At 66.6% G+C, this 55,523-nt stretch carries 44 protein-coding genes and 1 pseudogene; 22 read left to right on the top strand and 23 right to left on the bottom strand.

The genetic code is table 11. The annotated features are described in order from the left end of the window. The first annotated feature begins 165 nt into the window (after positions 1–165). From ACUH78_RS14255 to gltX, 3 genes are all read left to right on the top strand, one after another. On the top strand, positions 166–441 hold the full coding sequence (locus ACUH78_RS14255; RefSeq protein WP_435751084.1) for a type II toxin-antitoxin system TacA family antitoxin: 276 nt from the start codon (positions 166–168) through the stop codon (positions 439–441). Beyond that, positions 442–942 carry a GNAT family N-acetyltransferase gene (locus ACUH78_RS14260; RefSeq protein ID WP_445333793.1) on the top strand — a complete coding sequence of 167 codons (501 nt, stop codon included), beginning with the start codon at positions 442–444 and terminating at the stop codon, positions 940–942. Positions 943–1,063: 121 nt separating this feature from the next. Next, the gene (gene gltX / locus ACUH78_RS14265; protein WP_445333794.1) at positions 1,064–2,476 is read left to right on the top strand and encodes a glutamate--tRNA ligase; all 1,413 of its coding nucleotides are present in this window, start codon (positions 1,064–1,066) and stop codon (positions 2,474–2,476) included. Positions 2,477–2,495: 19 nt separating this feature from the next. Here the strand turns inward: gltX and ACUH78_RS14270 are convergent, their stop codons facing one another. From ACUH78_RS14270 to lysS, 4 genes are all read right to left on the bottom strand, one after another. After that, the gene (locus tag ACUH78_RS14270; protein ID WP_445333795.1) at positions 2,496–4,511 is read right to left on the bottom strand and encodes a sensor domain-containing diguanylate cyclase; all 2,016 of its coding nucleotides are present in this window, start codon (positions 4,509–4,511) and stop codon (positions 2,496–2,498) included. A 156-nt stretch (positions 4,512–4,667) separates the two neighbouring features. Further along, on the bottom strand, positions 4,668–6,512 hold the full coding sequence (gene mnmC, locus ACUH78_RS14275; RefSeq protein ID WP_445333796.1) for a bifunctional tRNA (5-methylaminomethyl-2-thiouridine)(34)-methyltransferase MnmC2/FAD-dependent 5-carboxymethylaminomethyl-2-thiouridine(34) oxidoreductase MnmC1: 1,845 nt from the start codon (positions 6,510–6,512) through the stop codon (positions 4,668–4,670). Between the two features lie 38 nt (positions 6,513–6,550). Next, entirely contained in the window at positions 6,551–7,474 is a 924-nt protein-coding gene (locus ACUH78_RS14280) for a DUF808 domain-containing protein (protein ID WP_445333797.1), read from the bottom strand. 7 nt (positions 7,475–7,481) lie between these two features. Continuing rightward, positions 7,482–8,981, bottom strand: a complete 1,500-nt coding sequence (gene lysS / locus ACUH78_RS14285) for a lysine--tRNA ligase (RefSeq protein WP_418363220.1) — start codon at positions 8,979–8,981, stop codon at positions 7,482–7,484. 194 nt (positions 8,982–9,175) lie between these two features. On the opposite strand from lysS, the gene ACUH78_RS14290 reads away from it, so the two are divergent. Next, positions 9,176–10,972 carry a methyl-accepting chemotaxis protein gene (locus tag ACUH78_RS14290; RefSeq protein ID WP_445333798.1) on the top strand — a complete coding sequence of 599 codons (1,797 nt, stop codon included), beginning with the start codon at positions 9,176–9,178 and terminating at the stop codon, positions 10,970–10,972. A 2,712-nt stretch (positions 10,973–13,684) separates the two neighbouring features. On the opposite strand, the pseudogene ACUH78_RS14295 reads toward ACUH78_RS14290, so the two are convergent. The 7 genes and pseudogenes from ACUH78_RS14295 to ACUH78_RS14325 all read right to left on the bottom strand — a co-directional run. Next, positions 13,685–13,795: pseudogene (locus ACUH78_RS14295) on the bottom strand (AAA family ATPase); the annotation flags it as partial. A 45-nt stretch (positions 13,796–13,840) separates the two neighbouring features. Then, positions 13,841–14,947 carry a tRNA (uridine(54)-C5)-methyltransferase TrmA gene (gene trmA, locus ACUH78_RS14300; protein ID WP_445333800.1) on the bottom strand — a complete coding sequence of 369 codons (1,107 nt, stop codon included), beginning with the start codon at positions 14,945–14,947 and terminating at the stop codon, positions 13,841–13,843. A 4-nt stretch (positions 14,948–14,951) separates the two neighbouring features. Then, positions 14,952–15,665: a hypothetical protein gene (locus tag ACUH78_RS14305; protein WP_418363217.1), complete on the bottom strand. Its 714-nt coding sequence runs from the start codon at positions 15,663–15,665 to the stop codon at positions 14,952–14,954. Positions 15,666–15,681: 16 nt separating this feature from the next. Then, entirely contained in the window at positions 15,682–16,965 is a 1,284-nt protein-coding gene (locus tag ACUH78_RS14310) for a hypothetical protein (RefSeq protein WP_418363216.1), read from the bottom strand. Positions 16,966–16,968: 3 nt separating this feature from the next. Then, positions 16,969–18,073, bottom strand: a protein-coding gene (gene prfB, locus ACUH78_RS14315) for a peptide chain release factor 2 (RefSeq protein WP_418363215.1) whose coding sequence is annotated in 2 segments (ribosomal slippage) — positions 16,969–17,991 and positions 17,993–18,073 — 1,104 coding nt in all. Because the reading frame shifts where the segments join, the coding sequence is not laid out codon by codon here. Positions 18,074–18,287: 214 nt separating this feature from the next. Then, the gene (gene recJ / locus ACUH78_RS14320; protein WP_435751092.1) at positions 18,288–19,991 is read right to left on the bottom strand and encodes a single-stranded-DNA-specific exonuclease RecJ; all 1,704 of its coding nucleotides are present in this window, start codon (positions 19,989–19,991) and stop codon (positions 18,288–18,290) included. Then, positions 19,988–21,064 carry a hypothetical protein gene (locus ACUH78_RS14325; RefSeq protein ID WP_435751093.1) on the bottom strand — a complete coding sequence of 359 codons (1,077 nt, stop codon included), beginning with the start codon at positions 21,062–21,064 and terminating at the stop codon, positions 19,988–19,990. The genes recJ and ACUH78_RS14325 overlap by 4 nt, the downstream gene beginning before the upstream one ends. Before the next feature lie 183 nt (positions 21,065–21,247). On the opposite strand from ACUH78_RS14325, the gene ACUH78_RS14330 reads away from it, so the two are divergent. The 5 genes from ACUH78_RS14330 to ACUH78_RS14350 all read left to right on the top strand — a co-directional run bounded on the left by ACUH78_RS14330 (position 21,248) and on the right by ACUH78_RS14350 (position 26,769). After that, the gene (locus tag ACUH78_RS14330) at positions 21,248–21,718 is read left to right on the top strand and encodes an Xre family toxin-antitoxin system antitoxin (RefSeq protein WP_435751094.1); all 471 of its coding nucleotides are present in this window, start codon (positions 21,248–21,250) and stop codon (positions 21,716–21,718) included. Continuing rightward, positions 21,718–22,230 (top strand): RES family NAD+ phosphorylase, encoded by a 513-nt coding sequence (locus ACUH78_RS14335; protein WP_418363211.1) that lies wholly within the window; start codon positions 21,718–21,720, stop codon positions 22,228–22,230. Before ACUH78_RS14330 ends, ACUH78_RS14335 begins: the two co-directional genes overlap by 1 nt. 354 nt (positions 22,231–22,584) lie before the next feature. Continuing rightward, complete coding sequence (locus tag ACUH78_RS14340; protein WP_445333801.1) at positions 22,585–23,085, top strand: hypothetical protein; 501 nt, start codon at positions 22,585–22,587, stop codon at positions 23,083–23,085. A 385-nt stretch (positions 23,086–23,470) separates the two neighbouring features. Further along, the gene (locus ACUH78_RS14345) at positions 23,471–24,118 is read left to right on the top strand and encodes a hypothetical protein (RefSeq protein ID WP_445333802.1); all 648 of its coding nucleotides are present in this window, start codon (positions 23,471–23,473) and stop codon (positions 24,116–24,118) included. Positions 24,119–24,630: 512 nt separating this feature from the next. Continuing rightward, on the top strand, positions 24,631–26,769 hold the full coding sequence (locus ACUH78_RS14350; protein WP_445333808.1) for a YgiQ family radical SAM protein: 2,139 nt from the start codon (positions 24,631–24,633) through the stop codon (positions 26,767–26,769). A 3-nt stretch (positions 26,770–26,772) separates the two neighbouring features. Here ACUH78_RS14350 and ACUH78_RS14355 read toward each other — a convergent pair whose 3' ends face one another. Continuing rightward, the gene (locus ACUH78_RS14355; RefSeq protein WP_445333803.1) at positions 26,773–28,746 is read right to left on the bottom strand and encodes a CHASE domain-containing protein; all 1,974 of its coding nucleotides are present in this window, start codon (positions 28,744–28,746) and stop codon (positions 26,773–26,775) included. Between the two features lie 189 nt (positions 28,747–28,935). On the opposite strand from ACUH78_RS14355, the gene ACUH78_RS14360 reads away from it, so the two are divergent. The 5 genes from ACUH78_RS14360 (at position 28,936) to ACUH78_RS14380 (ending at position 36,625) form a co-directional block, all read left to right on the top strand. Then, entirely contained in the window at positions 28,936–30,192 is a 1,257-nt protein-coding gene (locus ACUH78_RS14360) for a lipoprotein-releasing ABC transporter permease subunit (RefSeq protein WP_435751112.1), read from the top strand. Beyond that, on the top strand, positions 30,185–30,886 hold the full coding sequence (gene lolD, locus ACUH78_RS14365) for a lipoprotein-releasing ABC transporter ATP-binding protein LolD (RefSeq protein WP_435751113.1): 702 nt from the start codon (positions 30,185–30,187) through the stop codon (positions 30,884–30,886). The genes ACUH78_RS14360 and lolD overlap by 8 nt, the downstream gene beginning before the upstream one ends. 99 nt (positions 30,887–30,985) lie before the next feature. Continuing rightward, entirely contained in the window at positions 30,986–33,010 is a 2,025-nt protein-coding gene (locus tag ACUH78_RS14370; protein WP_418363198.1) for a methyl-accepting chemotaxis protein, read from the top strand. A 128-nt stretch (positions 33,011–33,138) separates the two neighbouring features. After that, positions 33,139–35,550 (top strand): DNA internalization-related competence protein ComEC/Rec2, encoded by a 2,412-nt coding sequence (locus ACUH78_RS14375; RefSeq protein ID WP_445333804.1) that lies wholly within the window; start codon positions 33,139–33,141, stop codon positions 35,548–35,550. Between the two features lie 151 nt (positions 35,551–35,701). Further along, positions 35,702–36,625 carry an alpha/beta fold hydrolase gene (locus tag ACUH78_RS14380; RefSeq protein ID WP_418363196.1) on the top strand — a complete coding sequence of 308 codons (924 nt, stop codon included), beginning with the start codon at positions 35,702–35,704 and terminating at the stop codon, positions 36,623–36,625. 7 nt (positions 36,626–36,632) lie between these two features. Here ACUH78_RS14380 and rsgA read toward each other — a convergent pair whose 3' ends face one another. The 3 genes from rsgA to ACUH78_RS14395 are packed head-to-tail and all read right to left on the bottom strand — an operon-like array spanning position 36,633 to position 39,191. Continuing rightward, on the bottom strand, positions 36,633–37,598 hold the full coding sequence (rsgA, locus tag ACUH78_RS14385) for a ribosome small subunit-dependent GTPase A (protein WP_418363195.1): 966 nt from the start codon (positions 37,596–37,598) through the stop codon (positions 36,633–36,635). Next, on the bottom strand, positions 37,595–37,909 hold the full coding sequence (locus ACUH78_RS14390; protein WP_418363194.1) for a hypothetical protein: 315 nt from the start codon (positions 37,907–37,909) through the stop codon (positions 37,595–37,597). The genes rsgA and ACUH78_RS14390 overlap by 4 nt, the downstream gene beginning before the upstream one ends. Before the next feature lie 22 nt (positions 37,910–37,931). Continuing rightward, positions 37,932–39,191 (bottom strand): M48 family metallopeptidase, encoded by a 1,260-nt coding sequence (locus ACUH78_RS14395; RefSeq protein WP_418363193.1) that lies wholly within the window; start codon positions 39,189–39,191, stop codon positions 37,932–37,934. 122 nt (positions 39,192–39,313) lie between these two features. Between ACUH78_RS14395 and orn the strand changes: the two genes are divergently transcribed. Next, entirely contained in the window at positions 39,314–39,862 is a 549-nt protein-coding gene (gene orn, locus ACUH78_RS14400) for an oligoribonuclease (protein WP_418363192.1), read from the top strand. 42 nt (positions 39,863–39,904) lie between these two features. Then, positions 39,905–40,078 (top strand): hypothetical protein, encoded by a 174-nt coding sequence (locus tag ACUH78_RS14405; RefSeq protein ID WP_418363191.1) that lies wholly within the window; start codon positions 39,905–39,907, stop codon positions 40,076–40,078. Positions 40,079–40,087: 9 nt separating this feature from the next. Here ACUH78_RS14405 and ACUH78_RS14410 read toward each other — a convergent pair whose 3' ends face one another. Then, positions 40,088–41,746 carry an ArnT family glycosyltransferase gene (locus ACUH78_RS14410; RefSeq protein ID WP_418363190.1) on the bottom strand — a complete coding sequence of 553 codons (1,659 nt, stop codon included), beginning with the start codon at positions 41,744–41,746 and terminating at the stop codon, positions 40,088–40,090. A 160-nt stretch (positions 41,747–41,906) separates the two neighbouring features. Continuing rightward, on the bottom strand, positions 41,907–42,125 hold the full coding sequence (gene rpmE, locus ACUH78_RS14415) for a 50S ribosomal protein L31 (RefSeq protein ID WP_418363189.1): 219 nt from the start codon (positions 42,123–42,125) through the stop codon (positions 41,907–41,909). 200 nt (positions 42,126–42,325) lie between these two features. On the opposite strand from rpmE, the gene ACUH78_RS14420 reads away from it, so the two are divergent. The 4 genes from ACUH78_RS14420 to ACUH78_RS14435 all read left to right on the top strand — a co-directional run bounded on the left by ACUH78_RS14420 (position 42,326) and on the right by ACUH78_RS14435 (position 45,494). After that, positions 42,326–43,378 (top strand): tRNA dihydrouridine synthase, encoded by a 1,053-nt coding sequence (locus tag ACUH78_RS14420; protein WP_435751116.1) that lies wholly within the window; start codon positions 42,326–42,328, stop codon positions 43,376–43,378. 16 nt (positions 43,379–43,394) lie between these two features. Then, a complete protein-coding gene (gene trmB, locus ACUH78_RS14425; RefSeq protein ID WP_435751117.1) occupies positions 43,395–44,090 on the top strand; it encodes a tRNA (guanine(46)-N(7))-methyltransferase TrmB in 696 nt (231 codons plus the stop codon). 90 nt (positions 44,091–44,180) lie between these two features. Continuing rightward, positions 44,181–44,930 carry a UPF0149 family protein gene (locus tag ACUH78_RS14430; protein WP_418363186.1) on the top strand — a complete coding sequence of 250 codons (750 nt, stop codon included), beginning with the start codon at positions 44,181–44,183 and terminating at the stop codon, positions 44,928–44,930. 204 nt (positions 44,931–45,134) lie between these two features. Continuing rightward, the gene (locus tag ACUH78_RS14435) at positions 45,135–45,494 is read left to right on the top strand and encodes a YkgJ family cysteine cluster protein (RefSeq protein WP_435751124.1); all 360 of its coding nucleotides are present in this window, start codon (positions 45,135–45,137) and stop codon (positions 45,492–45,494) included. On the opposite strand, the gene ACUH78_RS14440 is transcribed toward ACUH78_RS14435, so the two are convergent. Next, complete coding sequence (locus tag ACUH78_RS14440; RefSeq protein WP_435751118.1) at positions 45,495–46,409, bottom strand: ATP adenylyltransferase family protein; 915 nt, start codon at positions 46,407–46,409, stop codon at positions 45,495–45,497. Positions 46,410–46,492: 83 nt separating this feature from the next. Here ACUH78_RS14440 and ACUH78_RS14445 point away from each other — a divergent pair, with 83 nt between their 5' ends. Then, positions 46,493–46,711, top strand: a complete 219-nt coding sequence (locus ACUH78_RS14445) for an RNA-binding S4 domain-containing protein (protein ID WP_418363184.1) — start codon at positions 46,493–46,495, stop codon at positions 46,709–46,711. 7 nt (positions 46,712–46,718) lie between these two features. On the opposite strand, the gene ACUH78_RS14450 is transcribed toward ACUH78_RS14445, so the two are convergent. From ACUH78_RS14450 to acnA, 4 genes are all read right to left on the bottom strand, one after another. After that, the gene (locus tag ACUH78_RS14450; protein WP_418363183.1) at positions 46,719–48,455 is read right to left on the bottom strand and encodes a potassium channel family protein; all 1,737 of its coding nucleotides are present in this window, start codon (positions 48,453–48,455) and stop codon (positions 46,719–46,721) included. Between the two features lie 21 nt (positions 48,456–48,476). Continuing rightward, complete coding sequence (locus ACUH78_RS14455; RefSeq protein WP_418363182.1) at positions 48,477–48,860, bottom strand: DUF6394 family protein; 384 nt, start codon at positions 48,858–48,860, stop codon at positions 48,477–48,479. A 140-nt stretch (positions 48,861–49,000) separates the two neighbouring features. Beyond that, positions 49,001–49,393 (bottom strand): YchJ family protein, encoded by a 393-nt coding sequence (locus ACUH78_RS14460; RefSeq protein ID WP_418363181.1) that lies wholly within the window; start codon positions 49,391–49,393, stop codon positions 49,001–49,003. A gap of 125 nt (positions 49,394–49,518) precedes the next feature. Beyond that, positions 49,519–52,215, bottom strand: a complete 2,697-nt coding sequence (gene acnA, locus ACUH78_RS14465; protein WP_445333805.1) for an aconitate hydratase AcnA — start codon at positions 52,213–52,215, stop codon at positions 49,519–49,521. A 345-nt stretch (positions 52,216–52,560) separates the two neighbouring features. On the opposite strand from acnA, the gene acnB reads away from it, so the two are divergent. Next, positions 52,561–55,170 carry a bifunctional aconitate hydratase 2/2-methylisocitrate dehydratase gene (gene acnB / locus ACUH78_RS14470; RefSeq protein ID WP_445333806.1) on the top strand — a complete coding sequence of 870 codons (2,610 nt, stop codon included), beginning with the start codon at positions 52,561–52,563 and terminating at the stop codon, positions 55,168–55,170. A 121-nt stretch (positions 55,171–55,291) separates the two neighbouring features. Here the strand turns inward: acnB and ACUH78_RS14475 are convergent. Then, the coding region (locus tag ACUH78_RS14475) for a hypothetical protein (protein ID WP_510497567.1) at positions 55,292–55,523 on the bottom strand (232 nt) is incomplete at its 5' end.

The following is a 55,523-nucleotide window of genomic DNA, read 5'->3' on the forward strand; positions in this document are numbered from 1 at the left end:
CGCTCAGAAACCCGCCGCTGCACCATCGAGATGACGAATGTCGCTTCCGGGTCGGATGCAGTCAGCAAGCGCGGCGAGGGATCGTGCTCACAGGGATCGTGCTCACCCTTGAGTTGTGCGCACGACTGGCGCACAATTAGCGCATTGTTTTCCTAGGAGCGCTCGATGAACTCCCTGACCAAAGACACCCGCCTGCACATCCGGTGTGACCAGGAAGTTCGGCGTCTGCTCGACAAGGCGGCGGCCTACGCGCACATGAGCGTGTCGGAGTTCGTGCTGCGAAACGCTGTCGAGCAGGCCCAGACTCTGGTGCAGCAGCACGAGGCCATCACGCTGTCGCAGCAGGATTTTTCCGCGTTTCTCGATGCCCTGGATGCACCGGCTCACCCCGCTCCGGCCTTGCAGAGGGCGTTCGTCCGCCACGCCAGCCAGGTGCGTTGAGTGGAGTACCGCATTCGCGCGCTCGACAACGAGACGGCGACCGCCGATTTTGGATGTGGGGAGGCGGCGCTGGATGAATACTTGCACCGCTATGCTAGGCAGAACGTCAAGCGCGGAGTGGCGCGGGTGTTCGTGGCGACGCCGGCCGATCTGGTCAGCGAGGTCGCAGGCTTCTACACACTGAGCGCCGCCAGCGTTGCCGCCGAAAAGCTACCCGAGTCCTTGCGCAAGAAGCTGCCGCGTTACCCCGTCCCTGCCGCCTTGCTCGGTCGGCTTGCCGTGAGTGAAGTGGCGCAAGGGCAGGGCCTGGGTTCCATCTTGTTGGTCGATGCTTGCAAGCGGGTGGCCGCCGCCAGCCAGACGCTCGCGGTGGCGGCCATCATCGTCGATGCCAAATCGCCCGCTGCGGCCACCTTCTACAAACACTTCGGATTCGTCGAGCTTCCTGGCCAGCCGGGGCGCTGGATGTTGCCGAGGTCCCATTTCGTTCAGGGACTTTGAACGCCTGATTGTTCTCGACTCACAGAGTCCTTCGCCGTGCGCTTTCCGACCTTCACGGCCGCCGATGTCCCGGGCAATCGCTTAGAATCCACGTTTTGCCCAAGACCGCACCGACGCTGCCATGCCCCAGAATTCCATATCCCGTCCCGTCCGCACCCGCTTCGCCCCCAGCCCGACCGGCTACCTGCATATCGGCGGCGCGCGCACCGCGCTGTTCTCGTGGGCCTTTGCCCGTCGCCACGGTGGCAGCTTCATCCTGCGCATCGAGGACACCGACGTCGCGCGCTCCACCCCCGCGGCGGTGCAGGCGATCCTCGACGGCATGCAGTGGCTGGGCCTGGAGCACGACGAGGGCCCGTTCTACCAGATGCAGCGCATGGACCGTTACAAGGAGGTCATCGGCCAGATGCTGGCCGCCGGCGCCGCCTACCACTGCTACATGTCGTCCGAGGAGCTTGACCAGATCCGCGAGGCACAGCGAGCGCGGGGCGAGAAGCCGCGCTACGACGGGCGCTGGCGCCCCGAGGCGGGCAAGACCCTGCCGCCGCCGCCCGCGGGCGTGCAGCCGGTGGTGCGTTTCTGCAACCCGAGCGAGGGCGTGGTGGCCTGGGATGACCTGGTCAAGGGTCGCATCGAGATCGCCAACGCCGAGATGGACGACTTCATCATCGCGCGCGCCGACGGCACGCCGACCTACAACTTTTGCGTGGTGGTGGACGACTGGGACATGGGCATCACGCACGTCATCCGCGGCGACGACCATGTGAACAACACCCCGCGCCAGATCAACGTGCTGCGCGCGCTCGGCGCCGAAGTGCCGCTGTACGCCCACCTGTCGATGATCCTCGGCGACGACGGCACCAAGCTCTCCAAGCGTCACGGCGCGGTGAGCGTGATGCAATACGACGAGGACGGTTACCTGCCCGAGGCGGTGATCAACTACCTGGCGCGCCTGGGCTGGAGCCACGGCGACGACGAGATCTTCAGCCGCGAGCAGTTCGTCGAGTGGTTCGACCTCGACCACATCACGCCCTCGGCCGCGCAGTTCAACACCGAGAAGCTCAACTGGCTCAACGCGCAGTACATCAGGAAGGCGGACGACGCGTTGCTGGCCGCCGAGGTCGCCAACCGCCTGGCGCGGCGCGAGGTGAACCCCGAGACCGGCGTGACGCTGGAGGCGGTGGTGGCGCTGTACAAGGACCGGGTCGCCAACCTCAACGAACTGGCCGACTCGGTCGAGTTGTTTGTGGCCGATGTGCATCCTGCGCCGGAAGTGATCGGCCAGCATCTGACCGATGCCGCCAGAGCTGCGCTCGCCAGCCTGCGTACGCGCCTGGCGGACACGGAGTGGAGCAAGGCCGCGCTGTCGCAGGCGATCAAGGACACCATGGCCGAGCACGGCCTGAAGATGCCGCAGGTGGCTATTCCGTTGCGCGTGGCGGTGCTTGGCGTGCCGCAGACCCCGGCGATTGACGCGGTGCTCGAGGTGCTCGGGCGCGAGCGCGTGCTGCAGCGGCTTGATCGCCGCCTCTGAACGCAGTGAGGGCGTGGGTTCAGGCGCCTTCCGGCGGAATGATGTCCGATGGGTGGAGCATGACGCGGTTCCGCCCCTCGTTCTTGGCCTGGTAGAGCGCTTTGTCCGCGCGCCCGAGCGGTGTCTCGGGTTTGCGATCGTCAGGCCGCAGGCGGGTGACGCCGATGCTGGCGGTGACCGTGACGGCTGTGCCGTCCGCGGTGCGCACAGGATGGGTCTCGAGCGCCTTGCGCAGGCGCTCGGCAGTTTGCATTGCGCTCACCGCATCGTCGTCCGGCAGCAGCGCAGCGAATTCTTCCCCGCCGAGGCGTCCGATCACGTCCGAGTGACGCAGCGTCTGCCGGGACAGGGCGGCCAGGTTGCGCAGCACCTCATCGCCGGTAGCGTGGCCGAAGTTGTCATTGACCTGCTTGAAGTGGTCGAGATCGATCATCAACAGCGAGGCCTGTGTCGCGTGACGACTCACGCGACCGAGTTCGGCCTGTAGCCGCTCGAGGAAGTGGCGCCGGTTGGCCACCCCCGTCAGTGCGTCGGTGTTGGCGAGCGCCACCAGGGCCTCCTCGCGCCGCTTGTTCTCGCTGATGTCGTGGAACACCACGACGGCGCCGTTGAGTCGCCCGTCCTCGATCAGTGGCGCACAGGTCAACTCCACCGGAAAGCCGCTGCCGTCGCGTCGGATGAACCACTCTTCCTGCCTCCGGACCAAGCCATCCTTCAGCGTCTTGGCAATCGGGCACTCCGTTTCCGGGTAAGGCTGGCCGTCGTGGTGCGAATGGTGGAACAGCAGATGCTGACGTTTGCCTTCGATCTCGTCCTGGCGAAAGCCGAGCATGCGCAGGGCAGAGGTGTTGATGAAGCTTGTGTGACCTTCGAGGTCAACACCGTAGATCCCTTCCTCGGCGGTCATCAGCAGTACCTCGTTGCGCTGGGCGAGCTGTGAGATCTCGTGTGTCTGCGCAACCAGTTGTGCCCGCCACTCTCGCCGCGACAGGTGTGCGACGCCGAGGATGAGCCCCTGCACCAGCAGGAATCCCGCCAGACCCGAGAGGATCTTCTCCTCCCGTGCGGCGCCCAGCGCCTGAAGCGTGGGTGTTACGTCGCGCCAGATCGTCAGCGCGCCGACCGGTCCGCGACCCGGGTCGAGCTCTGCCCGGAAATCCTGCAGGGGGACGCGGAGCAGGTCGAAGTGCTGCCCGCCGGCGTGCATGCGTTCGATCTGGTAGGGGGCGTTGAAGGGAGCGAGCCTGCCTTCCTGGATCCATTGGCGGAGCTCGGGCCGTGAGTGGGCAAGCAGGAAGCAGCAGCTGTGGTCCTCGTGTGAGCGCGGGGGCTTGAAGGCGTCCCACATCGTGGCCGAAACCGCGTTGGGATTCAGTAGCACGCCGTAGCCGACCCCGGTCGACCGTGTCAGCCGCTCGATGGAACCGTCGAGAAGGGCCCCCAGTTCGATCAGCCCGACCAGCGCCGGTGGGGTGTCTGCGTGGTGGGCCATCACCGGCACGGCGCCACGCAGCCCGGCGAACGCACGGCCGATCTCGAAGCCGCTCTGGGCGATGCGCTCGCGGGCCGCTGCTTCGAGCAGGGGACGGACTTCGCCAAGCGCGTCACCATGCTCTCCGGGGGCATGCAAGCGCAGCACCGAAATGAGGTCCGGCGTCACCAATTGCAGCTGGCGAATGCCCAATTCGTCGCGCAACACCTGCCAGCGCGGCTCGAGCACGGTACGCAGGTCTTCCTGGAGCGCGGAGAACATTTCCCCGCGCTCCGAGCTGTCTGCAGGGTGCGGCAGGGCGGCGACACGCGTCATCAGGCGAATGAGCTCGGGCTCACTCGCAAGAATCTGCGCAAGGTTGACGAGGTTGCGTTCGAGCTCGGCCAGCTGGACCTCATAGGTCGTCCGCAGGGCGAGGATCTCCGTGTGCAGTTCCTGGGTGTTCCGACGCTCGTCCTGGCGGACGAAGTAGGCTGTTGCCGACAGGAAGATGAGGCCTGTGACGAAGCTTACGAGGATGAGGATCCGTCGATAGGTGATCACTTGGCTGCCCGTGGTCGGTCGCTGGAGTACGACAGTTCAATTATCCGTCTCCAGGATCGATTCAGAGCGTGTCAAAGTTGGCGAATTGTGGCGGCTTTGTAAGTATTCGTGCTCGGACGCGTGCGACGGTGAAGGTGATGTGGCGCCCGTTTGGGGTCAGGTGCTCGTGGCTTCGAAGCGTCCAGCGCGGATCGCGTCGGCCAGATCGCGCTCCAGCGGAAGGGGGTCGCCTTCGAGCTGGCTAGCCAGATGCTCGGCCACGAGCATGGACCAGACGAGCCCGCGGGCACCGAACCCCGATAGCGCGAACAGCTTTCGTCCGACATCGAGGGCGCCGACCATGGGCAGCCGGTCCGGCGAGGCCGGCCGGAAGCCGACGCGCCCGGCAAGCTTCGCGGCTTCGAATCCTTGCGCCGCGCCGGGCAGCATGCTCTCGAGCTTGGCCAAGTTCTCCGCGTGGTCGGCAGGGCGCAGTGTGGGGTCGTCGTCGTCCACCGCGAAGGTGGCACCGGCGCAGCGCAGGCCGTCGATCTCGGGGCTGATGTAGCCCCCGCAGCAGACGACGACGCGTGGCGGGCTGCTTGCCTTGGCGGGCAGCAGCGAGACTTGGCCGCGGGCGCTGACGACCGGCAGCGTGTTGGCCTGTGGAAAGCTCCGGATGCCGGTCCCTGCTGCCAGGATCAGTGTCGGTGCTGCGGCGATCCGGCTGCCGTCGGCGGCAATTGCCTCCCAGTGTTCAGCCACGTGAACGATACGATCGACCTGTGCGCCAAGATGTGTGTGGAGGGGGGCGCTGGCGCTCGCGCTGTCGAGCAGGGCACGACACAGGCTCGGCGGCTGAACCCAGCCGCTGTCGCCAAAGAACCAGCCACCGTGCCGCACCGCGCAACCGGCGATCGCCGCGGCTTCCTTTGCCTCCACGTAGCGCAGGTGCGTCGAAGGGAGTCCGAGGGCCTCGACCGCCTTGCGCATCTTGCCTTCCTGCGCGTTGTCCCGGGCGACGTGCAGCACGCCGCAGGCCTCGGCCCTGGGTGCGAACCCGTCGCGTCTCAGGCGCGCAATCATTTGCCAGCCATACAGGCTGCCAGCACGCGTCAGACGGCTCATGCGGTTGTCGTCCAGGCTGGGCAGTGGGCGCAGCACCCCGGCGTGGTTGCCGGACGCGCCCTGGCCGGGGCCCGCCGCAGCGTCGATCAGGTCGATGCGCCACCCACGCGCCGCCAGCCGCTCGGCTACGCTGCAGCCCGCGATGCCGGCGCCGATGATCAGCGCGTGGCGATGGGGTGCGGTCTCGGGCGGTACGGCTACGTTGAGGCGGCCGCGCAACATCTGGCGTTTGCCGCGGAAGCCGGGCGATTTCTCGAGCACGAAGCCGGCGTTGCGCAAGCCCTTGCGCACGTGGCCGGCGACCGACCATGTGGCGACGGTGGCCCCCGGTGCGGACAGGCGCGCGAGCTGGCTGTAGATGTGCTCCGACCAGAGTTCGGGATTGCGCGCGGGGGAGAAGCCATCCAGATAGATGGCATCGGCGCGAAGTGTCAGTTGGCCGAGCCCGTCGCGTGCATCGCCGAAGTAGAGCGTCAGCGTGACCCGTCCGCCGTCAAGGTGCAAGCGCTGCAGGCCAGGTGCAAGGACCGGCCAGCGTGCCTGGAGCTCGGTAGCGAGCGGCGCGAGCTCCGGCCAGCGAGCGTGCAGGGTTACGAGATCCTCGCGGGTGAATGGGTGGAGTTCGCAGGAGACGAAGTGCAGCCGTGTGCTGCGTTGCGCATCGGCCCGCCAGGCGGCCCAGGTGGCGAGAAAGTTGAGCCCGAGGCCAAAGCCCGTCTCGAGGATGACGAAGCGCTCGCGTCCCTTCCAGCGCTGTGGCAGGTCGTTCCCGGCAAGAAAGACGTGCTGTACTTGCCCGAGTGCGCCGTGGGCGGAGTGATAGACGTCCTCGAAGGCTTCGGACCAGGGCGTGCCGTCATCGGCGAAGGCGAGCCGGGCTGGAAAGAGCGGCATCAGGTCAGGGGGGCGGAGCGTGTGGCCTGGCGCCTGGCTCAGTGCGCGGCCTGTGCCTTGGCGGGCAGCAGGCGTTTCACCAGGCTGACGAGCAGCAGCACCGCCGCACCGGCGATGAGGCCAAACACCCCGTCAAGCAGGCTTGGCACCAGCGCGCCTGCAACGCCTTCCATGTCGACCGTGAGCGAGGCGATAAGGTGGTGCACAGGTGGCAGGCCGTGGCTGAGAATCCCGCCGCCGACGAGGAACATCGCCAGCGTTCCCAGCACCGAAAGTGCCCGCATCAGCCAAGGCGCCAGCCACAGCAGGGTGGCGCCGGTGCCACGGGCGATCGCGTTGGCCTGGCGGCGCAGGTAGAGGCCTGCATCGTCGAGCTTGACGATGGCCGCCACGAGCCCATACACGCCGGTGGTGATCATCACTGCGATGCTGATCAGCACGGCGACCTGGGTGGTGAAGTCCATGCCGCTGACCACGCCGAGCGCGATCACGATGATCTCGGCCGACAGGATGAAGTCGGTGCGGATCGCGCCCCTGATCTTGTCCTTTTCCAGCACGACAAGGTCGGCTTCGGGGTTGGTCATCGCTTCGACCACCTTGCGGCGGTGCTCGGCATCTTCCTTGCCATGGAGGTACTTGTGCGCCAGCTTCTCGACGCCTTCGAAGCAGAGGAAGGCGCCGCCCAGCATCAGCAGGGGCACGATCAGCCAGGGAATGAACGCGCTGATCGCCAGCGCGGCGGGCACCAGGATGGCCTTGTTCACCATCGACCCCTTGGCCACCGCCCACACGACCGGCAGCTCGCGGTCGGCTTCGACGCCGGATACCTGCTGTGCGTTGAGGGCGAGGTCGTCGCCCAGCACTCCAGCCGTCTTCTTGGTCGCCACCTTGGTCATGGTGGCGACGTCGTCGAGGATGCTGGCGATGTCGTCGAGAAGAACGAAGAGGCTGGTCCCGGCCACCGACGGCTTACTCCGGACGCATCTGCGGGAACAGGATCACGTCGCGGATTGCCGGCGCATCGGTCAGCAGCATCACCAGGCGGTCGATGCCGATGCCGCAGCCACCCGTCGGGGGCAGGCCGTACTCGAGGGCGCGGATGTAGTCGGCGTCGAAGTACATGGCTTCCTCGTCGCCGGCTTCCTTGGCCTCGACCTGGGCGCGGAAGCGCGCGGCCTGGTCCTCGGGGTCGTTCAACTCGGAGAAGCCGTTCGCGATTTCGCGCCCGACGATGAAGAGCTCGAAGCGCTCGGTGATCTCGGGGTCGGTGTCCGAGGCACGCGCCAGCGGCGAGACTTCGACCGGGTAGTCGATGATGAAGGTCGGCTCCCACAGCTCGGCCTCAGTGCAGGCCTCGAACAACTGCAGCTGCAGGCTGCCCAGCCCGCCCGGCTTCACCTTCTCGCCGAAGGCGACGATTTTCTCCTTCAGCCAGTCGGCATCCGCCAGCTGCACCTCGGTGAAGCCCGGATGGTACTTGCGGATCGCCTGCACGATGGTGAGGCGGTGGAAGGGCCTGGACAAATCCAGCTCGCGGCCCTGGTAGACGAAGGATTCGGTGCCCAGCGCCTCGCGCGCGGCCTGGCGGATCAGCCCTTCGGTGAAGTCCATCAGCGTCTTGTAGTTCGCGTACGCCTCGTAGAACTCCATCATGGTGAATTCGGGGTTGTGGCGCGGGCTGAGGCCTTCGTTGCGGAAGTTGCGGTTGACCTCGAACACCTTCTCGAAGCCGCCCACCACCAGGCGCTTGAGGTAGAGCTCCGGCGCGATGCGCAGGAACAGCTCCATGTCGAGCGCGTTGTGGTGGGTGGTGAAGGGCTTGGCCGCGGCGCCGCCGGGGATGGGGTGCATCATCGGCGTCTCGACCTCGAGGAAGCCATGACCCGTCATGTAGTTGCGGATCGACTGCACCATGCGGCTACGTGCCACGAAGGTGAAGCGCGTCTGCTCGTTCATGATCATGTCGACGTAGCGCTGGCGGTACTTCTGCTCGACGTCGGTGAGGCCGTGGAACTTGTCCGGCAGCGGACGCAGGCTCTTGGTCAGCAGGCGGATCTCGCTGGCCTTGACCGACAGCTCGCCGGTCTTGGTCTTGAACACCGTGCCGACGCAGCCGACGATGTCGCCGATGTCCCAGGTCTTGAACTGGGCATACACGTCCTCACCCACGCCGTCGCGCTGCACGTAGAGCTGGATGCGGCCGGAGAGGTCCTGGATGGTGACGAAGCTCGCCTTGCCCATGACGCGCTTCAACATGATGCGGCCGGCCACCTTGACCTCGACCGGCGTGGCTTCCAGCGCGTCCGCCTCCTTCTCGCCGTAGAGCTCATCGAGCTTGCCGGCGGTGTTCTCGCGCGAGAAGTCATTGGGGAATGCGCTGCCGCTGGCGCGCCAGGCGGCGAGTTTCTCGCGACGCTCGGCGATCAGGTGGTTCTCGTCCTGGGGCGGGGTGTTCGTCTGGTCGGACATGGTCGGTGTCGGGGCGGTAAGAGTGGATGCGGCGCGGGTGCGACCGCGGCGCGAAAGGCGTAATTGTGGCAGGCCCGGCACCATGCGGCAATCGCGTGCTTACCCGGGTGCACGTTTCTGCACGGCTGGGCTAAAGTCCGGCGCTCTTTGACCGATTAGTCCATTCAGACTATTTCTTCTGGCGGAAGATTCTCATGAGCACGTTCAGCGAACTTTACGAATCAGTGGAGCGGACCTTCTGGAACTCGCTGACCAAGAAGCTGCTCAGCCTGTTGATGTTGCTCGTCTTCAATCTCGGTTATTTCGCGATCTGGAGCAGCCTGCACGCCGACGTCGAGCAAGCCTTGCGGGCCGGGAGCGCCTCGCCCGAGACGCTCGCCCAGGTGAGTGCAGCCTTCGACTTCGGGCTGTACGCCATGCTGATACTCACCGCGTTCGCAGTCGCGTTCCTGGTGGGGCAGATCCTCTATTTGCGACACCTGATCGTGCGCCCGATCCGGGTCGTCACACGCATTTTCAACGAGATCGCCCAGGGGCAGGGCGACTTTTCCCGTGATCTGCCACTGACCACGCATGACGAGTTGCGTGAGCTTGCGCAGGGGTACAACCGCTTTGCGGTCAAGATGCGCGAGGTGATCGGCAGCGTGCGCACCATGAGCGTCAGCATTGCCCGCGAGGCGGTTCAGGTGAAACTGGGTGTCGAGAACTCGGCCCGTGACGCGCGCAAGCAGGGGGAGATGACGCGCCTGGTGTTCGATGCGAGCACCAGTTCCACCTCGGCGATCGCCGACGTGTCGGGCAGCGCGCGTGCGATCGACGGTTCGACGCGCAGCAACCTCGAGATCGCACGCGCTTCGCTCGCGGAGGTGCAGAACGTGGCGGAGAAGATCAATCTCGTCAGCGAGAAGCTGCAGCGCTTCAACCACACCGTCGACGACCTGTCGCAGCGTTCTGAGAGCGTCATGCAGATTGCCGCACTGATTCGCGAGATCGCCGATCAGACCAACCTGCTCGCGCTCAATGCTGCGATCGAGGCTGCCCGCGCGGGTGAGGCCGGGCGCGGCTTCGCCGTGGTGGCGGACGAGGTGCGCAAGCTCGCCGAGCGCGTCAACAAGGCCACCCAGGAGATCGTCGGCAACATCAATGGCATGCTCGAGCTGGTCGGTGAGACGCGCTCCGAGAACGAAGTCATCAACGCCGACGTGCATCAGACGCGCGAGGTGGTCACGCGCTCGGCAGCGCAGTTCGAGCACATGGTGGGCGAGTTCGAGCGGACCGGCGAGCAACTCACGCAAATTGCGGAGGGCATGGAGTCGTTGAACGAGACCAACGCACGCGTGCACGAGAACGTCAGCCTGATCCACGATCTGTCGACTACCGTGGCCGGCCAGATGGACCAGTGCGAGCGCCGCACCAACGAGCTTACCAAGTCGACCGAAGCGGTGCAGGAGCTGGTGTCGCGCTTCACCATCGGCAGCGGCGCCTTCGACAACCTGGTCACGCAGGCGCGCGAGTTCCGCGACCGGGTGCAGGCGACACTGCAGGCCATGGCAGATTCCAAGGTGGACGTCTTCGACCGCAATTACCGCCCGATCGCCGGCACCAATCCGACGAAGTTCAAGGTGGCCTGGAGCGACGAATTCACCCGTCGCTGCCAGGGCATGCTGGACGAGGCGCTTGAGCGCGCGCGCGGTGCAGCCTATGCCGTTGCGGTCAACACCGACAGCTACCTCTCGGCGCACAACGCATGTTATTCGAAGCCGCTCACCGGCGATCCGGAAAAGGATCTGGTCGGCAACCGCACCTGCCGCAAGTTCGAGCGCCCGCCCGAACTGCGCGCGGCGCGCAATACGGAGTCCATGCTGCTACAGACCTTCCTGCGCGACACGGGCGAGGTGCTGTGCGACATCGCCATGCCGATCATGGTGAATGGCCGCCATTGGGGCAACGTGCGCATCGGCGCGCCGGCGGAGGCGCTGCTGGAGCGCTGAAGCGCTGCCCCCTGAGCAACCCGGCCTTCATGGTTACCGTGAAGGCCGGGTTGCTCAGTCCACCGCCCGTTGCAGCACTCCGATCGGTGGCGCCCAGTCGGTGCCGGGCTGCTTCTTGCGCGTGACCAGCGTCAGCTGGGCTGGGGCGAAGACGTTTGCGTTGTGGGTGACCGGCGTGGTGATCAGGTATTGCGCGCGGGTAGCGCGCAGGAAGGTGCCGACGCGGTCGATATTGGCGACGTCCAGGTGAGCAAAGGGCTCGTCGATGAAGACGAAGCCGCCCGGGCGGGATTCGTCCATCAGCAGGCCGATCAGCAGGATCAGCGACTTCATGACCTGCTGCCCGCCCGAGGCCTCGCCGTCGTTGAGGCCCACCGCACCCTTGCGGTCGAAGTCGAAGCGCACCTCCAGCCCGGCCTGGGCGAGCGAGAGGTCGTCGTTGTCCAGGTGCGGGGTGGGGCAGTCCACGCTGACGTTGGCCAACTCGCCGAGCGCCTTCAGGTTCTTCGCGTACTGGCGCACGGTGGCGCGCAGCTTGGCGATGTAGGCGGCGCGGGCGTTGTCGGTGTGCAGGCGTGCGGTGGTGCAGTAGCCCTGGCGGTTGAGGTAGTCGCGCTCGCGTAGCGCGACGTCGGCGGCGAGGCGGTCGCGCACGACCAGCACCGCGGGGTCGGTGATCCAGTCGCCTTCGTCGAGGTGGCGGCGCAGGCGTTCGACTTGCAGGCGGGCGCCACGGGCATCGCCGTATTTGTCTGCGAGCAGGGCGAGCTCGCTGGTGTCGAGCCAGTGCGCGGGCATGCCGCGCCGACGGCGGCGCAGCTTGAGGATGCGTTCGGCCTGGGTGTGGCGGCGCGGACCGTGCTCGCGCGCAATGTCGGCCAGGCGCAGGTCGATGGCCTTGAGTTCGCGATTGCGGCGGTCGAGCTCGATCTGGATGCCGTTGAGCTTTTCGGCGAGACGGTCCATCTCGCCGCGCGTCTCGGTGCGCTCGGCAATCGCTTCGGTGAGCGCCCTGCGCGCGGCGGGCAGCTCGGTTTCGGCACTTACGTAGGTTTCGGCCTTGGCTGCGAGCAATTGCGCCGACTGCAGGCCTAGCAGGCGCTGGCGGATCGTGGTGAGCCGGGCTGCGGCCGCATCCAGCTTGGGGCGCAGGGCCTGGAGCTGCTTGTCCAGCCCGGCGATCTCGTCCTGCAGCGCGGCGATGCGCGACTGGCGGGCGAGCTCGCCGAAGTGGAATTCCTGCGGCCGGCCGAGGTGGCGTGCGCCGCGGCGCTCGCGGTGGTAGCCGTCGCGGGTGATCCATTCCTGCTCGCGCGGCAGGTCGCGCGCGGCCTCGGCGTGCTCTACGCGGCGGATACGGTTGAGCAAGTCGGCGAGCCAGCGCGGCACCGGGGCACTGAACTCGACCACTTCAGCGAGGCTCATCGGTCGCGGAGGCGGCGCATTCTCGCGTTCCGGGACGATGAAGTGCCGGAAGCGTTCGCGCTCGCCGAGCGCCCATGCCGCATGCCGGTCGGCTTCGCGTTCGAGCAGGATCAGATTTCGGTAGGGGCGCAGGATGGCCTCGAGTGCGGCCTGCCACGCGGGGTCGATGACCTCCACCACCTCGGCCAGGCTCTTGTGCGCGATGCCGTCGGCCGTGAGCTTGACGCGAAAGCGCGCCACCTCGGTGTCGCCCGGCGGGCCGGCCCGGTTGCGCTCGCCGCGCAGGGTGTCGGTCTTCTCCTCGAAGGCGGTGACCAGCTCTCGCTCCTTGCGGCGCAGTGCGGCGAGCGCAGCGTCGGCTTCCTCATGCTCCTTTTCCAGTGCGACGGCGTCTGCGCCGTGTTCGCTGGCGAGCTGGGCGCGCAGCATGTCTCGCTCGTCGAGCAGCTTCTCCAGGTCGCGCACGCGGTCGTGGGCGGCGAGGTAGTGCCTTTCGGAGGCGGTGTCGCTTTCCTTCAGGCGCTTGCGCTCGGCCTGCGCGCCTTCCTGCTCGATACGCACGCCCTCCAGGCGCTGGCGGGATTCGCGTTGCTCGACGAGTTTCTCGGCGCGCTCGCGGCCAACGCGCTGCAGGGCTTCGCGTTCGCTGGCAATCTCGCGCTCGAGTTCGGCGATTTCGAGGCGGGGGACGATCTCGGCCTCCAGCGCCTGCACTTCGTCGGCAAGCTGCTTCCACTCCAGGAAGCGGTTGGCCTCGGCCTTTTTCTCCTCGGCCTGGGTCTTCAGGCGGTCGAGATCGATGCCGAGCTCGCTCAACTCGCGCTCGGCGGATTTCTGCTCCTCGCGCGCGGCCTGGTAGTTGTCCAGCACCTCCTTGTCGCCGAAGACGTCGAAGACGAGTTCGAGCAGGGCTTTGGGCGAGTATTCGCACAGCTTGTCGGTGTCGCCCTGTTCCAGCGCGAGCACCTTGGTGATGGCTGGGGTCAGGCCGCCCCAGGCGAGGCGGTTCTGGTAGTCGCGCAGGCCGATCCAGTCGTTGGTCTGCTCGAGCGCCTCGATCGCCAGATTGCCGTCGACGATGGTGTAGTCGCGGATCCAGTCGCCGCCGGCCTTGCGGATGCGGCAGGCGAGCGTGACCTCGTCCGCCAGGCAGGGGAAGAAGGGCCGCTTGCCGCTGTGGCCGGGCTGGTTGGCGACCACCGCGCGGATCCACGCGAAGCTGCGATCGGCGCGGCGCACGTAGCGGCGGAAGTCGCGCTTGCCCGAGCAGCGCAGCGCGAACAGCGTGCGCAGAGCGTCGAGCAGCGTGGTCTTGCCCGAGCCGTTGGGGCCTACGATGGTGATGATCTGCGCGTCCAGCGGCAGCGAGAAGCGCCGCCAGAAGTCCCAGTGGACGAGCTCGAGAGTCTTGATGTGGAACATGGGCCGGGGTCGCGGTGAGGCTCAGCGCCGCTGCAGCAGCAGCCCGCACTCGAGGTGGTGGGTGTAGGGGAACTGGTCGAAGGCTGCCGCCGCGGCGATGCGGTGGGTGGCGGCGAGCGCGGCGACGTTGGCGCGCAGGGTCTCCGGGTTGCAGGAGATGTAGAGGATGTTGTCGAAGCCTCGGGCGAGCGCAATCGTGCCGTCGTCGAGGCCGGCGCGCGGCGGGTCGACGAAAAGCGTGCTGAAGCGGTAGCCGGCCAGGTCCACGCCCTGCATGCGACGGTACTGGCGCCCGCCGGCGAGCGCGTCGCTGATCTCCTCGCTCGCCATGCGCACCATGGTGACGTTGCCCACGCCGTTGTCGGCGAGGTTGGTGTGTGCGGCGCGCACCGAGGTCTTGCTCATTTCGGTCGCGAGCACACGCCCGAACAGCGGCGCCAGCGCGACGGTGAAATTGCCGTTGCCACAGTAAAGCTCAAGCAGGTCGCCCGGGCCTTGCGAGCGTGCGCCCACTGCCTTGGCCTGCGTGCGCGCCCAGGTCAGCATGTGCTGATTCACGCCGCCGTTGGGCTGGGTGAAGCTGCCTTCGAACTGCTGGTAACGCAGGCGCTGGCCGTCGACCTCGAGCACCTCCTGCACCCAGTCACGATCCAGCACGATCTTCTGCTTGCGGCTGCGGCCGATGAGCTGGATCTGCAGGTCGGCGGCGAGCGCGCGCGCGGCCGCCTCCCAGGCCTCGTCGAGTGGACGGTGATAGACCAGGCTCACCAGGCACTCGCCGCTCAGCGTGGCGAGAAACTCGACCTGGAAGATCCTGCGCCGCAGCGGCTCGCTCGCCTGCAGGGCGTCGCGCAGGCGCGGCATCAGGGTGGCGATGGGTTCGGCGGCGGCGGGGAAGGTTTCGAGCAGGATGGGCTGCTTCGGGTCCGCACTGTCGAACATCGCGTAGTCGATGCGGCCCTCGTGGTGCCACAGGCGGAACTCGGCGCGCAGGCGGTAGTGCAGCGGCGCGGAGCGGAAGACCGCGGGCTCGGGCAGGTCGAATTCGGCGAAGTCGGCGCGGTAGCGCGCGAGCTTGGTGGAAAGCTGCTCTTCGTAGTGCGCGGGGTGGATGTCGGGCAGGGCCATGGATTCAGCGCTCCTCTTCCGTGGCGTCTTCCTCGTCGGGGAGCACGTCGGCAAAGTCCAAGGCATTGGCCGCAGGCATCGCGTGGCCGGCGGCGGCGAGCACCTCACCGAGCGTGCCGTGGATGACGCGGTCGGCCATCACCCGGTAGTCGAGCGCAAGGTCGAGCAGGGGGCCTTCGCTGATCAGGCCGTTGCGGCGCTCGATGAAGCCGAGGCGGGCGAGCTTGCCGAGCATGAAGTTGCGTACCTTTGTGCGCCCGCCCAGGCGCGGGCCGAAGTCGGCGATCAGCGAAGCCTCGGTGAGTGTGCCGGACACGGACTCGCCATGTGCCACAGGTTTGTCGGCGCCGCCGAAGAGGTCGGTCTGGCCGTCGTCGATCCGTTCGCGGCGGGTGACCTGACGCTCGCGTTTGGGCAGCACGATCAGCGACCAGAGGATCACCAGCAGCGCGATCTCGTCGCGCGTGAGGCCCAGATTGCTGGCGGCGTATTCGCGCCCACCGCCGAACACCGGCTCGGCCATTTCGGACTGCAGTGCTACACCGACATGGGCGGCGTAGGGGTTGTCGAGCAGGCGCAGGCCGACGTCGGCCAGCCGCCGGTCGAGCTCGAGGCGGAAGGTTTCGTCTACCAGCGCGCGGCGCACCTGCTTGTCGCTGCGCGGCAGCCAGCGCTGCGCGAGCAGCCGGGCGGTGAGCGTCTTGAGTTCGTGTTCCATGGGCAGTCCTGGCGGCTCAGGCCGTGGCGGTGTTGCGTGGGCGCACTTCGCCGAGCGTGATCGCGGCGATCTCGTCTTCGCCGACGGCGGTGAGCGTGTCACCAAACTCGACCTCCAGCGGCAGGCGCATGAAGCTGCTCACTGGGCCATCCTCCGAGCCGCCCTCGGGACCGGTACGGGCGCCATCCGCAAGCAGGGCGAGCAGCGACAGACGGTAGCTTGCCGGCGCGAAGCCGCCGCCGGCGATCACGCGCTGGAGTGGCTGCGGCGCCGGCAGGCCTTCGAGACGGTGGGTGAAATGCTCCAGCAGGCGCAGGTCTTCGGTGTGTGGCGCGACCTCGCCCGAGGTGTCGTCGGGCGGCGGCAGGCGCGCGTCGATCGCGGCGGTCACCGCATTGCCGTCGAGCTGGCTTTCGGCACGGTCGAGCAATTCGTGACCACCGGCCAGCAGTGCGAGCTCGGGCACCGCGGCGAACGCGTCGAACGCGAGCCCTGCGAGCGCATCCGCATCCAGGCTGCGAAGCCAGGCGGAGACGTCCGAGGACGAGATGCCCGAGGCGCCCAGCGTTACCCGCTGCGACTCGATCTTGTTGAGCGCGCGCTGGAAAGAGGCGTCTGCGCGTGCGAGACGTGACTGCGCCAGACCGATGCGTTGGGCAACGCGGGCGATGTCGAAGTCGACCTCGGGGTCGGCAAGCAGCTTGTTGAGCAGCTCGGTGCCGCGCTCCAGCCAGCGCCCGTTGGCCGACAGCCGGCGACGTGCATCGAGGATGCGAAACTCGGAGCCCGAGGCGATCGCCTCCTCGAAGTGCCAGGTGAGGTCGTTAAGCTTGGACAGCAGATGGCCGAGGGATTCGGCCGTGACGCCGCCCACGGCCTGCAGGCCGGCGAGCTGGGCGGTGAGGAAGCCGAGCTCGGCGTCTTCTTCCTCGCCGAAGCGCAGCAGCATGGCGATCGCCGCCACCGCGTTGCGGCCGATGTCGGACAGCGCGTAGTGGCCGTCCTCGCCGATCGCGAGCAGGGCGTTGTCGCGCAGGCGCTTCAACACCGTTTCGAGCTTGACCGGGTCGAGGTAGGTGAAGCGCGCGCGCAAGGCCTCGGGCGCCCAGCGCGGCGAGTCCGCTTCGCGCCCGATCTCGCGCAGCACCAGCAGGCGCATCAGCACCTCGGGCTCGGTGCCGCGGAAGAGCGTGATGAAGGCGTCGAGTAGCGGACGGGCCGAGGCCAGCGCCGCGAGCTCGGGCACCTCGTCGGCGTCGACGCCTGCGGCGAGGAAGTCGGACAGGAAAGGGTCAGTCAAACCTTAGACGCCTTGCTTCAGGCTCGCCGCAATGAAGTCGTCCAGGTCACCGTCCAGAATGGCCTGGGTGTTGCCGACCTCGTAGTTGGTGCGCAGATCCTTGATACGGGACTGGTCCAGCACGTAGCTGCGGATCTGGTGGCCCCAGCCGATGTCGCTCTTGGAGTCTTCCAGCTTCTGCTGCTCGGACTGGCGCTTGCGCAGTTCGGCCTCGTACAGGCGCGCCTTCAGCATCGACATGGCCTCAGCCTTGTTCTTGTGCTGCGAGCGGTCGTTCTGGCACTGCACGACAATGCCGGTGGGCTCGTGGGTGATGCGCACCGCGGAGTCGGTCTTGTTGATGTGCTGGCCGCCCGCACCCGAGGCGCGGTAGGTGTCGATGCGCAGGTCGGCGGGGTTGATCTCGATCTCGATCGAGTCGTCGACCTCGGGAAACACGAACACCGAGGTGAAGCTGGTGTGGCGGCGCGCGTTGGAGTCGAACGGCGACTTGCGCACCAGGCGGTGGATGCCGGTCTCGGTGCGCAGGAAGCCATAGGCGTATTCGCCGGAGAACTTGATCGTGCAGTTCTTGATGCCTGCGACCTCGCCCTCGGTCTCTTCCATCAGCTCGACGGTGAAGCCCTTCTTTTCGCCGTAGCGCAGGTACATGCGCTCGAGCATGCCTGCCCAGTCCTGCGCCTCGGTACCGCCGGCGCCGGCCTGGATCTCGATGAAGCAGTTGTTCGGGTCCATTGGGTTGCTGAACATGCGGCGGAACTCGAGCTTCTCGATCGCCTCCTGCAACTCGACGAGGTCGGCTTCGACCGCCTCGAAGGTGTCGTCGTCGTCCTCGGCCTCGGCGAGCTCGTAGAGATCCTTGAGGTCGCGCGACTGCGCGTCGATCTGCTGCAGCGTCAGCACCACGTCTTCGAGCTGGCGCTTTTCCTTGCCAAGCTCCTGGGCACGTTCGGCGTTGTTCCAGACCGCCGGGTCTTCCAGTGCGCGGTTAACCTCTTCGAGCTTCGATGCTTTCACATCGTAGTCAAAGATACCTCCGTAGTTCGCGACCGCGGGCGGCGAGGTCGGCGAGTTTTTCGGCGATGGCGTTCTGGCGTTCGGCTTCCATGGCTGCGGCTCCGGCTGAATCTGGAAAACCGCGCATTATACCGGCCATGAGTCGATGGGCGTGTGTGGCATCGTTTCGTGCCGCATCGTTTCGCGGACGGCCATCGCAGTGCAGTGCAGCGCGGTGCGGGCGGACTTGTCAGCGACCTCGCGCCATACGAAGTCGCACGTCCGTGTGTGCGGTCGCGCGGGTTTCGTCCGGGCGGGTGCCCGGATCAGGCTGCCTCGAAGTGCTCCACCATCAACTGCACGCTCGACACCCCTTGGTATTCGTTGATGCCCAGCCGGTAGGCGGCGTGGATCTGTGCGGCCGCACCTTCGGCGTGGTTGAACTGGATGGCCTCGTAGCGGCTGCCCCCGCGCGAGAGCTCGAGCTTGAGGTGCTTGTCCTTGAGCAGGCGCTGGCGCTCGACGCGGAACACGTCGTCGAACACCGGCGCGGGAAAGCCCTGGCCCCAGATCTCGTTGTCGAGCATGCGCACGGCGTCGAGCGCAAAGTAGCCCGACTCCAGGCTGCCGTCCGTGTCGATGCGTCGCTCGAGTTGTGCGGGCTCGAGCAACTCGCTTACCACCTCCTCAAAGGCTGCGTCGAAGCGCGCGAGTTCCGATTCGCGGATGGTGAGTCCGGCCGCCATGGCGTGGCCGCCGAAGCGCACGATGAGGTCGGGCTGGCGCTTGGTGACGAGATCGAGCGCGTCGCGCAGGTGCAGGCCGGGGATCGAGCGCCCGGAGCCCTTGAGCTCGCCGTCGTTGGCACGGGCGAAGGCAATGGTGGGGCGGTGCAGCTTTTCCTTGATGCGGCCGGCGACGATGCCGATCACGCCCTGGTGCCAGTCGGGCTCGAACAACGCCACGGTGGCGCGGTTGCCGGAGCTTACTTCCCCATTGATCCCGGCCAGGCGCGCGAGCGCTTCTTCCTGCATGCCGGCTTCGATGCTGCGGCGTTCGCGGTTGAGCTTGTCGAGTTCCTGGGCGATGTTCATCGCGCGCCCGGCGTCGTCGGTGATCAGGCACTCGATGCCGAGGCTCATGTCGGATAGCCGCCCGGCGGCGTTCAGCCGTGGGCCGATCATGAAGCCGAGATCCATTGTGCTGGCGCGTGCCGGATCGCGTCCGGCAAGGGCGAAAAGCGCGCGGATACCGGCCTGCATGCGGCCGGCGCGCATGCGCGCAAGACCCTGTGCCACCAGGATGCGGTTGTTGCGGTCGAGCTTGACCACGTCGGCCACGGTGCCGAGCGCCACCAGGTCGAGCAGGTCGGCGAGGTTGGGCTCCGTGCCGCCGGCAAAGGCGCCGCGCTCGCGCAGTTCGGCGCGCAGCGCGAGCATCGTGTAGAACATCGCGCCGACGCCAGCCAGCGCCTTGCTCGGGAAATCGCAGCCGGGCTGGTTGGGGTTCACGATCACGTCGGCCTCGGGCAATACATCGCCGGGCAGGTGGTGGTCGGTGATCACGGTCGCCATGCCGTGCGCACGTGCCGCGGCGATGCCCTCGACGCTGGCGATGCCGTTGTCGACCGTGATCAGCACGTCGGGCTCGAGCCGCGCGGCGATCTCGACCATGGCGGGGGTGAGGCCGTAGCCCAAGGTGACGCGGTCGGGCACCAGGTAATGTACGTCGGCGCCGAAGGCGCGCAGCGCGCGCATGCCCACCGCGCAGGCGGTGGCGCCGTCGCAGTCATAGTCTGCGACGATTACCATGCGCGCGCCGGCCTCGATGGCGTCGGCGAGCAACACGGCGGCTTCCTGCGTCCCGGTCAGCGCTTCGGGTGGCAGCAGGTTCTTGAGGCGGGTGTCGAGCTCGTCGGCGCGAGCGATGCCGCGCGCGGCGTACAGGCGGGCGAGCAGCGGGTGCAGGCCGGCGTCCGCGAGGCGGGCGAAGGCTTGCTGCGATACGGGGCGGGACTGGATGCGGGTCATCGGTCGGAATGTGTATTCGGGGGCGAGGGCGGCCCGGAAGTCGTCAGCGGTGCCGGGGCAATCGACTTCAGCAGCGCCTCGAAAGCATAGGGTTTGCGCCAGAACTTCCAGCGGTCGCTGCCGCGGTTCTTGACCACCAGCGTGCCGCGGTCGCCTGGTGCGGTGATGCACAGGGTGTCGAGCTGGCCGCGCCGCAGCGCGTCGGCAAGCGGGGCGAACCAGTCGCGTTCGAGTGCCTGGAGGCCACGACGCCAGGCGTCGAGATCGAGCACCTGCGCGGGCCGGCGCAGGTCGTCCAGCACGACCAGCGTGTCCTGCTTCAACGCAGAAGCGAGGTTGGGTGCAGCGACCGGACATCGGCCGGCACGTGCGAGCCCGATGCTGAGCGGGTCGGTGGCCTGTACCAGGGCCGCCGGCGCCCGCGGCATGGGCTCGAGTTCCCCCGCGCCCCATAGCCACACGCTGTTGACGGGCCGCTGGCCGGATTCCTCGCGTGCCCGGCTGCGCGCGTGATTGTGCAGCACGATCTGCGCTTCGTTCATCGTGCGCTGCCACAGCCGAGCGTCCTCGCCCTCGGGGAGGAAGTGCTTCACCGGTCGGCCGACGACGTCGTCCAGGGGGTACAGCGTGACGTTCGTGGCCTTCGGCAACCGAAGATACCAGCGTGTCGGGGTGCAGGCCTCGAACGCCCCGAGGTCGGCGAAGATTTCATTGAGCGCAGCGACCAGTTCGGCGGCTTCCTCCGCCGCCAGCTGGCCGTCGTCGAAACCCTGCAGCAGCAGGTGCTCGCGGGCGAAGGAGAGGTTGACCGGGTCTGCGCATAGCCAGTGGCTGTCTTCGTCCGGGGGTTGCGCGCTCGTTTCGCCGAGGCGCCTGAGTGCAGCCAGGGGAAGTGGCGCGCCGTGCAAGCCGAACAGCCCTGCCCGTTGACCATCGTAGGGCTCGAAATCGCGCACCGAGCGCGACCCGCGGCCGAGCAGGGTGGCGAGCCCATCGAGCGTCAGCCCGGAAGCGGGGCCGAGCAGGGTTGCGGTAGGCCACAGCAGGCCGGGGATCAGGAGCTGGATCTGCATCGAAAGCGCATCATGGGGAGCGGCACGAGTCTAGCATGTGCAAGGGGGCATCTGCCGCGCGCCAGCCCGCGCCCGTGGTGGGCAGCGGCCCCGGATGAGCCTGTTGGGTGCGAGTTGACAGAAGCCGGCGCAAAGCCTTCAATTGATGCACATGAAAGAATCACATGATTGCATGGGGCCAGCATGAAGACGACGCCTTCCACCGCCCGCGAACCCACTGCCGCCTACGTCGCAGGGCGCGTCCTTGGCGGTGCGAGCATCGAGCACTACCTGCACGCAGCATCGGCCCTCGAGCGCGATCACATGGTGCGCGAGGGGTTTGATACGGGTTCGCTGGACGCGTTCGCCCACCGTTTCGGCCGCAGCGGACGCAGCCTCGCGCAGCTGCTGGGTGTGGCGCCGGCCACCTACGATCGCCGTGTGCGCGAGGGCAAGCCCCTGTCGCAGGATGACTCCGATCGCGTCGCCCGGCTGATCGATGTCGAACGCGCCGCTGCGCGCGTGTTCGGTGATGAGGCGGCGGCCCGCGAATGGCTGGCTGCGCCGATCCCGGCGCTCGGCGGCGCGATCCCCATCGAACTGCTCGCCACCACGCCGGGCCACCAGGCCGTGATGAACGCCCTGCGTCGCATCATGGCCGGCACTGCTGCCTGATGGCTGCGCGCAGGGCCACCTTGTGGCGGCTGGCGCAGGATTGGGTCGATCTCGAAACCGGGGTGCGCTTGTGCGTCGCGGAGGATTTCTCGTGTGCAGGCAACGGTGCGGCGGCCGTCGGCGGTCGTTGGAACAGCGTGGGCAGGCCGGTCATCTACCTGGCGGACAGCCTGGCCCTGGCGCAACTCGAGAAGCGCGTGCATACCCCGCTACGCCCGCCACGGGATCTGGTCGCGGTCGAGGCGATGCTGCCCGCTGCGGTCGTGGCAGCAGCCGAGACGGTCGTGCTCCCTGAAGGCTGGGATGCGGACAACGTCGACTGGTCGGTGGGCTGCGCGGTGTCGCAGCACCTTGGCGACGACTGGCTGGCGCGTGGCAGCGCCTTGCTGCTGCGTGTGCCATCGGTGGTGGTGCCGGTGGGGTGGAATTACCTTCTCAACCCGGCGCACCCGGATGCGGGGCGGGTGAAGACGCGTCGGATCGAATACAGGCCTGATGCGCGGTTGTGGTAAAGGGGGCTCGTTGATCGGGGGCGCTGCTCGGCCTGACCCAGGGCTCGCTGTTTGGCCCGACTGACGATCAACGGCAGCTATAAGACTTTGCCTTTTCAATAGCGACTTCCGGCCAGAAGCCGTCACTGGCCATCCGAACCGGATAGCGGTCATCTGAACATAGAGGTATGCTACGTACTTATTTTTAGAATGAAAAGCACAAACTCATGATTTGGCTTCCTATTTTGTTTTGCCATTTTTGATTGCGTGCCGCTTTTTACAATATCAAGCTTTATGCATAAAATATTTTTTTATTAACAGGACTCGGCTGGCAGATTAGTTTTTCAGCCAAGCTTAATGTTCATATTGAGTGCGATGTCTGCTATGAAAATTAAAAAGCTGGGATTTTACTTAGCTCTTGGTTCTGTAGCACTAATAGCTGCCGCTTGCTCGCCACAAACGGCAGAATCTGAATGCACCAGTATCAAAGATAGGGCAGCAGAACTTAATTCACGAGTCCCTTTAAAAATAGACTTTGTAACGACGCTTGTGGGGGTTTCAGTATCCTACAGTGACGGGATTTGTGATGTACAAATAACCAACTCAGTTAATGAGCTGACCTTCATTAAAACTATTTCTCTTGTAAATCTCGAGCAGAATGCTGCTCAGCTTGATCTAATCCAAATCCACAATCTCATTTCGCACCTCAATTCAGAGGAAGGGCGGGGGTTCTACCTAGAGAAACTTGTGAGCGATTTAACAGAAAAGCCATTAATAAAATCCACTCACAAGGACATCAAAACAACCTATGTTTACATCTTTGACCTGGGAAACATAAAGCCAATGAAAGTTACTCTATTAAATAGAGGGCAATAAAATAAATCTTGAAACGTTTTTCATTTTGAATGCTAATGAAAGATGGGCGCTCTGGATTAGCTCCTAAACTATATTCTTACAGGTACGGCATGAGAGGCATAAACGGAAAATTTTGATTGGGGAGGACATTCTGATGGGTTTGCTGAAAATGCTTGGCCTCGGGCCGAAAGAAAAAATATGTGCTGGGTGTGGTGAGAAATCGATCCTGCGTGATCGGAAGCAGCCCAATCCTCGTCACCCGGGCAGCACGAGATATTGGGGGTGTCCATATGGCCCTGGTCTGTACTGTTGTAAGCCAGAAAACGTAGGAAAGAAAATCGCAATAAATGTTTTTGCTCGCGGGCAAAAGCGGTGGGCATGAAACCCAAAGAGTTTTCGGAGAGCTATGCCTCTTGACCTAATGAAGCCGACTGAACTCCATCGCGAGATGTTTCGCCGCAATGTCCTAGAAGGCTCAGGTCTGGTTGGCCCTCTCTACGCCACCGATGAGCTGCAACGTTCTCGTTTTTTCATAGAGACGATGGAGAAGATCATTTACTCCTCGGAAACCGCTGAGATAAAGGTGCTTGAACAAAATATCACCTCTCTCACGGAGGAAGACCAGGAGGAATTCTGGCAGTGGAACTATCCCATTCACTGGCAAGATATCTTTGGCGTTCGCATTCGGTCTGCATTCGTCGTGCAGCTTTGTAGCCACATCGAGGCAACACTCGGCGATATTGCCCACCGTGTCCGGGTAATCGAACGCTGCGCTATTGAGGTACGCCACATAAAGGGCTCGACTCTTGAGCAACACAAGCTCTATCTAGATACTTTCGCTAAGTTTGAGGGGCCACCACCGGATATTTGGAAGAATATGGCTCACGTCTTCCGTATTCGCAATGTCCATGTTCATCAGCAGGGCTATGGCGGGGAGATTGCAAACGACAGGGAGTTTTCATTGTTCTTGGCATCTCTGCCAAATATTAGAATCGAGAATAACTTTATCGAACTCCGGGCTGGGGCGTGCACTGCCCTCCTCGAAATTGTCTAGGAGTTTCACGGTGCTATCGCAAAGGCATTCGAAGCCTATCGCCAACGCGCATTGGCCATTGAGCGGCTGTCTCTCGCGCCCGATTCATGAAACTTCGGTCGACCGGACGCCCGGTAGGCTGCGTTGCCTGTGCTCTCCGCGCTTCGCGCTCCAGCTGCAGATTACCTTCGACGTTGAGCGGCAGGTTTCCTCAAAACACAACGGCAGCAACGGGTCGGTAGTTCTACGTTGCAGAATCGAAAAGCTGTCGTTCGGCTCGTCCGGTGGGCCAGGTCGGTTGCGCCCGCCCGCGCCCGGGGGGACACCGGATCGTGGTCCGGGACGAGTGTGACGGGCAGTACCCGGCGGGCAGGGGCGTAACGGTGGCGCACCGGCTCGTTACGCCCTATACAATGGCGCCCATCATGCGACCACACCCTGCCTCCCGCACCGCGCTTTCCGTTGTCGAATCAGAGGTTTCCAGCATCGTCGACGGTGCAGTCGCGGGCCGCCGCGCTGCGCCCTTCCTGCCCATGTCGCGCAAGGAGATGGACGCGCTCGGTTGGGACCAGTGCGACGTCATCCTGGTGACCGGCGACGCCTACATTGACCATCCCAGCTTCGGCATGGCGCTGGTGGGGCGTCTGCTGGAGGCGCACGGATTCCGTGTCGGCATCCTCAGCCAGCCGGACTGGCATTCGGCCGAGCCTTTCCGCGCACTGGGCAAGCCGCGTCTGTATTTCGGCATCACCGCCGGCAACATGGATTCGCTGGTCAATCGCTACACCTCGGATCGCAAGATCCGCTCCGAGGATGCCTACACGCCCAACGCCGAGGCGGGCAAGCGGCCCGATCGCGCGGTCACGGTCTATGCGCAGCGCGCCCGGGAGGCCTTCCCCGGTACGCCGATCGTCATCGGCAGCATCGAGGCCTCGCTGCGCCGGATCGCGCATTACGATTACTGGTCGGACAAGGTGCGGCGCTCGGTGCTGCCGGACTCGAAGGCCGACATCCTGCTGTTCGGTAATGCCGAGCGTGCGCTGGTGGCGCTGACCCACAGGCTGGCAGCGGGCGAGCCGATCGAGGCGATCCGTGACCTGCGCGGCACGGCCTTCATGGTCAAGCCCGGCTGGCAGCCGTCGAACGAATGGCACGAGGTCGATTCGCTCGCGCTCGACAGACCGGGCCGCATCGATGCGCATCCCGACCCTTACGCGATGGAGCCGACGGCCGCCGCGCCCAAGGCTGCCGCCGACGGTGCGCAGCCGGTGCGCATCGTGCCGGCGGCCGAGCGAGTGGCCGCGCGCCGCGCCGACCGCGCGCGCACGGTGATCCGGCTGCCGTCCTACGAGCAGGTGAAGGACGACCTGGTGATGTACGCCCACGCCTCTCGGGTGTTCCACCTCGAATCCAACCCGGGCAACGCGCGCGCGATGGTGCAGTGCCATGGCGAAGGGCCGGGTGCGCGCGACGTGTGGATCAATCCGCCGCCGGTGCCGCTGATCACGCCCGAGATGGACTTCGTCTACGACCGCCCCTACGCCCGCGCACCGCACCCGAGTTACGGCGATGCACGCATCCCGGCCTGGGACATGATCAAGTTCTCGATCAACATCATGCGCGGCTGTTTCGGCGGCTGCACCTTCTGTTCGATCACCGAGCACGAGGGGCGCATCATCCAGAGCCGCTCGCACGAATCGATCCTCCACGAGATCGAGGAGATCCGCGACAAGTCGCCCGACTTCAAGGGCCACATCACCGACCTCGGCGGGCCGACCGCCAACATGTACCGCATGGCCTGCAAGAGCAAGGCGATCGAGGAGAACTGCCGCCGACTGTCCTGCGTGTATCCGGGCATCTGCGAGAACCTGAACACCGACCATTCCTCGCTGGTCGAGCTCTACCGCAAGGCGCGTGCGGTGCCCGGGGTCAAGCGCATCACCATCGGCTCGGGACTGCGCTACGACCTCGCGGTGCGTTCACCGGAGTACGTCAAGGAACTGGTCACCCATCACGTCAGCGGTTTGCTCAAGATCGCGCCCGAACACACCGAGGAGAACACGCTCTCCAAGATGATGAAGCCGGGCATCGGCGCGTATGAGGAATTCCGCCAGATGTTCGAGAAGTTCTCGGCACAGGCGGGCAAGAAGCAGCATCTGGTGCCGTACTTCATCGCTGCGCATCCGGGCACCACCGACGAGGACATGCTGAACCTGGCGCTGTGGTTGAAGAAGAACAACTTCCGCCTCGATCAGGTGCAGACCTTCCTGCCCACGCCAATGGCGCTGGCGACCACGATGTACCACGCGCGCAAGAACCCGCTGAAGAAGGTCTCGGCCGATTCCGAGGTTGTGGAAACGGCTCGTGCGGGGAAGATCCGCAAGCTGCACAAGGCCTTCCTGCGCTGGCACGACCCGGAAAATTGGCCGACCCTGCGCGAGGGGCTGACGCAGATGGGGCGCGCAGACCTGATCGGCAACGGCCCGCACTGCCTCGTTCCGCGCCACCAGCCTGGCGCAGCGCTTGCGGCAGGGGCGCGAAAGGAGAAAGGCGGGCACTGTGCCCGCAAGAAGGTGCCGAGCAGTGCGCCCGGGAGCGCACCCAAGAGCGGATCCAAGCCCACAGCCGGAAACCCCCCGCAGGTCGGGAGGCCGCGCCGCGGCCGAGCCTGACGACTACGCGATCGCCTGCGGCGTGGTTGCGAAGCGGTTGCGCCCGCCGGCCTTGGCGCGGTACATCGCCTCGTCCGCACGGCGCAACAGGTCTTCGGCGCGCTCGTCCGCACCGCTGAAGCCGCTGATGCCGATGCTTGGCGTGTTGTGGCAGGCCTTGCCGTCGAGAATGAAGGGGCGGTTGAGCGCTGCGAGGACGTTCTCGGCGATATGCTGGGCCTTTTCGCTGGCTTCCGCGCTGGTGTCGCCCAGGTCTTCGAGCATCACCACGAACTCGTCCCCGCCCAGCCGGGCAACGGTGTCGCCTTCGCGGACGCTTTGCCGCAGCCGCGTGCCGACTTCACACAGGAGCTGGTCACCCGCGTCGTGCCCGTGCATGTCGTTGACCATCTTGAAGTGATCCAGATCGACGAAGAGCAGGGCACCATGACGCCCGCTGCGGCGACTGTTGGCAATGCCCTGACGCAGGCGGTCGAGCAGGAAGCGGCGGTTGGGCAACTGCGTCAGCGTGTCCACGAAGGCCAGGTTGCGCACGGCTTCGACTGCAGCGCGCTGTTCGGTGATGTCCACGATCACGCCGTCCAGCCATTGCGCCTGCCCCGTGGCATCGACATGCGCCTGCCCGCGCTCACTGACCCAGCGCTGCCGCCCGCTGCGGTCGATGATGCGGTATTCGACTTCGTATGGGCTGTGCGTGGCGATCGCCTGCTCGATCCGCGTGGACACGTGCGGGATGTCATCCTCGGCCATGAAGTCGCCGAAGGTGAGCTCCCCGTTCATGAAACGCGGTGCGTCTGCTCCCGTGAGGCCTTCGATGCGCTGGCTGACGTGAATGAAGCGCCATGGGGCTCGGGGCTCGGAGCGGAACACCACCCCCGGCACGTTTTCCACCAGGGTGCGGAACTGCTCGCGGCTGTCGGCCAGCCGCGTCGCGGCGGTGGACATGCGCTGGCGGTGATGCGCATTGATGTAAAGCATTGCGAACAGCAACAGGTCAAGGGCGAGGCCGCCCACCAGTACAAGCGCAGGCGTGCGGTTGACCGCCAGGGTCTCGAAGTGCCTTGTGCTGCTGAAGCGTGCGACCCAGGTGCGCCCGCCGAACTCGACCGGCAGCGTGGCGCTGAATGCCGAGGCATGCCCGTCCGGCACGTTCGAGAACATCCGCTGGTGCTCGCCAACGCTGCCGTCGAAGAGCTCCACGCCCATCGCGCCGGGAGATACGCCGAACACACGCTCCATGATCCTCTGCGTGTGAAATGCGCCGAAGACGTAGCCCTGCAGCTTGTTATCCGGTGAGGGTGAGGCTTCTGCGTCCGCATGGGCGGTGTAGACGGGGAGATAGATCAGGAACCCCGGCATGGGCCGCTCCGGAGCGCTCTGGATCAGCATCACCGCTTCGCTCAGCGCCGTGGTGCCGCTGTCGCGAGCGGCTTCCATTGCAGCCCTGCGCTTGGGCTCGGTGAGCATGTCGTAGCCGAAGGCGGGGGCATTCACTGCGTCGAGCGGCGAGATGAACACGATGCTGCTTTGCGTGTCGTTCTCGGTTTCCGGATGGATGCGAAAGCCGGGGAAGCCTTCTGCGCGCACCGCGCGCTCGACCGTTGCGCGCTTGTCCGCGCCGAACACCGGGGCGTAGCCGATGGATTGTACGCCCGGAAGAAAGCGCTTCAGGTCGAGGGTTTCGATATAGGCGCTCCACTCCCAGCGGTCCACGCGTTCGCTCCCCGCGAATAATCCGGCGACCCCGCGCAGCATCTGTTCATAGGCCTCGAGTTTCGATAGCAGCAGCCCGTGCTCGATTTCAGCGCGCAGCCGAAAGCGCTCCTGGGTGCGGCTTTCGAACTGCAGGTCGAAATGACGCCACGTCACCAGCGTCACCGCGAGCGCAAGGCCCAGTGCCACCCAGGCAACCGACTTGCGGTCCAGCAGGGTGAAGCCGGTCTGGAATGAGGCTGGCTTTGGGGTCGCCACGCTCATGGGCATTCATCCTCGATTGCATGTCTGCAGTTTTCCACGATTCCCACCGAGGAGCCAGTCGCCTCCTCGAACTATAGAGGACGGATCGTGACGATGCTTACATTCACATGCCTTTCGGGCTCGCCAGTGCGGTCCTGGCCGTGCACAATTCGGGCCCTTGCCATGTGGAACCGGGACCCGAACACTCCGATGCGCTACGAATTTCTCGTCGGCCTGCGCTACACGCGCTCGCGCAAGCGGGCGCAGGGACGCAACCGCTTCATCTCGTTCATCTCCCTTGTGTCGATGTTCGGCATTGCGCTGGGGGTCGCCGCGCTGATTGTGGTGCTTTCGGTGATGAACGGCTTTCAGGAAGAACTGCGCACGCGCATCCTGGGCGTGGCCTCGCATGTGCAGGTACACAGCCCGGAGGGTGGCTTGCTGCGCTGGCAACAGGTTGCCGACGACTCGATGCGCCACCCCTCGGTGCTGGCCGCTGCGCCCTACGTGCAGGAGCAGGGCATGCTTTCGTTCGACGAGGGCGTGCGTGGCACCATCGTGCGCGGCGTGATTCCGGCCGAGGAGGACAAGGTGGCCGATTTTGCCCGCTACATGCAGGTGGGCAGCTTCGACGCGCTGCAGCCCGGGCGTTTCGGAATCGTGCTGGGGCGGGATCTGGCGTTTGCGCTGCGCGCGCGGCTTGGCGACAAGATTACGCTGATCGCGCCCCAGGGACTGGTGACCCCCGCCGCGGTGCTGCCGCGGGTGAAGCAGTTCGAGGTGGTGGGCATCTTCGAGGCCGGCATGTACGAATATGACTCGGGGCTGGCCCTGGTGCATATGGCCGACGCTCAGGCCCTGTACCGGCTTGGCGACGCCGTGAGCGGGGTGCGCCTCAAGCTCGACGATCTGTTCGGCGCGCCGCGCGTGGCGCGCGAACTGGCGCTGAGCATCACCGAGCCGGGGCTCATCGTGTCCGACTGGACGCGCAGCCATGCCAACTTCTTCCGTGCCGTGGCGCTGGAGAAGACGATGATGACGCTGATCCTGTTCCTGATCGTGGCGGTGGCGGCCTTCAACATCGTGTCCACGCTGGTGATGGCAGTGCAGGAGAAATACGCCGACATCGCCATCCTGCGCACCCTCGGTGCGAGCCCGGGCTCGATCATGACGATCTTCGTGCTGCAGGGGTCGATCATCGGCCTGGTGGGGCTTGCGGCGGGGGTGATCGGAGGGCTGGCGATCGCCAACAATCTCGATGTCGTGATTCCTGCGCTGGAGGCGCTGACCGGCGCAACCCTGTGGAACAAGGAAATCTATTACATCAACGAACTGCCCTCGAAAGTGCTCGGCGCGGATGTGGTGACCATCGTCTCGGTCTCCTTCGTGCTCACGTTGCTGGCCGCGCTGTACCCAAGTTGGCGGGCCTCGCGGGTCAATCCGGCGGAGGCGCTGCGTTATGAGTGAGGCCATGGGCAGGACCGGCGAGCAGGCTTCCGTGGTGGCCTGCTCGGGGCTCTCGAAGCATTTTCGCGAGGGGGTCGATGCGGTGCGGGTGCTCGATGGGATCGACCTCGAGGTGCGGCGCGGCGAGCGGATCGCGATCGTAGGTGCTTCCGGTTCCGGCAAGAGCACGCTGATGCACTTGCTCGGCGGGCTGGACGTGCCCAGCGCGGGCAGCGTGCGGCTGATGGGGCAGGACTTTTCCGGGCTATCGGAAACGGCGCGCGGCCGCCTGCGCAACGAGGCGCTTGGTTTCGTCTACCAGTTCCACCACCTCCTGCCCGAGTTCTCCGCGCTCGAGAACGTCGCGATGCCGCTCTACATCCGGCGCGTGCCACGCGCCGAGGCCGACGAGCGCGCTGCGCAGATGCTTGGCGAAGTGGGTCTCGCACATCGCCTCGACCACGCGCCGGGCGAGCTCTCCGGCGGCGAGCGCCAGCGTGCGGCGATCGCCCGGGCGCTGGTGTCGCAGCCCGCCTGCGTGCTGGCCGACGAACCCACCGGAAACCTCGACCGGCGCACCGCCGAAACGGTGTTCGAGCTGATGCTCTCGCTCAACGAGCGGCTGGCGACGAGTTTTGTGATCGTCACGCACGACGAGGCGCTCGCGGCCCGCGCGCAACGGGTGCTTCGTCTGGTGGACGGACGTCTGTGCTGACGTTTCGATCCACTTTTCGCAAATCTTAAAGTTTCCGCAGGGGCAGTCGATAGACAATTCATCTCTTTCCAGCTTCGGCTTCCGGGCCGGCCCACGACGATGAAACTGCTCTTCCTGCCCGCCATCCGCCTGCTTGACAGGCTCAGCTATCCGTTCAAGTTCGGTCTCATCATTCTCGTCTGTGCGGCGGCCTCGCTGGTCTTGCTGTCGCAGATCTTCACCAGCCTGCGCGAGGAGATCCGGGTCACCCAGCAGGAGATCGCCGGACTCGAGCTCTTCGATGCCGGTTTCGCGGTCATCCTCAAGACCCAGCAGCACCGCGGCCTCTCTGCCGGCGTGCTCGGCGGGTCCAGCGACCTCGTGCCGCGGCGCGAGCAGAAGGCCGTCGAGCTGAAGGCTGCGATGAACGCGCTTGATGCAGCGATCGCCGCCGACCCTGCCTGGGCCGTGCTCAAGCCAGGCTGGGAGAAGCCGCGCGCCGAGCTTCTTGCCCTGGCTGACACCGGCCTTCGCCTGAGCGGCCCGGAGAACTTCGCTGCACACACCCAGACCATCGGGCTGATGCTGCGCTGGCTCGGGGAGTTGGGTGACGTATCCGGTCTGGCCCTGGACCCTGAGCAGGCGAGCGCAAACCTCATCGCGCCGATGCTGCAGACGTTGCCGGAACTCAGCGAACGTCTGGGCCAGTTGCGCGCACGTGGCACGAACATCGTCGCGCGGCGCGAACTGCTGCGCACGGACGAGTATGGCGTCGTCTCCCTGCTTGCGGAGATCAACCGCGCAGAATCCGCACTGCTCGAGCGTCTGCAGCGCACCGCGCGCGCCAATGCGGCCCTGTCAGGGCGCCTGGGTACGATGGGGCAGGAGATTTCCAGCGCGGTGGCGCAGGTGCGCACGACCGCCGAGCAGGAGGTGCTCGACCAGCGCTTCACGATCAGCTCGGCGGCCTTCTTCGAACTCGTCACCGGAGCGATCGACACCGCGGTGCGCAACTTCGACCAGGTGCTGCGTCCCGAAACCGGTCGCCTGCTGGAGGCGCGCCTGTCGTCGCTCAACCAGCGGCTGATGACGCAGATCGTCATCTCGGCGGTGGCGATGGTGCTCGCGGCCTATCTGTTCATCGGCGTCTATCTGGCGATCCTGCGCTCGGTGCGCGAGCTCTCGGCTGGGGCGCAGGCCTTTGCCGCGGGGGATTATCGGGTGCGGGTGGTGTTCTCCGCGCATGACGAGCTTGCCGAGGTGGCAAACCAGTTCAACGCCATGGCGAATCAGGTCTCCGGCCTGATTCGCGAGATTCAGCAAGGCGCAGAAAAGGTGGGCAGCGCCGCGACCGAGCTCAACGCGTCTGCACGGCAGGTGCTGGAGGGCTCCGAGACGCAGAGCGATGCCGCCTCGGGTGTGGCCGCCGCGGTCGAGGAGATGTCGAGCGGGGTCGATGGGATTGCCCATCACGCCGCCACTGCCCAGCAACTGGCCGAGGACTCGGGCAGGCTCTCGGCGGAAGGGCGCGAGGTGATGCAGAAGTCGGTCGCCGAGATGGAGCGCATCGCGCAGGCGGTCGATATGTCGAGCGAGGCGATCCAGGCGCTGGGCGAAAAATCGCACCAGATCAGCACCATCGTCGATGCGATCCGCGACATTGCGGACCAGACCAACCTGCTCGCCCTCAATGCGGCGATCGAGGCCGCACGCGCGGGCGAAAGCGGCCGTGGCTTCGCAGTGGTGGCCGACGAGGTGCGCAAGCTCGCGGAACGTACTTCGCTGGCCACGCAGGAGATCAGCGGCATGGTGGTGGCGATCCAGCAGGGGACCGAGCGTGCCGTGGAAACCATGCAGCAGGGCGTGACGCGGGTGCGCGATGGTGTCGAGATGAGCAACCGCGCCGGGGCGTCGATGGCGCAGATCAGCACCGGTGCCGGGCAGGTGCTCGATGCGGTGCGCGAGATCTCGACCGCACTCAACGAGCAGAGCCAGGCGAGCACGCAGATTGCTCGCAATATTGAGCGTATCGCCGACATGGCCGAGCACAACAGCGGTACGGTGCGCGAGACGGCGTCGACGGCAGAGACCCTGGAGGCGCTGGCCAGCGCACTGCGCCAGCAGGCGAGCCGGTTCAGGGTCTGAGCGCAGGGCTGCAGCGTCTGCCAGGCCGCTCTTCGGAGCGGCTTTTGTTTTGGCTCGCAGGAGGGTACAAGGCAGGCGGAAAGTGCTGTCCAGTAGCGCCTTGAACATGCCTTCGGCATTATTCGGGCATGAAGATCTTCGCGGCAGCCTTCCTTTCTGGCGTGTGCCTGGTGCAGACGCGCGCAGCGCTGGACGGCTGGCTGGTGGCAGGTTTGGCTGTGCTGCTGCTCGCCGTGCCGTCCACGCTGGCGTGCGCGTTGCTGCGTGCCCGGTGCTCCGGTGCGCGCGGTTGCGCAGGATTTTCGGTGGCGATGGGGATGGCGATGGCGGCCTTGGCCTTCGGTGCAGGGGTCTCGTGGACCGCCTGGCGCGCCGAGCTGCGGCTGCAGGACCAGCTTGGCAGTGCGCTCGAGGGCGTCGACGTCGTCGTGCACGGGCGCGTGGCCGGTCTCCCCAGCGCGCGCGAGGGTGGCTGGCGTTTCGTGTTCGAGCTCGATCCGTCTCTCCCCGGCCTGCCTTCCCGCGCGGAGCTCTCCTGGTACCCCGACCGGCGGACGGGAGCATTGCCGCCCGCGCTTCAGGCCGGCGAGCAGTGGTCGTTCGAGGTGCGCCTGCGCCGCCCGCGCGGCCTGGCCAACCCCGGCGGTTTCGATCAGGAGGCCTGGCAACTCGGGCGCGGTGTCCGCGCCACCGGATACGTCCGCGGCAAGGCGGTGCTGCTCGACCCGGAGCCTGACCGGTTCATGCATCATGTGCACCGTCTGCGGGCGCGGGTGCGCGATGCGCTCCACGCGGCGCTTCCTGCTGGTGAACAGACCGGTCTGCTGGTGGCGCTGGCCGTAGGGGAGCGCGGTGAGATATCCCCCGCGCAGTGGGACATCTTCCGCCGCACGGGCGTCGGGCATCTGGTGTCCATCTCCGGCCTGCATGTTGCACTGGTCGGCCTGCTGTGCGGTGGTGCGTTGGGGGCGGTCTGGCGGCGTGCTCCGGTGCTGGCGCTGCGCTGTCCTGCACAGAAGGCGGCTGCACTGGGTGCGCTCATCGCTGCAGGGGGCTATGCGCTGCTCTCCGGTCTGGGAATCCCGGTGCAGCGCGCGTGGCTGATGCTGCTCGCGGCTGTGCTCGCGCTGTTCGGCGGGCGCTCGGTGGCGCCCTCTCAGGTGCTCGCGCTGGCCTTGCTGGGGGTGCTCGTGGTGGATCCATGGGCGGTGCTGTCGGTAGGGTTCTGGCTGTCCTTCGGTGCGGTCGCGGTGATTCTGGCAACGCTCGGCGGCCGGCCGCATGCGGTGCGCGGCTGGCGTGCGGCGGTCCGCATCCAGCTCGCAGTGAGCTTCGCCCTGATGCCGCTGCTGATCGCGCAGTTCCAGTCCTTTCCGCTCGTTTCACCGCTGGCGAACCTGCTTGCAGTGCCGCTCGTCAGTCTGGTCATCGCGCCGCTGACCTTGCTCGCCATCGCCTGGCCGCATCCTGTGCTGCTGGCGCCCGCGGATGCCGTGGCGGGCCTGATGATGAAGGCGCTGGAATGGATGGCGGCGTTGCCTTATGCCTTTCACGAGCACGCTCCGCCGCCTCCATGGCTGACTGCGGTGGGGCTTGCGGCCGTGGCGGCGCTGCTGTTGCCTCGGGGCACGCCAGGACGGGTGGCCGCTCCGCTCGTGCTGGCGAGTCTGCTCGTGTGGCAGCCTTCGCGGCCCGCGCAGGGCGGATTCGTCGCGCAGGTGCTCGATGTCGGGCAGGGCCTTGCGGTGCATGTGCAGACGCGTTCGCACGACCTGCTGTTCGATGCCGGGCCTGCCTGGGGTTCCGCGAGTGACGCGGGCGAGCGGGTGATCCTGCCTTATCTGCGCGCTTCTGGTGTGCGCAGGCTGGATCGGCTGGTGCTCTCCCATGCCGATGCCGATCACGTCGGGGGCGCGGCCTCGGTGCTGGCCGGTGTGCCGGTGGCCGAGGTGATCGCCGGGCAGACCGAGGCTGTGCCGGGTGCGCATGAGCACAGGATGAAGGGACGGCCTCGTGCGGTCGCCGTACCCGTACGAATGGCCTGTGCGGCAGGTCAGTCCTGGGCGTGGGATGGCGTGCTGTTCGAGTTCCTGCATCCATCGCAGGGGGCGGATTCATCGCGGCCGCCGGGCAACGATAACGATGCCTCATGCGTGCTGCGCGTGCGTGGCGCAGGCGGGAGCCTTCTTCTTCCGGGGGATATCGGCATCCGGGTCGAGGCGTCGCTGCTTGCTTCACACGGGGAAGATGGCCTGCGCGCCGAGGTGGTGGTGAGCGCACATCATGGCAGCCGCTCCGCTTCATCAGCGCGCTTTGTCGATGCGGTACTGCCCGAGCATGTGGTCCATACGGCAGGCCATGGCAACGCCTTTGGCCATCCACACCCCGAGGTGTGGGCACGCTGGGCGGATGTGGGTGCGCGCAATTGGCGCACGGATGCGCAGGGGGCGATCCGCATCGACGTGAGCGACCGCGTAGAAGAGGGGGTGTCGGTGTCTGCCGCGCGGGTGTCGGGTGAACGCTACTGGCACGGGCGCTGAGTGTGGGCAGGAGGGCGGCTGAGGGCGGGGGCAGCCCGCCAGCGCTGCGCGGGTAGCTCCTCCTTTTGCGGTGCTTCCTTCCTGCGGGAAGGTGCCGCTTCGGGCTAGACTTGAAGCCCGGCTACCCGACTGCGCAGCGCGCCTCCTCATCATGTCCCTGTTCGATTCGCTCCGAAGTCTCTTCACGCCGGCCCCGGCTACCCCGCGCTCCGCAGGCTCGCCGCGCGAGCGCAGCGTACAGTGCATGGGGCCGCATGGCCTGCACCGCATGGCCTACACCGAATGGGGTGATCCGCAGAATCCGCGCGTGCTGGTGTGCGTGCACGGGTTGACCCGCAACGGGCGCGACTTCGACGAGCTCGCCCGGGCGATGGCGGGGGAGTATCGCGTGGTGTGCCCGGATGTGGTCGGGCGCGGACGCAGCGAGTGGCTGGGGGTGAAGACGGACTACGGCTTTCCGGTCTATCTCTCCGACATGGTGACGCTGATTGCCCGACTCGACGTGGAGACGGTGCACTGGGTCGGAACCTCGATGGGGGGCATCATCGGGATGCTGCTCGCCAGCCAGCCCCAGACGCCGATCACGCGCCTGGTGCTGAACGATGTCGGCCCGGTGATCACCGCCTCGTCACTGATCCGCATCGGGCAATACGTGGGCACTGCGCCCCGGTTTCCCGACATCGGGGCTGCGGAGCGCTACATCCGCCAGGTGAGCGCGCCCTTCGGCCCGCTGTCCGACGCACAGTGGCAGCATCTCACCCGCTATTCGGTGGGCGCCACCGACGACGGCGAAGGGGGGTTCCGCATGGTGTATGACCCGGGCATCGGCGATGCCTTCCGCAATACGCCCATCGTGTCCGACGTCGATCTGTGGCCGATCTATGAAGGTGTGCGCTGCCCGACACTGGCGCTGCGCGGCGCCGAGTCCGACCTGCTCGAGCGCGGCACATTTGCCGCCATGGCCGGGCGTGGGCCGTGCGCCCAGACGGTGGAGTTTCCCGGCGTTGGCCATGCGCCGATGCTGATGGATCCGGCGCAGATCAGCGTGGTGCGTGCGTTCCTGCTGGCAGACTGAGCGCGTTTCACCAGCCCGGGTTCAGGCGGCGCGCCTCTGCGATCTCGCCGCGGATCGTGCAGAAATGTTCCCAGCGTCGGGCGTGGATCTCGCCCGCTTCCAGCGCAGCGAGCAGTGCGCAGCCCGGCTCGCTGTCGTGCCGGCAGTCGCGGAAGCGGCAGTGCCCGAGGTGGGGGCGGAACTCCACGAAGGCCTCGGCCAGATCGTCCGCGGACAGGTGAGCGAGGCCGAACACCTGCAGTCCGGGGCTGTCGATCAGCCAGCCCGCATCGCCCGTGCCGTTCTCCTTCCCTTGGCCTTCGGGTATTGCCGGTAGCGGATACAGGCGGGCAAAGGTGGTCGTATGCTTGCCCGAGTCCAGCGCGTCCGAAATCTCGCGCGTGGCGGCCTGCGCCTCGGGGATGATGGCGTTGGTCAGCGTCGATTTGCCCATGCCCGACTGGCCGACGAAGATCGCCCGCAACCCACTCAGGCGCCGCCGAAGTCCATCGGCACCCTCGAGCGCGGAGACTTCGAGCACTTCGTAACCGAGCCGGGCGAAGGGCTCCAGCTGCCTGCGCGCGCCGGCGAGCCGGTTCGTCAGGTCGGCCTTGTTGAGAACGATCAGGGGCGTGATGCCCTGGCTCTCGGCCGCTGCGATGCAGCGCGATACCAGCAGGTCGGAGAACCCGGGTTCGGTCGCCACCACGATGATGATGTGGCTGAGGTTGGCGGCGATCAGCTTCTCGCGGAACGCGTCCGAACGCCACAGCAGGTTGCGTCGCGGGGTGAGCGCCTCGATCACGCCCTGGCCATCTCCACCGGGCACGACCTCCACCTCGTCGCCGCAGGCGTAGCTGCTTTTCTTGCCGCGCGGGTAGCACTGCAGGTGGCCGGCGGCGGTGTCGACCTCGTAGTGGCGGCCGAAGGCGGCGACGATACGTCCGTGCGTCCGGTGGGGGCTCGATGAGCCGGGGCGTGCGCGTGTTCTCACTCGAACCTGTAGTACTTGCTGTTGAGATAGCCGGCGAGGTGGTGCTCGTCCTCGGGGAACAGGTCGAGGTTGAGCATCGTCGTGCAGGCGGTCAGCTGCTGGGATAGCGCGCTGGGCGAACTCACGCGGCGATCAGGGCGCAGGTAGATTGCCGAACCCTCCTCGCCGCCGAAGCGTTGCTCGTGGCACTCGACACACATGCGCTTGTGCATGTCCATGGCCTGTGCATGATCTGCGCCGGGGAAGGGGTCGGCGTGCGCGGCGAAGGGAAGGCCGAGGGCCAGCATCGCGGCAAGGGTCGTCCTGTTCATGTCTGTCTCCTCTCTATCGTGGTCATGCCGACTGTCTTGACTGCAGCATCGCCACCCGCAGCGCGGCGGGCGGGTGGGAATCGAAGAAGCGGGAGTAGAGCGGGTCCGGCGTCAGCGTCGCCGCGTTGTCGCGGTAGAGCTTGACGAGTGCGCGGACCAGCGCCTCGGCGCGGGTCTGGCGCGCGGCGTAGTCGTCGGCCTCGAACTCGTGCGTGCGCGACCAGTGGCTCAGCACCGGCGCGAGCGGAAAGGTGAATACCGGCAGGGCGATGAAAAACAGCGCGAAGGCGCTCGCCATGTCCTGTGCGCGCATGCCCAGGCCGCTGAAGAACCAGGGCTGGCTCATCAGCCAGCCGAGCAGGCCGAGCAGGGCGAGGCTGGCGGGCGCCAGCACGGCCAGTCGCTTGAGCAGGTGCCGGCGGCGGAAATGGCCGAGCTCGTGCGCGAGGACCGCCTCGACTTCGTCGGGCTCGAGCTTGTCGAGCAGCGTATCGAAGAACACGATGCGCTTGGTCGCACCCAGCCCGGTGAAGTATGCGTTGCCGTGTGCGGAACGGCGCGAGCCGTCCATCACGAACACGCCGCTGGCGCGAAAGCCGCAGCGCTGGAGCAGCGCTTCGACACGTGCCTTCAGGGCTTCGTCGGCGAGCGGGGTGAAGGTGTTGAACAGGGGGGCGATGAACGTGGGCCACACCACCATCACGAGCAGGTTGAAGCCAAGCCAGAAAAGCCACACCCAGAACCACCACAACGCTCCCATGGACTGCGTGATCCACAGCAGCGCCCCGAGAAGCGGCAAGCCGATCACGACCGCCAGCGCCCCTTCGCGCAGCATGTCGGTGGCAAACAGCCGCGGGGTCATGCGGTTGAAACCGTAGCGACGCTCGATGCCGAAGGTGCGTACCAGCGCAAACGGCAGCTCGACGGCCCAGCCCACCACGCCAAGGCTGGCAAGCAGTGCCACCCCGTGTGCGATCTCGCCAGGCACGAGCAACTGCGCCCACAGCGTGTGCAGTATGTCCAGGCCGCCGCCCAGTGTCAGCGCCAGTGTCAGCGCAGCCCCGGCGACCGCGTCGATGGCACCCAGGCGTGCGCGCTCGAAGGTGTAGTCGGCGGCACGCTGGTGCGAGGCGAGTGGAATCGCGCCGGCGAAGCTGGAGGGCACCGTATCGCGGTGGGCCTTCACATGCCAGGCGTGGCGGTGCAGCAGCCACAGTCGCACGATCAGGCCGGCGCCGAGTGCGAGCAGGAACAGGAGGCTGAAGGAATCAGGGGCGTTCATCTAGGTTCCGTGGGTGATGCAGGAAGCGGGCAGGAACTGTGACACAATCGCGCCCTTGATTGTTTCGCACCCGGGGTGCCCGCCGAGGTACCCGCTTTGGTGCTCACATAGGCCGGACGATTATGGCACAGGACCCGAAGACCCTGATATGGCTGGACATGGAGATGACCGGCCTTGAACCCGACCGCGACCGCATCATCGAGATGGCCGTGGTGTTGACCGACGAGTCGCTGGAGGTGATTGCCGAATCGCCCGTGATCGCCGTGCATCAGCCGGACAGCGTGCTCGATGCCATGGACGAGTGGAACCGCAACACGCACGGCAAGAGCGGGCTGATTGATCGCGTGCGCGCCTCGACGCTGTCGGAAGCGCAGGCCGAGGCGCAGATGCTTGCATTCCTGCAGCAGTACGTGCCGGCGCGCACCTCGCCGATGTGCGGCAACTCGGTGTGCCAGGACCGCCGCTTCATGGCGCGCTGGATGCCGCAACTCGAGGCTTGGTTCCACTACCGCAACCTCGACGTGTCCACGATCAAGGAGCTCGCGCGGCGCTGGCGGCCCGAGGTGTACGAGGGCGTGAAGAAGGCCGGCAGCCATACCGCACTCGCCGATATCCATGAGTCGATCGCCGAACTGCGTCATTACCGGGATCATTTCCTGCGCCTCGAATGAGGCCGGGTGGCACACGGTGCAGGATATGACGGTCACGGTCCGATGAACACACCGCGTCCGCCCGGGTTCTCCGGCTGGGTCGCCGGGCTGGTGGCTTGGGTGCGCCGGCATCGGCGGCTGTTGCTGATACTGCTGCTGCTGTCGCTGTTCTTCAGCGTGCTGGGCTACTTCTCGAATCCGGTCAGCATGCCGGGGATGTGCAAGATCTACGGCTGAGGCTGCGGCTCATTCGGTGACGCGGCGCAGAAGCCGGTAGCCTTCGGTCCGCTTGCCGGCACCGCGGCTGTACTCCCACACCGCCTCCCATTTGTGCGACAGGGCCTGCACGGTTTCCGCACGCTCGGTGTCGATCAGCAGCAGCGGGCAGTTTGTGGCGCCGTCCTGCGGGCGTTCGACGCGCAGGGCGGCGTAGTAGTCCATCGAGGTGCGCAGCGCGTCGGTCAGGCCGCTGCCCGCGATGCATGCGCCCGGTTGCGCGCTGCGCTCACCCCTCACTGCGATCTCCAGCGAGCCGACCATTTCGCGGTAGCTGCGCCCGTGGTCGAACCAGGGCATCAGCAGTGTCACCGCGAGGCACCACAGCATGGCCAGGCCGATGGCCCAGTTTGCCGGGGCGCGGGAGGGCGAGCGCGGCAGGCGTGCGATCAGCACGATCCACGTCAGCGTGATGATCACCCCGACGACGAGGCGGTATTCGCTGTCGGGCAGTACGAAATCGGGGGCGTTGCGGGCGACGTGGCGCGCCAGTCCGGGCGGCCAGCCAGCCGTCTGTGCGCTCCAGGCCAGCCAAACCAGCACGCCGAAGACCGCAAGGCTCATCAGCGAGAACCAGTCGAAGGCACTCGCGGCTCCTCGGCGCAGCGTGCTTACACCCGTCGCGGCGAGCAGCGCGACGGCGGGCACCAGCACCGTCATCCGGGCCTGGGCGAGGTCGCCATCGAGCACGAACCACAGCGCCACAAGCAGAATGCTGCTCAGCGGCAGCATCATTGCCGGCTGGGTCAGCCGGCGCCGGCCGCGCCAGAGTGCCCACAAGGCCACCGGCCACAGCGGCCAGAGGAACCATCCTGCCAGCTCCAGGGCGCCGGGCAACTTTGCGGTGCTGAGCCCGGGCGTACTCAGGCGCGCCCACTCGGTGCGGAGCCATAACTCGAGCAACTCGGGCTGGTTCAGGTGCAGGGCGAGCGGCCAGACCGTCGTGATCGCCAGCGCTACGCAAAGCCCCAGCAGCAAGGCACCGCTCGCGCGTGGCGTGCGGCATTCTGCGCACAGCAGCACGGCTAGCGGCAGCAGCGGAAGGGTAATGAGCAGGCCGCCGAGGCCACCGGAGAGAAAGGCGAGGCCGCTGCCGACGCCGGCCTTGAGGCTGCCGGTGAGGGGCCGCTCGGCCATTTCGGCAAGCCCGCGCAGCGTGAGTGCGAGCATGGCGAATACCGCGAGCAGGGGCTGGGTCTCGTGTGCGTGCAGCACCAGACCCAGGGCGCCGAGTGTGAGCAGCGCTGCGGGCGTGCGCACCGGCCGCCCGTACAGCGACTCCGCAGTCCGCGCCACCCAGAACACCGCGAGCGCGACGAAGAAGGCGCTTGCCAGGCGGGCGCCGGCATGCGCGGGCAGCAGGCTACCGGTCAGCCAGGCGAAGGCAGCGGCGACCCAGTGATAGAGCGGGGGGTGCTCAGCCAGTGGTGCGCCGGCGAGAAAGGGAAAAAGCCAGGATTCGCCCTGCAGCATGGCGAGTACCGGGCCGAAGTGCCGTGCGTCGTCGCCCCGCCAGGGATCGTGCGATGTCAGTCCCACGAGCAGGTACAACCCGATCAGCACCGTCAGGCCGACGGTGCCGTAGATACGGCGCTGGAACGTGGTGGGCGTGGCGGGGTCGCGGATCATGCGGGCATTGTGCGGCGAAGTGCGCGTGAAGACCAAGGCTGCGCGGTTTCGCGGCGCACGCGCAAACTAAAAAAGGCAGCTTGCGCTGCCTTTTCGTGTGGGGCTCCGGGCCGGTGTGCGCGCATCACCGATGCGCGCCTGCACGGCGGGATCCTGCAACTCAGCTGGCGCGCTGAACGTTGCCGTACTTCTGGCGGAAGCGCTCGACGCGACCGGCGGTGTCGACGATCTTCTGCTTGCCGGTATAGAACGGGTGGCAGGCGGAGCAGACTTCGACGTGGTACTGGGGCTTGCCCAGCGTGGAGCGGGTGACGAAGGTGTTGCCGCAGGAGCAGGTCACGTTCACGTCTTCGTATTTGGGATGGGTGTCTGCTTTCATGGTGTGTTCCTGAATCGAGCGGGTGGCGGATGTGACCACCCTGAGGCCGTAAAGCGCTGGATTATCGTGCACTTGCGCGCCGCTGGCAAGGAAAACAGCAGGAAAACAGCAGCAAAAAACGCCCGTTGGGCCGTTCCCCCGCCCGGGCGGCGCTACAATCGCGCACTTTGCCGCGCCGGCGGCGGTGTTCGGGAGATTGGATGCGCCTGCTGCTCGCGCCGATGGAAGGCTTGCTGGACGATGTGCTGCGCGTGGCGCTGACGCGCGTGGGCGGCTACGACCATGCGGTGAGCGAGTTCGCGCGCGTTTCCGGCACGCTGCTGCCGGACCGCTTCTTCCGCCGCATCGTGCCCGAACTCGACCGCGGGGGGCGCACAGTGGCGGGGACGCCGGTGCATGTGCAGATGCTGGGCTCGGATCCCGCATGCATGGCGGCCAATGCCGCAAGGCTGGCGCGTCTGAATCCGCCCGGGATCGACCTCAACTTTGGCTGCCCTGCGCCCACGGTGAATCGCCACGGCGGCGGCGCGGCGCTGCTGGACGAACCCGAGCTGCTGTGGCGCATCGCGCAGGCCGTGCGCGCGGCGCTGCCGCCCGGCATGCCGCTCAGCGCCAAGATGCGGCTCGGCGTGCGGGATGCCGGGCGCGCACAGGAGTGTGCGCAGGCACTGGCCGATGGCGGCGCGCAGTGGCTGGTGGTGCATGCGCGCACCAAGGCGGACGGTTACCGCCCGCCTGCGCACTGGGAGTGGGTGGCGCGCATCGCCGCCGCGGTGCCGGTGCCGGTGGTGGCCAATGGCGAGGTGTGGACGGCGCAGGACTGGGTGCGTTGCCGCGAGGTGTCGGGCGTGGCGGACGTCATGCTCGGGCGCGGTGCGGTCGCCGACCCTTTCCTCGCGTGCCGCATTCGGGCCGGGGGCCTCGACGAACCCGACGCCGATGAGCGCGCTGCCGAATGGCAGGCCCTGCGCCCGTTGATCGGCGAATTCGTCCAGGGGGTACAGCGCAAGGTCGAGGCTCGGCATGCGCCGGGGCGCATCAAGCAATGGGTGCAGATGCTCGCGCGCAGGCACGAGGCTGCGCGCGCGCTGTTCGCATGCATCCGCCCGCTGCGCAGCCTGCCCGAAGTGGCGGCAGAGCTGCAGCGCCACGGCATCCACGCTCCGCAACCCGGCGATGCGCCGGCGGGCGATCCCTGGCGGCGGATCGAGCACCCTCCGCTCGCGCTCAAAGCCATGGCGCGGGCAGCATGAGACCTACGGAACGACGATGAGCTACGCCAATTCCCGCATCCCGCAGAGCGCCCAGGCTGGCGTTCACGACGCCTTGCGCGAGCGCGTGCGCAAGCACCTGATGCAACCCTTCCGCAAACCCTATGCCGACTACAACCGTGCCGCACTCGAACACGCCCTCGCCGGCTGGGACGGCAAGGCGCCCCTGATCCTCGATGCCGGCTGCGGAGTGGGGCACAGCACCATCCAGATTGCGCGCGCTCACCCGGATCACTGGGTGATGGGCGTGGACCAGTCGGAAGACCGCCTCAACCGGCGCAAGCCCTACCCAGAGGCCCTGTTGCCGCGAAACATGGTGTTCGTGCGCGCGGATCTGGTGGATTTCTGGCGTCTGCTCGACGACGCTGGCCTGCGCCTGGCGCGCCACTACATCCTTTATCCCAACCCCTGGCCCAAGATCGGGCACCTGGGTCGCCGCTGGCATGCCCACCCCGTGTTTCCCTGGATTCCGCGCCTCGGCGGTGTGCTCGAATGCCGCAGCAACTGGCAGGTGTACGCCGAGGAGTTCGCGCTCGCGCTGGGCGAGGTCACCGGTCGTCCGGTGGGGTGGGCGCCCTTCACGGCTGAGGTGCCGCTCACGCCGTTCGAGCGCAAATACCGCGATTCCGGACAGGCGCTGTACCGCCTCGAGCTTGACCTTGGGCTGGGGTGCGGGACGCCACCCGGTGCATGAGCCGCGCCGGATGTCCGGCGGCGAAGAGATGATCCGACTTGCCCCCTGTGCGCGCTTGCGCCACGCTAGCCCCCATTACCGGAGAACACGATGAACGACGATATTCGCGACGACGCTGCAGCCCTCCCCGCCATGCAGGGCGAACAGATGACCGAGGAGGACTTCGAGGCACTCGAGGAGATCCTCACCTCGGATGTGGTGCCCGAGGACTGCATGGACCTCGAGATGCTCGACGGCTACCTGGCCGGCGTGCTGATATCGCCGCGTGCGATTCCGCCCGAGCGCTGGCTGCCGGGCGTGTGGTCCGCCCACGGCGATGAGGCGGACTTCGGCTCGGGTAGCGCGCTGCAGCGTGCGATCCGCCTGGTCAAGGCCTACCACAACGAACTGCTCTCCACGCTGGGTCTGGACGACGAGGACGAAGCCTGCTGGGAACCCTTCTGCTTCGCGGTGGCGGAAGGCGACGGCCTCAAGCTGGGTGAAGCCTGGATCGACGGTTTTGCGCAGGGCCTGGACCTGTGGCCCGAGGGCTGGGAAGAAGGGCTGGATGAGGACGCCGTCGAGGCGGTACGCGCGACGCTGGACGAGGTGCTCGCCCCTTGGGGCGAGGAGGGCGCGGCGAAGGCCGACGACGACACCCGCCTGGGCTGGCTCACTGCGGTAGGTGAGGCGGTCAATGACGTCTACGCACACTGGCGCGATCTCGGCCTGCCGCCGGCGGAAGCGCTCTCGGCCGAGGCGCCGCGCAAGCCGGCAGCAGGCGGGCCGGGACGCAACGACCCCTGCCCGTGTGGAAGCGGCAAGAAGTTCAAGAAGTGCTGCGGCGCAGAGAGCGCCTGAGGCACGCTCTCCATGCCTGAAGAGTTTTGCGCAAAAACTCTTTAGGTCATTGAATAAAAAAAGAAATTCGGGGGCTTGAACGGCGCCGCGGAAGCGCTAGAATCCGCGCGCCGAACAACCCCGCGAGAGCGCCTGAGTGCGCTGCGAGCATGCGCTCCGCGCATGCCGCGCGTACCGCTCGCCTCGCGCACTCCGCCCCCGATCATGGACGCCTACAACCCCTGCCTGGACTGCGGCATCTGCTGCACGCACTTCCGCATCTCCTTCTACTGGGCCGAGGCGGACGACACGCCCGGTGGCTACGTACCTGCGGACATGACCGAAAAGCTCAACCACAACCTGCGCTGCATGAAGGGCAGCAATCAGGTGCCGCGGCGCTGTTCGGCGCTTACCGGCGAAGTTGGCAAGGCGGTGTCGTGTTCGATCTACGAGAACCGGCCCTCGCCCTGTCGCGAATTTCCGGTGTACTTCGAGGACGGCACGCCCAACCCCAAGTGTGATGAGCTGCGCGCGACGATTGGTCTGCCGCCGCTACCGCATGCGCCGCTTCCGCGCGCGGCCTGATCAGCGCGGGTGGCCCACGCTCGTCAGCACCGTGAGCGGGCCGGTTGTGCGCAGCGCCTCGATCTGGGCGCGGTCGCGCACAAAGAGCGACCCTGCGTAGGCGAGCGAGTTGATCGACACGTCCCGCCACTTCTCCAGTGTGCGCGGTACCACCAGCATCACCTGTCTCGTGAGCAGAAGGTTGTAGGCCGGCATCGGATCGTCGTTGCATGCCATGCCGAGTTGGCTGCAGGCGTGGGCAAAGGCGGCGTGCAGGGCTGTGCCGGGGGAGCTGGGCGAGTGCCAGCAGGTCGGGTCGAGGCGGACGAAGGCGTGGGCCCAGGGCAGGGCCGGATTGCAGAACGCTGCCCCGGCCGGGACTGTGTGGCCAGGCTGCGGCGCCGGGATGAAACTGTCCAGCCGGCTCGCACTCGCGGGTACCCACTGCAGATGCTTGTGCGCCTGGCTGGCCCCCGCGACCCGGCCGCCGTTATAGAAACCTAGGCCGCCGTGGGTGGCGATGATGCTGCCCAGGGCATCGAAGTCAGCCACGGTGAGCGGACAGCTCTGGTCCTCGAAGTCACGCGTGATCACGAGCAGGTGGCGCTCGATCACCGGAAACTTGTTCAGCACCAAGAGGTGGTCGTCGCCCAGCTTGGCGACGGTGAGCGCGGCTTCGGGCGGCAGGAAAGGGTTGAAGTCGGCGCGTCGCCGGGTCACCGTATCGACGCGGGCGCGGTCCTTGAGCGCCAGCGATGACACCCAGCGCACGGAGAAGCGCAGTCCGGCCTGTTCCAGCCAGTCCTGTTCGGTGCGGATGGGTTCCAGGGCGCCGCGCTCCAGCGCCGCAGCGATGCAGCGGTCGGCACGCTCGATCAGGTCTTCGACCTCAGTTTCAGCGAATTGCGCAGGGGCTGGGTGGGCTGTGCTGGTCATGCGCTCGAGTCGGGGAGACAATGCCGCCATTTTGACATGAGGGCGGGTGCGTGCGGCGTCGCGCAGGCCACCGGGAGAACGCGATGAACACTTCCTTTGCCGTGCGCGGCGAATACATTCAGCTCGATCAACTGCTGAAGGCCGCCGGCCTCGTGGATTCGGGGGGCGCGGCGCATGCTGCGGTCGAGCAGGGGCAGGTGCGGGTGGACGGCAAGGTCGAGATGCGCAAGCGTGCCAAGCTGCGCCCCGGGCAGAAGGTGCGCTACGCCGGCGCGGAGATCACGCTCATGCAGCAGGACTGAACATCGTTCAGGGCAAGTGCGGGGCAGCGGCTGCGCGCGCGCGGCGGGAGAATTTCTCCCAGACCCAGCCTCCGGGCAGATCCTCGCCGGTGAGGATGTAGGCCAGGGTGTGCTCGTTGGCGATGATCAGGCCGATATCGTCGAGTGCGGCCCGCGTGCCCGCCAGCAGGAACTCGTCGCCGGCACGGACCCGGGTGCCGGGTTCCGGCACCAGCAGGTGGTCGTCGTCGTCGCGCTCCAGGTAGATCACCTCGCAGTCCAGCCCGCGGCTGCGGTCGGAGGGCGAGCGCATCAGTTGCTCGAGTGTGATCGTCTCTCCGCGCATGAGGCGCCGGTACAGTGCCGGTGCGCGGCTCAGGTTGATGCGCTCGCTGCGCACCTCAGGTACGGTCCAGCCCAGGCGATCGGTCAGGCGCTCGAGCTGTGCCCCGCACCACGCCTCGTCGCGAGCGCGGATCTCGCCCAGGAAGGGAACGAGCAGCGGTGTGCTCAGGATGGCGATGCACTCGTGACCGATGACGCGGCTGGGCACCACCGTGATGTCGGCGTCGAAAGCGTCGAACAGGGCGCGGTTGGATTCGTGGTTCTGGCGCAGGATTATGAACAGCTCCGGATTCAGCTCGCGCGCGGTGACCGCGATCGACAGGTTGTCCGCGTCCGAGCTGGTGCCGCACACGATACCCGTGGCAGCCTCCACGCCGGCTTCGCGCAGCGACTTCGCGCCCGTGCCATCACCCTGCACCCAGCGGTGCAGACCGTCGGGCTTGGGGTCGAGGTCGATGATCGTGACCGGCACGGCCTCGGAATCCATGGCTTCAACGAGCTGGCTGCCAAAGCGGCCATGACCGCACACGATCCATTCCCCATGCGGCGGATCGCGCCTGCGCTCGACCTCTGTGCCCGGCACGCCGGTGAGCCAGCTCATCAGTTGCGAGGCCTTGGGCGCGTGCAGCGACAGCGCGAGGGTCTCGGCGAAGCGCTCGAAGGGGTTGATGATGTGCCGCGTGCCGAAGGACGCCATGTTGTCCGCGGTGGCGTCGTTCTCTGCCCGGCACAGTGCAGGCAGTCGTGGCGCGAGCAGGCGCGCCGAGATCGCGATCGCCAGATTGGTGTGGTCGTCGTTGGTCAGCGCGATCACACCCCTGCAACTGGAGTGGGTGAGGCCGGCGAACTTGAGTGTCTCGGGGTTTCCGGCGTCGGCGCACACCGCAGGCACGTCGAGTACGTAGTTGTGCAGATCGAGTTCGCCGACCTTACCCTCGTCGATCTCCACCACGACCGCGCGCAGGCCCATGCGGTCCAGGGCCTCGCAGATCAGGCGACCTGTCTCGCCGTAGCCGCACACCAGATAGAAGGGTTCGCGCAGCCTCCGGACTGCGCGCACGAAGCGCTGCATGGCGATTGCCTGACGCAGGCTGCGGTCCGACAACAGGCTGAACACCGAGCCCAGGGTATAGGCCCAGCCGATCACCGAAAGGTAGATGCTCACCATCACCCATAGCCGCTGCTCGTCGGAGAAGGTGTAGGGAACCTCGCCGAAGCCGATCGTGGTGGCGGTGTAGCTGATGAAATAGAAGGCGTGAAAGAAGCTCAGGTAGCTTGTCCGGCCCTCGACCTCCGGCCCGGGGACGAGCGTGAGCCCCAGCACCGAGATCGAGAACAGGGTGATGAGCAGGATCAGCGGCGTGCGCAGGCGCCGAAGGATCAGGAAGAAGACGCTGTGATGGTGGGCGAGGTTCTGCATGCCGCGGCCCCGGTCGCCGGCTCAGCGGCGCTGCATGATCGTCTCGGCGATCAGGATCACCACCGACACCATGTTGGCGAACAGCGCACCGCCCGACAGCGACACGATCTTGGCCATCATGTCGGGTGTGACGCCCTCGGCGCCGACGTGTGCGGCATAGCCCCACACCATGGCTGCCGCGATCAACTGCAGGTCGGCCGCGAGACTGGTGGACAGGTGGATCGCCCCGATCTGCGTGCGGTCGCCGAACTTGAGTACGGTGGCGATCAGGCTGACCACCAGCGCGGCGAAGAGCTCGTAGATGTCATGGTGCGCGGGGTTGTCGATGTCGCCGACGAAGAAGCCGAAGTTCAGCGTGGCGGCGAGCACGATGAAAAAACCGAAGATGACTTTTTCGAGGTTCATGATCTTCCTTCGGTGGGGCCCGTCGAGGCCGGTGTGACGGCCGCGGAGCCCGGTAGGTGGTGTTGCAGATTATGCGCCTGGCGCATTGCGATGTCTCGCGCGCCGCCGGTCGGAACCGGGCGGGGCTTGCCGGTGCGCGCTCAGTCGGGGTGGAGGTCGCCATCCACGTAGTACCAGCGTCCGTCCTCGCACACGAAGCGGCTGGTCTCGTGCAGGCGTTGGGCGCGGCCGCCGATGCGGCAGCGGGCGATGAACTCGACCTCGGCATGGACTTCGTCCAGCGGGCGATGGGCGCGCACCTGCAGGCCGATCCACTTCGGCGCCGGCGTTTCGTCCAGGTCGAGCGAGGCCGGGCGCGTGCTCGGGTGCCAGCTCGCGAGCAGGTAGGCCGTGTCGGAGAGCGCGAAGGCGGTGTAGCGCGAGCGCATCAGCGCCTCGGCCGTGCACGCCGGGTGTGCGCCGGACAGCGCAGGGCCGCAGCACTGTGCAAAGCGCTGGCCGGAGCCGCAGAGGCAGGGGGCGGTGGGTTTCATGCGGCAGGAGTATACCGGGGCTGGCCCGGGGAGATTCCCGCGACGGGTAGGCGGGTCATGGAGCCTGGCGAGCCGCAGAGGGCTGGGTTGCCGTTGGCGCGGGAATGCCCGCGCCAACGGCGTTGTCACGCGCCGAGGATCTCCCGCAGCACGTAGGGCAGGATGCCGCCGTGGCGGTAGTACTCGATCTCGATCGGGGTGTCGATGCGGCACAGCACAGGCACCGACCGCTTTGACCCATCAGTCCGCTTGATCTGCAGCGTGAGCTGCTGCTGCGGCGCCAGGCCGGCGGTGATGCCTTCGAGCGTGAACGTCTCGCTGCCGTCGAGCCCCAGCCCCTGCCAGCTGTCGTCGCCGATGAACTGCAGCGGCAGCACGCCCATGCCGACCAGGTTGGAGCGGTGGATGCGCTCGAAGCTCCTTGCCACCACCGCCTTGACCCCGAGCAGCGCAGTGCCCTTGGCCGCCCAGTCGCGCGACGAGCCGGTGCCGTACTCCTCGCCGGCGAAGACGATGCTCGGCACGCCACGCGCCATCCAGGTGCTCGCTGCTTCGTACACCGTGGTCTGCTCGCCGTCGAGCAGGGTGTAGCCGCCTTCGACACGGCTGCCGTCGGGGTTGGGCGGCAGCATCAGGTTCTTCACACGCACGTTGGCGAAGGTGCCGCGCACCATCACGTCGTGGTTGCCGCGCCGCGAGCCGTAGGAGTTGAAGTCCTTCTTCTCCACCCCCTGCTCACGCAGCCAGCGCCCTGCCGGGCTGGTCTCGCGGAAGGAGCCGGCGGGCGAGATGTGGTCGGTGGTCACCGAGTCGCCGAGCAGCAGCAATGCGCGCGCATCGTGAATGTCGCGCGCGGGCGGCGGCGTCATGCCGAAGCCCGCGAAGAAGGGCGGACAGGCGATGTAGGTGGAGGGTGGCCAGTCGTAGGCCTGGCCGGTGGGCGCCGCGATCGCGTTCCACAGGTCGTGGTCGCGGGTGAAGTCGGCGTAGAGCCGGCGATAGGTGGACGGGTCGGTGGCGAAGGGCAGCACCGCGGCGACCTCGTCCGAGCTCGGCCAGAGGTCGCGCAGATACACCGGCTGGCCGTCGCTGCCGGTGCCCAGCGGCTCCTGCGTCAGGTCGATGTTGGCCCGCCCGGCGAGCGCGAAGGCCACCACCAGCGGTGGCGAGGCGAGATAGTTGGCGCGGATGTTGGGGTGGATGCGCGCTTCGAAGTTGCGGTTGCCCGACAGTACCGCGGCCACCACCAGGTCGTGCTCGGCGATCGCCTCGTTGAACTCGGTGGCGAGGTCGCCAGCGTTGCCGATGCAGGTGGTGCAGCCGTAGCCGGCGAGTGCGAAGCCGAGCGCAGCGAGCGGCTCGAGCAGCCCGCCCTTGTCGAGGTAATCTGTGACCACGCGCGAGCCGGGGGCGAGCGAGGTCTTGATGTGTGGCTTCACGCGCAGGCCGCGCTCCACGGCCTTCCTGGCTAGCAGGCCGGCGGCGATCATCACCGCGGGGTTGCTGGTGTTGGTGCACGAGGTGATGGCGGCGATCAGCACGTCGCCATGGCCGAGGTCCACGCCTTCGCGCGCGGTGGCGAAGCGGTCGCCGAGCTGACCGGGCTCTCGGCCGAAGCCGTTCTCGGACACCGGCGCGGAGAACAGGCGCTCGAACTCTTGGCGCATGGCGGGCAGGGCGATGCGGTCCTGCGGGCGCTTGGGACCGGCGAGTGACGGTTGGATGGTGGCGAGCTCCAGCACCAGCGTGCGCGTGTAGTCGATTTCGCCCGCACGCGGCACGCCGAACAGGCCCTGGGCGCGGAAGTAGTCCTCGAACAGCACGCATTCGGCCTCGTCGCGGCCGGTGGCGCGCATGTACTCCACGGTCTTCTCGTCCACCGGGAAGAAGCCCATGGTGGCGCCGTATTCGGGGGCCATGTTGGCGAGCGTGGCGCGGTCGGTCACGGTTAGGCTGGCCGTGCCCTCGCCGAAGAACTCGACGAACTTGCCCACCACCTTCTCGCGTCGCAGCATCTCGGTCACGGTGAGCACCAGGTCGGTCGCGGTGGTGCCGGCGGGGAGGCTGCCCTTGAGTTCCACCCCGATCACGTCGGGGGTGAGGAAATATACCGGCTGGCCGAGCATGGCCGCCTCGGCCTCGATCCCGCCCACGCCCCAGCCCACCACGCCGACGCCGTTGATCATGGTGGTGTGCGAGTCGGTGCCCACCAGAGTGTCGGGGAAGCACAGGCCGTCGCGGCTGCGCACGCCGCGGAAGAGGTATTCGAGGTTGACCTGATGGACGATGCCGATGCCCGGCGGCACCACGCGGAAGGTGTCGAAGGCCTGCATGCCCCACTTCATGAACTGGTAGCGCTCGCGGTTGCGCTCGAACTCGATCTCCATGTTGCGGCGCAGCGCGTCGGGCGTGCCGTAGTGGTCCACCTGCACCGAGTGGTCTACCACCAGGTCGACCGGCACCAGCGGCTCGATGAGCTTGGCGTTGCGGCCCTGCTCCACTGCCACGTTGCGCATCGCGGCCAGGTCGGCGAGCAGCGGCACGCCGGTGAAGTCCTGCAGCACCACGCGGGCGACCACGAAGGGGATCTCGGCAGTGCGCTGTGCGGTCGGCTGCCAGTTGGCCAGTTCACGCACGTGGGCTTCGGTCACTTTCTGACCGTCGCAGTTGCGCAGCACCGATTCGAGCACGATGCGGATCGATACCGGCAGGCGCGAGATGGGCCCGACGCCGGCGGCCTCCAGTACAGGCAGGGCGTAGTACTGCAGCGCCTTGCCCTTGGGGGAATCCAGGGTCTTGAGCGAATCGAAGAGCGTGTGCATCGGTGGCCTCCTGTGTGTAGCGTGGCCCGGATCGGGGTTTTTTCAGCATAGCAGCGCAGCCCCACGGGTCCAGCTTGCGACTGGGGTGGTGTCTTGTGCCGAAGTGCGCTGTTGGGAAGGTGAGCTGCGGGCTCGCTCGCACGTGGCAGGCGCCCTCGTCATCATTCACGGGGCTTACCTGCCAGATTCGAACGCGTAGAATCGCAAAAGTTTTTTCCGGGATCTTCTGCCCGGCTGTTGCACCGCACCGCAAGTCTTATAAAAGACATATAATCTCGTCCGATCCGGCTGGGCGACCCCCGGTCGGAGCTCCGATCACCGCCACGAAATAGTGAGGAAGTCGCCGTGCTTGAAGCCTACCGTGCCCATGTCGCCGAACGTGCCGCCCTCGGCATCCCGCCGCTGCCGCTGTCCAAGCAGCAGGCCACCGAACTCGTCGAACTGCTGAAGAATCCCCCCGCCGGCGAGGAAGACTTCCTCGTCGAACTGCTCACCTACCGCGTCCCCGCCGGCGTGGACGACGCCGCCAGGGTCAAGGCCGAGTTCCTGGCCAAGGTCGCCAAGGGCGAAGAAGCCTGTGCGCTGGTGTCGCGCGCCAAGGCCACCGAGCTGCTCGGTACCATGCTGGGCGGCTTCAACATCAAGCCGATGATCGACCTGCTCGGCGACGCCGAAGTGGGCACCATCGCTGCAGAGGGCCTCAAGAAGACCCTGCTGATGTTCGACTACTTCCACGACGTCAAGGAACTGGCCGAGAAGGGCAACGCCAACGCCAAGGCCGTCATGCAGTCCTGGGCCGACGCCGAGTGGTTCACCAGCCGCCCGGAAGTCCCGGCTTCGCAGAAGCTGACCGTGTTCAAGGTCACCGGCGAAACGAACACCGACGACCTGTCGCCCGCGCCGGATGCCTGGTCGCGCCCCGACATCCCGCTGCATGCGCTGGCCATGCTCAAGAACCCGCGCCCGGGCATCGAGCCGGAAGAAGCCGGCGTGCGCGGCCCGGTCAAGTTCCTCGAAGATCTGCGCGCCAAGGGCAACCTGGTCGCCTACGTCGGTGACGTGGTCGGTACCGGTTCCTCCCGCAAGTCCGCCACCAACTCGGTGTTGTGGTTCACCGGCGAGGACATCCCCTTCGTCCCGAACAAGCGCTTCGGCGGCGTGTGCCTGGGCTCCAAGATCGCCCCGATCTTCTTCAACACGATGGAAGACGCCGGCGCACTGCCGATCGAGATCGACGCCGGCAACATGGAAATGGGCGACGAGATCGAGCTCAAGGTCGACGACAAGTCGGGCAAGGTCACCGCGCTCAAGAACGGCGCCGTGATCGCCGAGTCGCAGTTGAAGACTCTGGTGATCCTCGACGAAGTGCGCGCTGGTGGCCGTATCCCGCTGATCATCGGTCGCGGCCTCACCACCAAGGCGCGTGAAGCGCTGGGCCTGCCGCCCTCGACCCTGTTCCGCCTGCCGCAGGCCCCCGCCGACACCGGCAAGGGCTTCTCGCTGGCGCAGAAGATGGTTGGCCGCGCCTGCGGCATGCCGCTCATTGACGGAAATCAGCAGGGCATCCGCCCGGGCACCTACTGCGAACCCAAGATGACCACCGTCGGCTCGCAGGACACCACCGGCCCGATGACCCGCGACGAGCTCAAGGACCTTGCCTGCCTCGGCTTCTCCGCCGACCTGGTGATGCAGTCCTTCTGCCACACCGCCGCCTACCCGAAGCTGGTCGACGTCAAGATGCACCGCGAGCTGCCGAGCTTCATCAGCACCCGCGGCGGCGTGTCGCTGCGCCCGGGCGACGGCGTGATCCACTCCTGGCTCAACCGCCTGCTGCTGCCCGACACCGTCGGCACCGGCGGCGACAGCCACACCCGCTTCCCGATCGGTATCTCCTTCCCGGCCGGCTCCGGCCTCGTAGCCTTCGCCGCTGCGACCGGCGTCATGCCGCTCGACATGCCGGAATCGGTGCTGGTGCGCTTCAAGGGCACGATGCAGCCGGGCGTCACGCTGCGTGACCTGGTCAACGCCATCCCGCTGTACGCCATCCGCCAGGGCCTGCTGACGGTCGAGAAGAAGGGCAAGAAGAACATCTTCTCCGGCCGCATCCTCGAGATCGAAGGCCTGCCGGACCTGAAGGTCGAACAGGCTTTCGAGCTGACCGACGCCTCGGCCGAACGCTCCGCCGCCGGTTGCACGGTCCACCTCAACAAGGCGCCGATCGTCGAGTACATGAACTCGAACATCACCCTGATGAAGTGGATGATCGCCAACGGCTACGAAGACAAGCGCACCCTGGGTCGCCGCATCAAGGCCATGGAAGAGTGGATCGCCAACGGCGAACTGCTGAAGGGTGATGCCGACGCCGAGTACGCCGCCGTGATCGAGATCGATCTCGCCGACATCAAGGAGCCGATCGTCGCCTGCCCGAACGACCCGGACGACGTCAAGCTGCTGTCCGAAGTCGCCGGCGACAAGATCGACGAAGTCTTCATCGGCTCGTGCATGACCAACATCGGTCACTTCCGCGCTGCCGGCAAGGTGCTGGACGGCAAGTCCGACATCCCGACCCGCCTGTGGATCGCCCCGCCCACCAAGATGGACGCGATGATCCTCAACGAGGAAGGCTACTACGGCGTGCTCGGCAAGTCCGGCGCCCGCATGGAGATGCCGGGTTGCTCGCTGTGCATGGGCAACCAGGCGCAGATCCGCAAGGGCAGCACCGCGATGTCGACCTCGACGCGCAACTTCCCGAACCGCCTCGGCATCGACACCCGCGTCTATCTGGGCTCGGCCGAGCTGGCCGCGGTGTGCGCGCTGATGGGCAAGATCCCGAGCGTGCAGGAGTACATGGCGCAGGTTGAGGTGGTGAACAAGAAGGCTGCCGACATCTACCGCTACATGAACTTCGATCAGATCGAGGAATTCCGCTCGGTGGCTGACACCGTGACTGTCTGATCCCGGCCTGATCGGTCCGGCTCGACCGGACCCCGACGACACCCCCGGCGCATCCTCGCGCCGGGGGTGTCGTATTTTTGGTGGCCGACCACACCATCTTGGGTGGCACAACGGCATCCCGTCACGCCTTGCGACGGTGGAATCGTCTATCATCTCCAAAAAATGACGACGTCCGGTCGCGGGCGCCCAGAATCTCTTGATCCCCAAGTTCTTGCTCCGGCACCGTCGATCCGAAGAGGCACTTCCCTTGCGGCTCTGTGCCGTTTCCAGTGGAAATTGACTTCTCAACAAACATGATGATCGGTGGTACAACCGCCCGAACCTGACGCCGACCTCGCGCCCGATGAACACCC

It is taken from the genome of Thauera sp. ZXT1-4, from assembly GCF_052598215.2.

Bases quoted from the DNA above. Each gene is read 5' to 3' on its own strand.
- ACUH78_RS14255 (WP_435751084.1), top strand. From the start codon at position 166: ATGAACTCCCTGACCAAAGACACCCGCCTGCACATCCGGTGTGACCAG.
- gltX (WP_445333794.1), top strand. From the start codon at position 1,064: ATGCCCCAGAATTCCATATCCCGTCCCGTCCGCACCCGCTTCGCCCCC.
- mnmC (WP_445333796.1), bottom strand. From the start codon at position 6,512: ATGCCGCTCTTTCCAGCCCGGCTCGCCTTCGCCGATGACGGCACGCCC.
- lysS (WP_418363220.1), bottom strand. From the start codon at position 8,981: ATGTCCGACCAGACGAACACCCCGCCCCAGGACGAGAACCACCTGATC.
- ACUH78_RS14290 (WP_445333798.1), top strand. From the start codon at position 9,176: ATGAGCACGTTCAGCGAACTTTACGAATCAGTGGAGCGGACCTTCTGG.
- trmA (WP_445333800.1), bottom strand. From the start codon at position 14,947: ATGGCCCTGCCCGACATCCACCCCGCGCACTACGAAGAGCAGCTTTCC.
- ACUH78_RS14305 (WP_418363217.1), bottom strand. From the start codon at position 15,665: ATGGAACACGAACTCAAGACGCTCACCGCCCGGCTGCTCGCGCAGCGC.
- recJ (WP_435751092.1), bottom strand. From the start codon at position 19,991: ATGACCCGCATCCAGTCCCGCCCCGTATCGCAGCAAGCCTTCGCCCGC.
- ACUH78_RS14325 (WP_435751093.1), bottom strand. From the start codon at position 21,064: ATGCAGATCCAGCTCCTGATCCCCGGCCTGCTGTGGCCTACCGCAACC.
- ACUH78_RS14330 (WP_435751094.1), top strand. From the start codon at position 21,248: ATGAAGACGACGCCTTCCACCGCCCGCGAACCCACTGCCGCCTACGTC.
- ACUH78_RS14335 (WP_418363211.1), top strand. From the start codon at position 21,718: ATGGCTGCGCGCAGGGCCACCTTGTGGCGGCTGGCGCAGGATTGGGTC.
- ACUH78_RS14340 (WP_445333801.1), top strand. From the start codon at position 22,585: ATGTCTGCTATGAAAATTAAAAAGCTGGGATTTTACTTAGCTCTTGGT.
- ACUH78_RS14345 (WP_445333802.1), top strand. From the start codon at position 23,471: ATGCCTCTTGACCTAATGAAGCCGACTGAACTCCATCGCGAGATGTTT.
- ACUH78_RS14350 (WP_445333808.1), top strand. From the start codon at position 24,631: ATGTCGCGCAAGGAGATGGACGCGCTCGGTTGGGACCAGTGCGACGTC.
- ACUH78_RS14355 (WP_445333803.1), bottom strand. From the start codon at position 28,746: ATGAGCGTGGCGACCCCAAAGCCAGCCTCATTCCAGACCGGCTTCACC.
- ACUH78_RS14360 (WP_435751112.1), top strand. From the start codon at position 28,936: ATGCGCTACGAATTTCTCGTCGGCCTGCGCTACACGCGCTCGCGCAAG.
- lolD (WP_435751113.1), top strand. From the start codon at position 30,185: ATGAGTGAGGCCATGGGCAGGACCGGCGAGCAGGCTTCCGTGGTGGCC.
- ACUH78_RS14370 (WP_418363198.1), top strand. From the start codon at position 30,986: ATGAAACTGCTCTTCCTGCCCGCCATCCGCCTGCTTGACAGGCTCAGC.
- ACUH78_RS14375 (WP_445333804.1), top strand. From the start codon at position 33,139: ATGAAGATCTTCGCGGCAGCCTTCCTTTCTGGCGTGTGCCTGGTGCAG.
- ACUH78_RS14380 (WP_418363196.1), top strand. From the start codon at position 35,702: ATGTCCCTGTTCGATTCGCTCCGAAGTCTCTTCACGCCGGCCCCGGCT.
- ACUH78_RS14390 (WP_418363194.1), bottom strand. From the start codon at position 37,909: ATGAACAGGACGACCCTTGCCGCGATGCTGGCCCTCGGCCTTCCCTTC.
- ACUH78_RS14395 (WP_418363193.1), bottom strand. From the start codon at position 39,191: ATGAACGCCCCTGATTCCTTCAGCCTCCTGTTCCTGCTCGCACTCGGC.
- orn (WP_418363192.1), top strand. From the start codon at position 39,314: ATGGCACAGGACCCGAAGACCCTGATATGGCTGGACATGGAGATGACC.
- ACUH78_RS14405 (WP_418363191.1), top strand. From the start codon at position 39,905: ATGAACACACCGCGTCCGCCCGGGTTCTCCGGCTGGGTCGCCGGGCTG.
- ACUH78_RS14410 (WP_418363190.1), bottom strand. From the start codon at position 41,746: ATGATCCGCGACCCCGCCACGCCCACCACGTTCCAGCGCCGTATCTAC.
- rpmE (WP_418363189.1), bottom strand. From the start codon at position 42,125: ATGAAAGCAGACACCCATCCCAAATACGAAGACGTGAACGTGACCTGC.
- ACUH78_RS14420 (WP_435751116.1), top strand. From the start codon at position 42,326: ATGCGCCTGCTGCTCGCGCCGATGGAAGGCTTGCTGGACGATGTGCTG.
- trmB (WP_435751117.1), top strand. From the start codon at position 43,395: ATGAGCTACGCCAATTCCCGCATCCCGCAGAGCGCCCAGGCTGGCGTT.
- ACUH78_RS14430 (WP_418363186.1), top strand. From the start codon at position 44,181: ATGAACGACGATATTCGCGACGACGCTGCAGCCCTCCCCGCCATGCAG.
- ACUH78_RS14435 (WP_435751124.1), top strand. From the start codon at position 45,135: ATGGACGCCTACAACCCCTGCCTGGACTGCGGCATCTGCTGCACGCAC.
- ACUH78_RS14440 (WP_435751118.1), bottom strand. From the start codon at position 46,409: ATGACCAGCACAGCCCACCCAGCCCCTGCGCAATTCGCTGAAACTGAG.
- ACUH78_RS14445 (WP_418363184.1), top strand. From the start codon at position 46,493: ATGAACACTTCCTTTGCCGTGCGCGGCGAATACATTCAGCTCGATCAA.
- ACUH78_RS14450 (WP_418363183.1), bottom strand. From the start codon at position 48,455: ATGCAGAACCTCGCCCACCATCACAGCGTCTTCTTCCTGATCCTTCGG.
- ACUH78_RS14455 (WP_418363182.1), bottom strand. From the start codon at position 48,860: ATGAACCTCGAAAAAGTCATCTTCGGTTTTTTCATCGTGCTCGCCGCC.
- ACUH78_RS14460 (WP_418363181.1), bottom strand. From the start codon at position 49,393: ATGAAACCCACCGCCCCCTGCCTCTGCGGCTCCGGCCAGCGCTTTGCA.
- acnA (WP_445333805.1), bottom strand. From the start codon at position 52,215: ATGCACACGCTCTTCGATTCGCTCAAGACCCTGGATTCCCCCAAGGGC.